Below are 54,201 nucleotides of genomic sequence, written 5' to 3'. Positions count from 1 at the left end.
CGTTCTACCAGAATCGGCACGACGACGCCGAAGGCTATTTCAGCCAGGCCATCGAGAAGTTCCGCGGCTGCGGTGACCTCGCGGGCACGGCGGCCGCCCTGTGCAACCTGTCGCGTCTGCATCTGGCGACGGACCGCGCCGACACCGCGGTCGTCCTCGCCCGCCAGGGCACGGACATCTACCAGGAACTCGGCCACACCCTGCGGGGAGCGAACGGACGCTACGCGTTCGGCATGGCCCTCGCCAAGACCGGCCAGCACGCGAGCGCGGCCGAGCAGTTGGAAGAAGCCCTGCGCGTCTTCCGCGACAGCCGCCAGCGGCTGTGGGAGGGCATGACGCTCTTCCGGCTCGCGGATGTCGACCTGGACGCCCGCAGGCCGGCCCAGGCCGCGAGCAACGCCGAGATGGCACTCACCGTCCTACGGGGCATCGGAGGCGAATGGCGCCGGGGCCATGTCCTGACCGTGCTGGGCAAAGCCCTGAACGGCATCGGTCAGTCGGGGCGAGCGCAGGTCTGCTGGCGAGAAGCCCTCGACATCTACGAGAACCTCGACTCTCCCGAGGCTGCCGAGGTCCGCAAGCTCCTGGCTCCGATGGCGGCCGCCTGACGTTCCGCGGGGACGTTCATCGTTCGTTTATCGCGGCTCGACAGTCTCTTGCTTGTCGATCCGTCGCGTCGGGGGGCGGACGGACCGCGGTGAGGGCCGCCGTACCGGGGGATTAGGGTTGGGCGGCTCGAGTGACCCGCCCGGCCACTCTCGGGGGAGTGACCGGGCGGGCCTCACGTTCCACACGAACCACCCAGGGGAGGCACCATGGGCAACACCGAGAACGACACGATCGTCCAGCCGGACAACACGCACGTCACCGACGCTCCGGCGGGCGCGAAGGTCAAGCCGCTCAACACGCATGTCACCGACGCTCCGGCGGACGACACCGTCAAGCCGCTCAACACGCACGTCACGGACGCCCCGGCGGCGGCCGCCGCCGAGGCCAAGGTGATCACGCCGGACAACACCCACGTCACGTCCGAGCCCGCCTGATCCACAGACCGACGGGGGAACCGGCCGCGACGGCACCGAGGGGGAGCCGTCGCGGCCGACGTGTGTCCGGGGACGCTCAGTGCGCCTCCGCCAGCTCGCACCACACCGTCTTGCCCTCCACCCCCTGCTCCACGCTCCAGCGCAGCGCCACCGCGTCCAGCAGGGCGAGACCGCGCCCGTCCTCGTCGTCGAGGGTGCTGGGCACGGATGCGGGCACGGGGAGAGCCTGCCGGGCCGGGTCCGTGACCTCGACGCGGATACGGTCACCGTCCGTCCGAGCCACCCGTACACGGACCGGGGTTCCTTCCCCCACGTGCCGGATCACGTTGGTGACGAGTTCGGTGACGCAGAGCTGGACGTCGGGACAGGGCGCGTCCAGATACCAGCGGACGGTCCGGCGCAAGCCCTGAAGTGCCCCGGGTAGGGCGGGGAGTTCGACGTCCAGCGGCGGTCGGCTGATCGCCTTCCCGTCACTCCTCAGTACGGCTACCAGCTTGCGCGCCGTAACGGCATTGCAGTTGCCGAGCGCGACCAGGCCGGCCGGGGGCCGGTACTTCCCGGCGAAGCTCGGCAGATCGACTCGCAGGGACGGCAGGGTGACACCGTGCGCGGAAAGGGCAGCACGCAGGTCATCCACGCAGAGGGTGATGTCGTAGGCGGAGTTGTCAGGGTCGGTGGGGGCGGGTGACTACACGGTTGGGTACGCCTTCCTGTGCGTTCTGTGATGAACGCGAAGCGTTCTCCAGATCGTTCCGGAAACGACGCCCTGGCACCCCCTCGCTCACGGGATGGCCAAGATCATGACCTTTGCCGATGCCCCGCCGCTGGTGTGGTCGGACACCAACTACGACGGGCGGATCACCGACTTTCCGGCCCTCGTGAAGCAGTATCAGCGGGACTACGATCGGCTCAGGGCCGTCGCACTTCCACCTGACGCGTCCCTTGCCCTGATCGAAGAAGCAGCGAGGATCAGCAGACATGAAGCGCAGCAAGGGAATTGACCTCAGCCTCGTCACCTGGCGCAAGAGCAGCTACAGCGATGGACAGGGCGCCGACTGCGTGGAGGTAGCCGACGCCTTCCCGGGCGTCATCCCCGTCCGCGACTCGAAGCGGCCCGACGTCGGCCCCGTACTCCTCTTCCAGTCCCTCTCCTGGAGCGCCTTCGTAGGCTCTCTGAAGGGCTGACGCTCGGCTCTACCGGTTATCCACAGGGCAAGCGGCCGGGCGCGGTTTCTGCGATCTTGCCTGGGTGGAGCGAAGGGACCTGAGGGACCTGGCGGAGCGGGGCGTCCTCCTCACCTCACGTGCCGTGGCGGCCGGCTGGCCCCGGCGTAGTCTCACGCGTGCGCTGCGGGCAGAGGGCTGGACGCAGCTGCGGCAGGGCGCCTGGGCGGAGCCGGGGCGGGAGCCCGACCTGCTCACCCGGCTCCGGGCCGTGCTGTTCCGCGAGCCTCGGCTGATCGTGAGCCATGGTTCAGCAGCTGCGCTCTGGCGCATCGAGCTGCTCGGCGGCAACCGTAGGGTGCCGTTGGAGTTCATCGACCCGCGGCGCACCCTCCGCCGCACGAACACCGGCGTACGCGTACACCGGCTGCCGCTCGGCACCGGCGACGTGGTGGAACGCCAGGGGCTTCGGCTCACCGGCCCCACGCGCACGCTCACCGATCTGCTCCGGCGCGGCCCGAGGGACGAGGCGGTCGTCGCGGTGGACTCGGCGCTGACCTACCGCCGAGTCGGGCACGTCCGCCGGGCACCGCTCGCCCGGCTGGACGAGATCGCCGCCGCGCTGCGGTCGACGGCACAGGCTCAGGGAACGGTCCGGGCCCGGAACTGGTTCCGGCTGTGCGACCCGCTCGCCGGTTCCCCCGCGGAGACGGTTGCCCGACTCCGCATGTACGACGCCGGTCTCCACCCCGAGAGCCAGGCCGAGCTGCGCACCCCGGACGGCAGGCGCCGCATCGTCGACTTCCTCTTCAGGGCGGCCGGGCTGGGCGTGGAGATCGAAGGGTACGCCTACCACGGCACCCGTGAAGCCCACCGAAGGGACGTCGCCCGCTTCAACCAACTCCTGAGGTGTCCCGAGATCCGCAGCCTCCTCCGCTTCAGCGCCGAGGACGTCTTCCACCGCCCGGATTACGTGGTCGAGGAGATCAGGGCCACCCTCGCCGACCTGGCCGCCGATTCCCAGTGACCGTGGGGCCGCCCGCTTCTCGGCGATTGTCGTGCGGAAGAAGCGAGCGAACGGCCCGAAAAGGCGGGCTCCCGACCGGCGTTGCCCCTACCGCCACCTGCATCGCGGACCAGCACGAAGGGGCGCGCCAGCTGGGCGGCGGCACGCCGGGGCGGCTCGGCGGCTGACGGAGGGAGGAGGGGGAGTTGAGGGAATCGGCAGACTTGGGCCAGCTGCATGTTCAATGCCCTGCCATCCGCCCATTCCAAGTGCGCCCATTCCTTCCAATCACCAGTGGTTGCGTGGCTGGTGGGGGCGGTGGGACTGCTGGGACTTGGTCTTGGGGCCGACGGGGCCCGCGAGGGCGGCGAGGGCGGCGGGGCCGGCGAGACCGATGAAGGCACCCTCAGCCCTGCCCCGGTGCGCCCGCCCTCCCCCCCACCCAGCCGCAAGCCGCCGACCCCACCCGGCGTGCAGGCGAGGCGCGACCGCGCCCCTCCGTCGACGTCGCGTCCGCGGCCGACCCGAGGGGCCGGTACCGGTGAGGCGGCCACTTTCCCCGGGCTGCCCGCTCGCTTCTTCCGCGTGCTGGAGTGAGGTGTGTCAAGGGTCGGCCGGAGGCCGATCGCCGAAGGCGACGCGGGAGTGGAGCGCAGCGGAACGGGAGCGCCCTTGACGCAGCTCACGGAAGCACGACAATCGCCGAGAAGCGGGCGGCCCCACGGCAACCAACCAGCCAACGGGACCCGAGCCGACGTGACCCCAGCCAACGGAACCCCGGCAAAGGCTGCTCCTCCTCACTCCCTCCCCCTCAAAACCCCCTTCACCACCTTCCCGCTCGCGTTGCGCGGGAGGCCCGACACGAACTCCACCGTCCTCGGCACCTTGTAGTTGGCCATCTCACGTCGCGCCCAGGCGATCAGGTCGTCCGATGTCAGGGGTGAGCCCGGTCTGCGCACCACGAACGCCTTGGCGACCTCCCCCAGCCGTGGGTCGGGGACGCCGATCACGGCCACCTCCCGGACGTCCGGGTGGACGCCCAGGAGCTGCTCTATCTCCGCCGGGTAGGCGTTGAAGCCGCCGACGATGAACATGTCCTTGATGCGGTCCGTGATGCGCAGGTTGCCCGACGGGTCCAGGACGCCCACGTCGCCCGTTCGCAGCCAGCCGTCGCAGGAGATCACCTCAGCCGTGGCCGCCGGGTCGTCGTAGTAGCCCCGCATGACGTTGAAGCCGCGGACCAGGACCTCGCCCGCCTCACCTGGCCGTACCGGCTCACCGGTCGGGTCGGCCACCCGGATCTCCGTATCCGGGATCGCCCGGCCCGACGTCGACGCGATCACCGCCGGATCGTCGCCGCGCCGGCACATCGTGACGATGCCGCTCGCCTCCGAGAGGCCGTAGGCCGTGAGGACCGTCTGCACGCCCAGTTCGCCGCGCAGGCGTTCCACCAGCCGCAACGGCACGACCGCCGCCCCCGTCACCACCAGCCGCAGCGCCGAGAGGTCGTGGGTGTCCCGGGCGGGGTGGTCCAGCAGCGACTGGTGGAGGGTCGGCGGGCCGGGCAGGACCGACACCCGTTCCGCCGCGATGTTCGCCAGTGCCGTGTCCACGTTGAACACCGGCTGCGGGATCATCGTCGCGCCCCGCATCACAGAGGCGATCACCCCGGCCTTGTAGCCGAAGGTGTGGAAGAAGGGGTTGATGATCAAGTAGCGGTCGCCGACCCGCAGTCCCGCCAGGTCCGACCAGATCGCGTACGCCCGCAGGGTCTGCTCGTGCGTGATCGCCGCGCCCTTCGGGCGGCCCGTCGTACCCGAGGTGTAGATGATGTCCGACAGTGAGTCGCCCGCCAACTCGGCGGCTCGCGACTCCGCTTCCGCTGCGCTCACCGCTTCCCCCGCCGTCAGGAACTCCTTCCACGTGCGGAAGTCCGGTGGCGCGTCCTCCGACAGGACCACCACCTGCCGAAGGGCCGGGAGGCCGGGGAGCGGGCCCGGTCCGTCCGGCACCCCCGCCCCGGCCGCCCTGCGCAGGGAGGCCACGTACGAGGTGCCGAGGAAGGTGCCGGTGACGAAGAGCAGGCGGGCTCCGCTGCGGCGCAGCACATCCGCCGCCTCCGTGCCCTTGAAGCGGGTGTTGAGCGGGACGAGGACGGCGCCCGCCGTCACCGCGCCCAGCGAGGCGACGATCCAGTCCAGGGAGTTGGGAGCCCAGACCGCGACCCGGTCGCCCGTCTCCACGCCGCTCGCGAGGCAGGCCGCCGCCGCGCGCTCCACCCGCTCGCCCAGTTCGGCGTACGTGATCCTCGTACGGCCCTCGACCACGGCCTCGGTGTCCGCGTACCGCGCGGCCGACCACCGCACCAGCTCCGGGACGGTGTTCCACTCCTCCACGACAGCCCCTCCCCGAACGGCACCGGCAGCCGGAGCAGTTCCCTCGGATCCGCATAGCTGACTGACCGTCAGATTAGCTGTAATCTGACGCACTGTCAGGACGCTAGGAGGGGGACGCCATGGCAGGTATCGGGCTGAAGGACGCCACCGCCGTCGTCGGGATCGGGCAGACCACGTTCGCCAAGCGGCTGGCCGAGGACGAGAAGACGCTCGCCTGCCGGGCCGTGCTCGCGGCGCTGGACGACGCGGGGATCGCGCCCGGCGAGGTCGACGGCCTCGCCTCCTACACCATGGAGGAGACCGACGAGGTCGAGCTGGCCAAGGCCGTGGGGTTCGGGGATCTCACCTTCTTCAGCAAGGTGGGGTACGGAGGGGGCGGCTCCTGCGCCACCGTCGCGCATCTGGCCGCCGCCATCGCCTCCGGGCAGGCCTCGGTCGGCGTCGCCTGGCGGTCGCGGAAACGCGGCAGCGGGCCCCGGCCGTGGACCAACACCACCGTCCAGCTGCCCACCCCCGCCCAGTGGACCCGGCCCTTCGGGCTGCTGCGGCCCGCCGACGAGATCGCCATGCTGACGCGGCGGTACATGCACGAGTACGGAGCCACTCGCGATCACCTCTTCAACGTCGCCCTCGCCTGCCGGAACCGGGCCAACCAGAATCCGGCCGCCGTGATGTACGAACGGCCGCTGACCCGCGAGATGTACATGACCGCGCGATGGATCAGCGAACCGCTGTGCCTCTTCGACAACTGCCTGGAGACGGACGGCGCCCTGGCCTGCGTGATCGTCGGGAAGGAGCGGGCGCGGGACTGCCGCCGCACACCCGTCTACGTCCACTCCGCCGCCCAGGGGCTGCCCGCCCAGCACCACGGCATGGTCAACTACTGGAACGACGACCCCCTCACCGGCCCCGCCTGGACCGCGGCCCGGCACCTGTGGAAGCACGCCGACTTCACCCCGGACGACGTGGACGTGGCGCAGATCTACGACGCGTTCACCGCGCTCGTCCCGCTCTCGCTGGAGGGGTACGGCTTCTGCGGGCGCGGGGAAGGGGGTGCCTTCACCGAGGGCGGGGCGCTGGAGATCGGGGGGCGGCTGCCCGTCAACACCGGTGGCGGTGGGCTCAGCGAGGCCTATGTGCACGGTTTCAACCTCATCAACGAGGGCGTGAAGCAGCTGCGCGGGACCAGTACCGCCCAGGTGCCCGGCGCCGCCACCTGCCTGGTCACGGCCGGCGAGGGCGTGCCCACCTCCGCCCTTCTGCTGCGGACCTGAGGAGCTGATCATGCTGACTCCCGTCACCGACACCGACGGCGCCCCGTTCTGGGAGTACGCCGCCCGGGGCGAAATGCGCGTCCAGGCCTGCGGCGACTGCGGCGAGCCGCGGTTCCCGCCCCGGCCCTGCTGCCCGCACTGCCAGTCCTTCGCCGTCGAGTGGCGGCCGGTGTCGGGGCGCGGGCGGGTGTGGTCCTACGTCGTGCCGCATCCACCGCTGCTGCCCGAGTACGCCGAGCAGGCGCCGTACAACGTGGTCGTGGTGGAGCTGGAGGACGCCCCGCGGATCCGGCTGGTCGGGAATCTGGTCACGGGGCCGGGGGCCGCACTCGGCTCCCTCGATCCGGAGCGCATACGCATCGGCGCGCGCGTGCAGGTCGTCTTCGCCGACGGGCTGCCCCAGTGGGTGCTCGCGTGAGCACCGTACGGGTGGAGGCCGACAAGGACAGCGGGGTCGCCGTCGTCACGCTGGAGCGGCCCGAGCGGCTCAACGCCATCGATCTGCAGATGGTGCGCGAACTGACCGGCGTGTGGCGGGCGTTGCGGTTCGACGACTGTGTGCGGGCCGTCGTGCTCACCGGGAGCGGGGAGCGGGCGTTCTGCACCGGGATCGACCGGGACGTCGTCGTGCCGCAGCCCTCCTCGCCGTACATGCTGGACGATCCGCTGCTGGCCGTCGGGCCGAAGGCGAACGACCTGTGGAAGCCCGTCGTGGCCGCCGTGCGCGGGATGGCCTGCGGCGGCGCCTTCTATCTGCTGGGCGAGAGCGAGTTCGTCGTTGCCGATCCGACGGCCGTCTTCTTCGATCCGCACACCACGTACGGCATGGTCAGCGCCTACGAGTCCATGCTGATGGCCGCACGGATGCCGTACGGGGAGGTGGCCCGGATGACGCTCATGGGAACCGCCGAGCGGCTGTCGGCCCGGCGGGCGCATGAGATCGGGCTGGTCAGCGAAGTCACCGAGGAGGGCGGGGCGTTGGCCGCCGCCGTGCGCTGCGCCGCCGTCATCGCCGACTGCCCGCCGGACGGCGTGCAGGGGACCGTGCGGGCGCTGTGGGCGGCGAAGGAGGCGGCGCGGGCGCAGGCGTTCGCGCAGGCGCCGCACCTCATCGCCCTCGGCAGTCTGCCGGCCGCACGGCAGGCGGAGCTGTTCAGGGGCAGGGGCCGCACCGAGCCGCGGATACGGTGAGTGACCGCGTGGCGGGGAAAGCGCACCGGGGGTAGCGTCAGCCCTGGGACGGCCGCCGTCTGGAGCCCTTCCGTGACACACCGGTACGACGGCCGTCACGCATCCCCGTCCCGCCCGAACCCCGCGGACCGCACCCGCGCCGGACGCGCCTACACCGTGCGGGCCGTGCCCGTCCCCTTCTCCGCGTCCAGCGCGTACACGCACCGGTCCTTGCTGCACGCGTACACCACACCGTCCTTGACCACCGGGGAGCCGGTGATCTCGCCGCCGGTCGCCAGCTTCCAGCGCAACCGGCCGTCGTCGGCCTTCAGGGTGTACAGCAGGTGGTCGGTGGAGCCGAAGTGGATGCGGCCCTCGGCCACGGACGGGGCGCCCACGACGTCGCCGCCCGCCTGGAAGCGCCACTTGGGGGTGCCGGTGACCGCGTCCAGGGTGTACAGGCCCTTGCCGCTGCCGACGTGCACGTGTCCGCCCACCACCAGCACCGGATCGATGGAGGAGCGGGCCTCCGTCGCGATGCGCCAGCGGTCGCGGCCGTCGGTGGCGTCCAGGGCGTAGACGGTGCCCAGATAGTCCGCGAGGTAGACACCGCCACCCGTCACCGCCGGGCCCGGGGCGAAGGTCGGCGGGCAGAGGAAGACCGCCGGTGCCTCGAAGTGCCAGCGGACCATGCCGCTCGCCGCCTCGACGGCGAGGACGCGGGTGCCGGCACAGATGTAGACGTAACCGTCGGGGGCCGGGGTGAGCCGGACGGGCACACCCCCGCAGGAGGCCGCGTCGCCGATCGGGTACGACCAGCGCTCCTCGCCGGTGCGGGCCTCCAGGGCGCGCAGCCGGGCGTCCTGCCAGACGTAGACCGTGCCGTCGTGGACGAGGGGGCCGGACTCGGGGGACTCGAAGTCGGTCTGACAGCCGGCGATCTCCCACAGCTTCTGCCCGTTCGCGGCCTCCCAGGCCTGGACGCCGCCGCCCCGGGTGCCGGTGACGACCGTGCCGTGGTCGGCCTTCAGGGAGTACACCCAGGCGTCGGTGGACAGCCGCCACAGGTCGGCGCCCTCGCGGGCGTCCAGGGCGAACAGGGTCGGCCCGTCGGAGGCGTGGATGCGGCCGTCGGACACGGCCATCGACCAGGCGACGTCCCTGGTCTTGAAGCGGCGGCGGCCGGTGGCCACGTCCAGGGCGTGCACCTCGAAGGAGGTGACGTAGACCAGGTCGCCGTCGACGGCCGGGGTGCCCCAGACCTCGTTGGACATACGGAACCGCCAGGGCCGCCAGCCGCTCGCCGTCTCCGGCGGCTGGGGCGGGGCGGCCGGTACGGCGGTGTCGGCGCCGGCGACGCCGGGGCGCGGTCGGGACCAGTTGGCGACCAGGCCGGCCTCGGGCGGGGGCGCCTTGACGGCGGCGGCGCGGGCGTCGGCGACGCGCGGGCCGGGGCCGATGGGCACCTGGGCGCCGGCCAGCCGGACCGGGCCGATGTCGGGGGCGCCCACGGGGACGGGCGGGGGCGGCGGGGGGACGGCGGCGCGGCCGCCGCTGCGCGGGCCGCCGGCGGGGGCCGGGGCGGGCTTGGCGGCGGGGCGGCCGCCGCGGCGGGTCTCGATCAGGGCGACGGCCTTCTCGGGCAGCCAGGCGGAGGCGGTGCCGCTGTCGTCGGAGCCGGAGCCGAAGAGGTGGGGGGCGAGCTGGGACTGGAGGTCGGCCGGGGTGGGTCGGCCGGACGCCTCCATCTGCATGCAGACCTCGATGAGCGGGCGCAGCTCGTCGGGCAGGCCCGTGAGGTCGGGGCCCTCGCGCAGCAGCATGAAGACGGTCTCGACCGGGTTGGCGCCGTGGAAGGGCGGGTGGCCGGTGGCGGCGAAGACCAGCATGGAGCCGAGCGAGAAGACATCGCTGGCGCCGGTGACGCTGCGGGAGTCCTTGGCCTGCTCGGGGGACATGTAGGCGGGGGTGCCGACGGCGACGTTCGTCATGGTCAGGCGGGTGTTCGAGACGCCGGAGGCGATACCGAAGTCGATCACCCGGGGGCCGTCCTCGACCACGAGCACATTGGACGGCTTCAGGTCGCGGTGGACCAGGCCCGCACCGTGGATGGACTGCAGGGCTTCGGCCACTCCGGCCGCGAGCCAGCGCACGGCCTGGGCCGGGAGCGGCCCGCAGTCGTTCACTATCTCTTCGAGGGAGGGCGCGGGGACGTACGCGGTCGCGAGCCACGGCACGGCGGCGCGCGGGTCGGCGTCGACCACGGCGGCCGTGTAGAAGCCGGAGACCGCGCGGGCCGCCTCCACCTCGCGGGTGAAGCGGACCCGGAAGAGCTGGTCCTCGGCCAGTTCGGTGCGCACCGTCTTGATCGCCACGCGCCGGCCGGACGCGGAGCGCGCCAGATAGACCAGCCCCATGCCGCCGGCGCCCAGCCGGCCCAGCACCTCGAACGGCCCGATCCGCCGCGGATCGTGCTGTGTCAGCTGATCCACCACTTGCCTGCCACCTCCCCGTACGAGCCGCGCCACCCACATATGTACGCGGCCGAAGTGCAGCGTCTCACCACCGCACCGCCGCGGCGGCACGCACCCTGATTCTTCCTGGCCGGGCGCCCGGTTGCGAACCAGGTGACGATCGGGGTGTCTCACCCCTAATCCACCCAAAGGGGACAGATCAGCGCTGCAGCAGTGCGAACGACGCCCCCTGATTGTCGGTGACGACGGCCACGCGCCCGTACGACGGCTCGAAGGGTGGCGCCTGCACCCGTCCGCCGAGCCGCTGGACGGCCCCCAGGGCGTCGTCGAGGTCGGCGACCCGGAAGTGGGCGAGGACGTGCGGGGGCATCTCGGCCGGGAAGACCTCGGTGACCTCGGACCGGCCGAAGTCGGGCCGGGCGCCCTCGCCGAACAGGGCGTCGTGGAAGAGACCGCCGTAGAAGACGTTGGCGCCCGCCGTGTCCCGGGTGTAGAGCTGGGCCCAGACGAAGCTGCCGGGCCGATGCCGCCGGCCGAAGCCGTGGTGGCCGCCCGCCTGCCACAGCCCGAACACCGCGCCCTCGGGGTCGGCGGCGAGGGCGGCCACCCCGAGGTCGCCCACCGGGAACGGGGCCATGACCAGCTGCCCGCCGGCCGCGACGATCCGCCGGCCGAGGCCCTGGGCGTCCGGGGTGGCGAAGGACACCGTCCAGACGGTGGGCATACGGCCGTCCAGCTTGGGGGCGAGCGAGGCGACCGGCTCGCCCGCCAGCCGGGCCCACACCGAGGAGCCGTACGCCCCCTCGAAGGTCCACCCGAAAAGCTCACCGTAGAACCGCTTGCCCGCCTCCACGTCGGCGAGCTGGGCGTCCACCCAGCACGGCACACCCTCCCCGTACACCTCGTGCGCCTCCTGCGCGTCTTCCGTCTCTACCACTTCCCCCTCCACCACCTCTTCTGCCTCTTCCACCTCTTCGTTCGCGGATGCCCTGTTTTCGGCCATGCCGCCAAAGTAACCGGGACGCGCGCACCGCGCAGACCAGGCACACCACCCTCAGAGCACCCGTGCACCCCATTTGCAGTCGGCCGAATCGCGCTCCGATCACCCCTCGGTAAGCTGACGGCATGACAGGACAAGTGCGTACCGTCGACGGCCGCGTGGCCGGCCGGCGTGGGCAGGCGACCCGGCAGAAGCTGCTCGACTGCCTCAGCGAGATGCTCAGCTCCTCCCCGTACCGGGACGTCAAGGTCATCGATGTCGCCCGGAAGGCGGGCACTTCGCCCGCGACCTTCTATCAGTACTTCCCGGATGTCGAAGGCGCCGTCCTGGAGATCGCCGAGCAAATGGCGACCGAGGGCGCCGGATTGACCGCGCTGCTCGAAGGGCGGTCCTGGGCCGGGAAGTCCGGATGGCAGACCGCACAGGAACTCGTGGACGGGTTCCTGGAGTTCTGGCGCAAGAACGACGCGATCCTGCGGGTCGTGGACCTCGGCGCGGCCGAAGGGGACAAACGGTTCTACAAGCTCCGTATGAAGATCCTCAACTCGGTGAACAACTCCCTCGCGGACTCCATCGCCGAATTGCAGTCCAAGGGCAGGGTCGACAAGGACGTGAACCCGGCGGCGGTGGCCGGCTCGCTGGTCGCGATGCTCGCGGCGGTGGCGGCACACCAGAAGGGTTTCTCGTCCTGGGGTGTGAAACAGGCCGAACTGAAGCCGAACCTGGCGCTGTTGGTGCACCTGGGCGTGACCGGGAAGAAGCCGAGCAAGTAGCTCGCACCTCTCTCTTTTCCGGTGTTCCAGACCCCAAGTCCTGTCTTGCAGGCGGTGGTTCGTCCGCGCTGAGCGGTTGAACCACCGCCTGCGCCGCTATGCGGGCAGCGGGCGGTCCCGTACGACGTGCTTCATCACCAGCGTCGAGGTCAGCCGCTGCACCCCGGGCAGGGTCGCGAGCCGCTCGTCGTACAGCCGCTGGAAGGCCGCGAGGTCGGCCGTGGCGATCCGCAGGAGATAGTCGGGCTCGCCGAACAGCCGCTGGGCGTCGAGGACGTGCTCCAGCTCGCCGACCGCCCGCTCGAACTCGGCGACCGTGTCCCGGTCCTCCTGCCGCATGGACACGAAGACCAGCGCCTCGAAGGTCAGCCCGAGGGCGGCCGCGTCCACCACGGCCCGGTACCCCTGGATGGCCCCGGAGCGCTCCAGCTCGCGCAACCGCCGGTGGCAGGGCGAGACGCTCAGGCGCACCCGCGCGGCCAGCTCGGTCACGGTCAGCCGCCCATCCTGCTGCAACTCAGCAAGGATTTTCCGATCAACGTCGTCCATGAAGCAGATTCTTGCTCACAACTGCGGATCATGGGCAAAATTCGGGAACACTTTCGGGCCATTCACGCCTAATGTCCCCAGCATGGACTCGGGACTGCTCTTCTCCTTCCTCGCCGTGGACCTGCTGCTGGTGTGCGTACCGGGCGCCGACTGGGCGTACGTCATCACGAGCGCGCTGCGCGGCCGCTCGGTGCCGCGCGCGGTGGCCGGCCTGGTCTCCGGCTACGCCCTGCACACGGCCCTGGCGACGGCAGGACTCGCGGTCCTGGTGGCGGGCTCGCCGCGGCTGCTGACGGCACTGACGGTGGCGGGCGCCGGGTATCTGCTCTGGCTCGGCTGGAGCGTGCTGCGCCGCCCGGGCATCCCCGGCGCGGCGGACGAGGAGGCCCCCGACGACCGGCGGCTGTTCCTGCGCGGCGCGACGATCAGCGGCCTGAACCCCAAGGGCCTGCTGCTCTACCTCTCCGTCCTCCCCCAGTTCCTCACCCTGCGCGGCACCCACCTCCCGGTCCCCGCCCAGACGGCCGCCCTCGGCCTGCTCCACATGGCCTGCTGCGCCGCCGTCTACCTCACCGTCGGCACCCTCGCCCGCGCCCTCCTCGCCGCACGCCCGGCGGCGGCTCGGGCGGTGACGCGCACGTCCGGGGCGGCGATGCTGGGGATCGGGGCGTTCTTGCTGGTGGAGCGGTTGGCGACGCTGTAGCCCCACCGAGGCCCGCGGCCCCGCCCAGGGCTACCGGCAGGTGAGCCGGAACAGGCGGATCTCCCTCGCCACCCGCGCCTGGTACGTGGCGTACGGCGGCCAGAAGGCCACCAGTGCCGTCCAGGCCCGCGCCCGCTCCTCCCCCGTGAGCAGCCGGGCGGTGACCGGGAGGTCCCGTCCCCGCCAGCTGATCGAGACGTCCGGGCGGGCGAGGAGGTTGTGGGTCCAGGCGGGGTGCCCGGTCCGTCCGAAGTTGGAGCCGACGAGCAGCCAGCTCCTGCCGTCCTCCTGCGGCATGCAGGCCAGCGGGGTCGTGCGGGGCAGACCGCTGCGGGCGCCGGTGGAGGTGAGGATCACGCCGGGCAGCATCTGGGCGCTGAGCAGGAACCGGCCGCCGGTGAGGCGGTGCACGGTCCGGTCGAGCGCGGGGACCACATGCGGGGCGATCTTCGCGAAGGCGCGGGTGGACGACACCCGCTGCACGACACGGACACCGAGGCCGGCCATCACAGGGCCGCCTCGCCGCCCGCGAAGAGGCCGGCGGCCTCGGCGGCCCGGTCCCGCAGCCGGTGCGCCGGTCCGAACAGCAGCTCGTCACCGGCCGCCCGCTTGAAGTACAGCTGCGCGTCGTGCTCCCAGGTGAACCCGATCCCGCCGTGCAGCTGGATCCCCTCGGCGGCGGCACACCGCAAGGCCTCCAGGGCCTGCGCGAGGGCCGGCCCGCCGGACGCCCGCTCCGCGGCGAAGGCGTGGGCCACCGCCCACGCGGCGTGGTACGCCGCCGACCGCGCCGCCTGCACCGCCACATAGACGTCGGCCAGCCGGTGCTTGACCGCCTGGAAGGAGCCGATCGGCCGCCCGAACTGCTCGCGCTGTCCGACGTACTCCACGGTCCGCTCCAGCACCCGGTCGGCCGCCCCGACCGCCTCGCAGGCGAGCACCGCGGCGGCCCCGTCCCCGAGGGCGGCGAGGGCCGGCAGTACCGCCGCGTCCCCGGCGTCCTCCTCGCCGAGCAACTCGGCCCGGACGTCGCGGAGTTGGACGCAGGCCTGCGGCCGGGTGGCGTCGAGTGCGGTCCGCCGGGTCCGTACGGCACCGGGCGCGTCCCCCGCCACCAGGAACAGCCGGGTCCGGGACCGGGCGAAGCCGCCGGTGTGCGCGGCGACGAGCAGCAGCCCGGCGCTGTGCCCGTCCAGCACCTGGTCGACCTGCCCGTACAGCTGCCAGTCGCCGTCGACGCGCCGGGCCTGGACACCCCCGGCCCGGCCGCCACCGGCGGAGAACGTGGAGTTGTCGCAGGTCAGACCGAGGACGGCGGTGAGTTCGGGGCCGGGGACGGCGAGGGCGGCGGTGAGGCTGCCGGCCGCCAGCCGGGGCAGCAGCCCGGCCCGCTGGGCCTCGGTCCCCAGGGCGAGGATCAGCGGGGCGGTGAGGACGCAGGTGGCGAGCAGCGGGGAGGGGGCGAGGACCCGGCCGGTCTCCTCGCAGGCGAGGGCCAGTTCGGTGACCGAGCAGCCGACACCGCCGTACCGCTCGGGCAGGGCGAGCCCCGCCAGACCGAGCCGGTCGGCGAGGGCGGACCACAGGAGGGGGTCGTGTCCGGCCGGGCTGTCGACGGCGGTCCGCAGCTCCGGCGGGCCGCACCGCTTGTGCAGCAGCTCGCGCAGGGTGCGGCGGATCTCGTCCTGCTCGGCGGTCAGGCGCGTGTCCATGGCGGGTCCCTCATCCCTCACGAACCGAAGCTGATCTGACGGTCCGTCATATTAGGCCGCGGGCGCGGGGATGCACAGCATCCCGACACCTGCCGCTGCCGCCCGTATCTGATGTACCGTCAGATTCATGAAGTCCGGGAGCAGGAAGGTCGCCGTGGTCGGTGTGGCCCTCTCCGACTGCGGACGCGTCGACGACGCCACCGCGTACACCCTGCACGCACAGGCGGCCCGCCGCGCCCTCGCGGACGCCGGCCTGGACCGCGCCGTGGTCGACGGCTTCGCCTCGGCGGGCCTCGGCACGCTGGCCCCGGTGGAGGTGGCCGAGTATCTGGGCCTGCGCCCCACCTGGGTGGACTCCACCTCGGTCGGCGGCTCGACCTGGGAGGTCATGGCGGCGCACGCGGCGGACGCGATCGCGGCGGGCCACGCGAACGCCGTTCTCCTCGTCTACGGCTCGACGGCACGGGCCGACATCAAGGCGGGCCGCCGGACGGGAGACCTCTCCTTCGGCGCGCGCGGCCCCCTGCAGTTCGAGGTCCCCTACGGCCACACCCTGATCGCCAAGTACGCGATGGCCGCCCGCCGTCACATGATCGAACACGGTACGACCATCGAGCAGCTGGCCCAGGTGGCGGTCCAGGCCAGGGCGAACGCGGCACTGAACCCGGAGGCGATGTTCGGCGACCCGGTCAGCGTCGACGACGTCCTCGCCGGCCCGATGATCGCCGACCCCTTCACCAAGCTGCACTGCTGTCTGCGCTCGGACGGCGGCGCGGCCGTCCTGCTGGCCGCCGAGGAGTACGTACGGGACATCCGTCCGGCCCCCGTCTGGATCCTCGGCACCGGCGAGCACGTCTCGCACACCGCGATGTCCGAGTGGCGGGACTTCACGGTGTCCCCGGCGGCGGTGAGCGGGCGGCTGGCGTTCGAGCGGGCGGGGGTCGGACCGGGCGAGATGGACTTTGCCGAGATCTACGACGCCTTCACCTACATGACCCTGGTGACCCTGGAGGACCTGGGCTTCTGCGCGAAGGGCGAGGGCGGGGCGTTCGTGGACAAGGGCCGGCTGCTGGTGCGGGGCGGGGACCTGCCGGTGAACACCGACGGCGGTGGACTGTCGGCCCAACACCCCGGAATGCGCGGGCTGTTCCTGCTGGTCGAGGCGGTACGGCAACTGCGCGGGGAGGCCGGGGAGCGGCAGGTGCGGGCGCGGGACGGACAGCTGCCGAGGCTCGGGGTGGCCTCCGGGACGGGCGGATGGTTCTGCTCCTCCGCGACCGTGGTCCTGGCCCGCTGACCCTAGGGCCTGTCGTCGTCGAGCAGCCGGCGCCAGATCCGGGTGCGGTGCAGCACGTAGAGGGAGCCGACCAGGACGACCGCCTGCAGCCCCACGGCGAGCAGCCAGAATTCGTCCCTGGTCTCCAGCTTGTCGGTCAGGAACGTGAAGTTCATGCCGAAGAACCCGGTCAGGAAGGACAGCGGCAGGAAGATCACGGACACGATGGCGAGCCGGTTGATCACACCGTTCTGCTCGCCCGCGACGAGCGAGGAGTAGCTGGCGAAGGCCCGGCGGGTGGCGTCCTGGAGGGACTCGGTGTCGGCGAGCACCATTCTCGCGGCCGTCTGGAATCCCTGTGCGCCCGCTCGGCGCTGCTCGGGGAAGGCGGGGCTCATCATCCGGCGGGTGAGGATCTCGTCGGTCACCTGGAGGTAGGGCCGCAGCGCGTGGTGCAGGAGGGCGGAGCGCCGGCGCAACTGGGCCAGACGGTAGACCTGCTCGGGGCGCCGGTCCTCGAACATGTCGTCCTCGAGTTCCTCGATCTGCAGCAGGGCCTGCACGGCGGCCCGGCGGAAGGTGGCCAGGGCCTCCTGGAGCACGAGGAAGAGCACGGCCACGGTGTCGTCGGGCCGCTCGTGCCGCAACGCCGTGACGATGTCCCCCGCCAGCCCGGCCTGGCCCCGGTGCACGGTGACCAGGAACCGATCGGTCACGACCACATGGATGTGGGCGATCGCGTCCCCGTGGACGACCGGCACGACGAAACCGGCCCGGTCCCCCAGGAACTGCGCCCGCGCGGGCTCGCCCCGCCTGCCGAACCAGCCCAGGTCCTCGACGTCGAGGCCCAGCTGCTCGGCGACCGGCGGCTCCGGCTCCGGCGCCTGCGCGGGCAGCTCGACGTCGACGAGCACAAAGCGCTCCGCGGCCAGCCGCTCACCCGCCTGCGAGAGGTCCGTGCGGGTGATCGCCACCTCCGGCATCGACACCACCGTTACGATCATCGCCCCTCACCGTCGTTCCCGAAGCCCGTGGCTCCGAGCGTCCCCGCGCTCCGGCGTCCCCGCACCCGGAGGCACTCGTGTGCGCCGCGGGAGGGCCGCCGAACGGACGACGGGGGCGGTGGTGTCCGGCCGGAACCGATCGGTCAGGGGGGCCCGCGGGAAGACGGCTCGTACCGGCCGTTGTTGGCGCCGGTCACGGACGAGCCGCAGAAGGAGACCGACATGGCGTTGACCCACGCAGAGCGAGAGGCGTTCCTGGCCGAGCCGCACGTTGCCGCGCTGGCGGTGGACGCGGGCCCGGGGCGGGCGCCGCTCGCCGTGCCGATCTGGTACGGGTACGAGCCCGGCGGAAACCTGTGGATCATGACGGAGCGGGAGTCCCGCAAGTACGCCCTGATCAGCGAGGCGGGCCGGTTCACGCTGATGATCGACCGGCTGGAGCCGACGATCAGGTACGTGTCGGTGGAGGGACCGGTGGTGCGGACGGATCCGGCGACGATCGAGGGGCTGCGGGAGATGTCGGCGCGCTATCTGCCGGCCGAGAAGGTGGACGGCTATGTCGACTTCGCCTGGAAGAACCACGGAGAGCAGGTGGTCGTCCACATGCGCCCCGAGCGGTGGGTGTCGTCGGATCTCGGCCAGGTGTGAGCACGCGGGGCCGGATGTGACCATGGGGGCATGGGAACTGATCTCCCGGCGCTGCTGAGGTCGCTTCGGGTGTGGGACGCGGGGACGACGACGCTGCCCGCCTTCGACCCGGACACCGCCCCGCCGACCCCGCTGGCACTGTTCACGGACTGGCTCGCGCAGGCGGCGGCGGCCGGGCAGCCGGAGCCGCACACGATGTCGCTGGCCACGGTGGACGAGGCCGGGGAGCCGGACGTACGGATCGTGATGCTGCACGGCGCCGACGCGGGCGGCTGGTCCTTCGCCACGCACGCCACGAGCCGCAAGGGCCGGGCCCTCGCCGCCCACCCGTACGCGGCCCTTGCCTTCTACTGGCCGGTGCTGGGCCGGCAGGTGCGGGTGCGCGGGCCGGTGACGGCGGCCCCGGCCGAGGAGAGCCGGGCGGATCTGCACGCCCGCTCCACGGGCGCGCTGGCCGCCGCGCTCACCGGTCGGCAGAGCGAGGAACTGCCGTCGCTGGACGACCTGCGCCAGGCGTCGCAGGACGCCTGGCGGCGGGCCCGCCACAACCCGGCGGAGCCGTCCCCGACCTGGACCCTGTACCGGCTGAGCCCCCGGACGGTGGAGTTCTTCCAGGGCGACCCGGACCGCCGGCACGTACGCCTGGAATACCGCAGCACGGAGTTCGGCTGGAGCCGGGGGCTGCTGTGGCCGTGAGCCGACACGTACGGCGGACGGCGCCCGCTCACGCGAAGACGTGGCGGTTGCGGCGTACGAAGTCGGCGAAGCCCGAAGGCGCCCGGCCGGTGAGGTCGGCGACGGTCGGCGTGACGGTCTCGGCGCCGCCGTCGCGGTAGGCGCGGGCGACCTCGATCAGGGCGTCGACCTGGAACCGCGGCATCCCCCGGCCGAGCATCACGGCGCGCGCCCGGTCGTCGGGCATCCCCACGTGGCGCACCGGCCGGCCGAGCACGGCGGAGAACTCCTGCGCGGCTTGGTCGTAGGTCAGAGCCTGCGGCCCGGTGAGGTCGTAGACGCGGCCGTCGTGGCCGTCCGTGGTGAGCACATGGGCTGCGACACGGGCGATGTCGCCGGCGTCGACGAAGCTGATGGGCGCGTTGATCAGGGGCAGGGCGAACTCCCCGGCCTCGCGGACGGAGGACTGGCGCAGGAAGTTCTGCAGATAGAAGTTGGGCCGCAGGACGGTCCAGGGCAGCCCGGACTCGATCAGTGCCTGTTCGACGGGCCGATGCAGCCGGGCGATCGGTGTGAGCCCCTCGTCGGCCCGCCAGACCGACAGTTTCACGACCCGGGCGCCGACCACGCGGGCGGCCTCGACCAGGTTGAGTTCCTGGGTCGTCTGGGCGGGGCCGGTCGCGCCGAGCAGGAACACGGTCTCGACGCCGTCGAGCGCGGGGCCGAGCGTGTCCGGCACGGCCAGATCGAGCGTGACCGCCTGCCCGCCCGCCCCGCGCACCTGGTCCGTCCGGCGCGGATCGCGGTATGCCGCCGTCGTGGCCGCCCCGGCGGCCCGCAGACACTGGAGGAGGGCGCCGCCGACGTTCCCGCTCGCGCCTGTCACCAGAATCATCGTCGTCACCTCTTCCCTTCGGAACGGTTCGAGCGGTCGGTCCCGAACCGCCACACCGCGAAGTCCGCCACCGGACGGTAGCCGATCCGCCGGTACAGGCCGTTGCTCGTCGGATTGGCGAGGTCGGTGAAGAGGAGGACCTCCGAGGCGCCCTTCTCGCGGACGGCCCGGCTCGCCTGCGCCGTGGCCGCGCCCGCGTATCCGCGGCCGCGCAGTGCGGCCGGGGTGTAGACCGGAGCGATGCGGACCTGGCCGGCGATCTCCGGGGTGGCCGCGACCATGGCGACGGGCGTGCCGTCGGCCTCCTCCCAGAGGGTCGCGCCGTCGTGGGCGAGGCGGCTGTCGGCCCACTCGGCCGGGTCGACGCCGATGTCGAGCCCGACGGCCTCGTGGAACTCTCGGTACCAGCGCTGAAGCAGCTCACGGTCCGCGGCGCCCGCGATGCGCGCCCGCCCCCGAGGTGCGGGCTCGGGGACCGTCAACTCACCGAGCCGGTAAAGCCGTTGCCGCTGGTGGATCGCGCCCGCCGTGCCGGTGAGCCGCTGCCAGACCGCCGCGAAGACCTCCGCCGTGTCCTGCCGGGCGGAGATCCCGGACACCGGGCGGCCCAGCTCCGCGAGCCGGACGGCCAGGGCTTCGGCCTCCTGCGGGGCGAGCGGGCTGACATGGGCCGGGAAGGGCGGCGTGTGGAGCAGGGCCGCGCGGACGCCGTCGTCGTCCAGGACGCCGAACAGCGGTGCCTTCGCGCCGTAGAGCCGCAGCCCACGGCGGCGCAGCGCGTCCGTCACGGTCAGCGTGACCGTGTTCAGGGCCGGCCGGGAGCGCAGGAAGTCGCCGGCGCGGGAGAGGAAGTCGTCGAGATCTTCGGTGAGATGCCAGTTCTCCGGGCGCATGCGCCCATGGTCGGGCTCAACCGCCGGGCTCGAACACCGGTTTTCCGTCCCGGAACGTCACCCTCAGGGCCATCCCGGCCGCCAGGCTCCCCTCCGCGCAGTTCACGACCTCCGTCATCATCCGCGGCCCCTCCGCCAGATCGACCACCGCGGCGGTATAGGGCGTGCGGTCGCCGAAGGGCGGTAGGTCGTTGCGGTGGACCGTGGACCAGGTGTACAGCGCGGCCCGGCCGCTCGCCTCCTCCCAGGCCACCTCCTCGCTCCAGCAGTGCGGGCAGAACTCGCGGGGGTAGTGGTGGGCCCGGCCGCAGGCCCCGCAGCGGCGGATCAGCAGCAGGCCCTGTGCGGCCGCCTCCCAGTAGGGGCGCGTGAAGGCGTCGGGCTCGGGGACGTCGTAGCGCACCGCGCCCATCAGAACCACCCCAGCCAGGCGTCCAGCGACCAGCTCTGCCAGGACATGCCGAAGAAGCCGACGAGCGAGATCAGCGCCATCATCGAGTTCTGGCCCTGCTCCGCCCAGTCGTGGATCATGAGGACGAAGTAGATCGCGTTCAGCAGCAGGCCGCCGATCAGTGCCGCCGGGGTCAGGAAGCCGAGGATCAGGCCGAGGCCGAGGGAGAGTTCGGCGTAGGCGACGACGTACGCCATCAGCTTCGGATGCGGCTTCACCATCGTCTCGAAGCCGGTCCGCACCGGCGCCCAGCGGTGCTTCTCCGCGACCCCCGCCGCCCAGGCGATCCCGCTGCCGCGCTCGAACCAGGCCTTCTTGTCCTTGTGCCGCCAGCTCTCCAGCCACCACAGGCCGAGACCGATCCGCAGCACCGCCAGCCACTCCGCGCCGTCGAGCCATATCGAATCCATGGATCTGACGGTACGTCAGATAGCGGCCGAAGCCCATCCGCTGGGCCGCCCTTCCGCCCTTCCGGCGATTTCGCCGGCGACGAAGACCCCGGGCGCACCCGAGTCCGGCAGCGCGCAATTTCCTCATCATCCGCGTGGGCTACGTCACTTGTAGCGTGCACTTCTCCACACACGTGATCAATCCGCAACCAATTCCGGTCTTGACCGAGACCCATCAACCGGGTGTGTGATTACGCTCCGGAGCATGGCCGTCTCCCGTTCCGCTTCCGTGCATTTCTCCGCCACCCCCGCCGACCGCCCGGTCTACGTCATCGGCGCCGGTCCGGGCGGTCTGGCCGCCGCGCACGCGCTGCGGGCACGGGGCATACGGGCCGTGGTGCTGGAGAAGGCCGACCGCGTCGGCGCCTCCTGGCGCGGCCACTACGACCGCCTGCGACTGCACACCACCCGGCGCCTGTCCGCCCTGCCGGGCCTGAAGATCCCCCGGAAGTTCGGGCGCTGGGTCGCCCGGGACGACGTGGTGCGGTATCTGGAGAAGTACGCCGACCACCACGAGCTGGAGATCGTCACCGGCGTGGAGGTCTTCCGCGTCGAGCGCGCCGGGGACGGCGCCGGCTGGCTGCTGCACGCCTCCGGCGGGCGCGAGCTGACCGGCAGCGCGGTGGTCGTCGCCACCGGCTACAACCACACCCCGCGCCTGCCCGACTGGCCGGGCCGCAAGGAGTACACCGGGGAGCTGCTGCACGCCGGCGCCTACCGCGACGCCGCGCCGTACGCCGGCCGGGACGTCCTGGTCGTCGGCGTCGGCAACACCGGCGCCGAGATCGCCGTGGACCTGGTGGGGGGCGGTGCCGCACGGGTGCGGCTGGCCGTGCGCACCGTCCCGCACCTGGTGCGCCGCTCGACGCTCGGCTGGCCCGCGCAGTACTCGGGCGTGCTGGTACGGCGGCTGCCGGTGCGGCTCGTGGACCGGCTGTGCCGGATCCAGGCGAAGGCCGCCGTGCCCGACCTGTCCGCCCAGGGGCTGCCCCGCCCGGACACCGGCCTGTACAGCAGGGTCCTGGAGGGCGCCGTACCGGTCCAGGACGTCGGCCTGATCGACGCCGTGCGCAAGGGGAAGGTGGAGATCGTGGCCGCCGTCGAGTCCTTCGAGGACGGGAAGGTGGCCCTGGCCGACGGCAGCCGGATTGAGCCGGACGCCGTGATCGCGGCCACGGGGTACGCGCGGGCCCTGGAGGGGCTGGTCGGGCATCTCGGGGTGCTGGACGGCCGAGGCGGCCCGGTGGCGCACGGCGGCCGTACGCCCGTCGAGGCGCCCGGCCTGTACTTCACCGGATTCACCAACCCGATCAGCGGAATGTTCCGCGAGATGGCGCTCGACGCCGCCAAGATCGCGAAGGCGCTGGCCAGGCACCTGCGCACCCGTCGGTAACTTTGCGGCTCCTACCCGTTCCTGACACTGCGTCAGTTCAGTAATCTGACAGAGCGTCAGTTTACTTGTGTCGTCTCACAGGAGCGGGCGGACCGATGCTTGGATCAACCCACGGCACCCTCACCACCGACTCCCGCCGGGCCCGCGTCATCGCCTGCGGCGAGCAGCGGCCCGGCCCCGTCGTCCACGACCGGGTCGACGACATGGATGTCAGCGGGCGGCCGCTGTACGCGGACGTCCCCGACCTGACCCGCTTCTTCCGGCCCGAATCGGTCGCCGTGATCGGTGCCTCGGACGCGGAGGGGCGGCCGAACACCGGGATCACCCGGCAACTGCTGGAATGGGCGCGGCGGGTGGGCGCGCGGGTGCACCCGGTGCATCCGACCCGCCCGTCCGTCTTCGGCATCCCCTGTGTCGCCTCCGTCGCCGGCCTGCCCGAACAGGTCGACCTGGCCGTGCTGCTGGTGGCCGACCCGCTGCCGGTGGTCGAGGAACTCGCCGAGACCAAGGCGAGGTTCGCGGTCGCCTTCGCCTCCGGCTTCGCCGAGACGGGCGAGGCGGGAGCCGAGGCGCAGGAGCGGCTGGCGCAGGCCGTACGGCGCTCGGGGATGCGGCTGCTCGGCCCGAACACCAACCTCAACGCCTTCGAGCGGTTCCGGGAGGATCTGGACGGGCCCGCGATCGCGCTCATCACCCAGTCCGGGCACCAGGGGCGGCCCGTCTTCGCCCTCCAGGAGCTGGGCATCCGCCTCTCCCACTGGGCGCCCACCGGCAACGAGGCCGATCTGGAGACCGCCGACTTCCTCTCCTGGTTCGCCGAGCAGCCCGAGGTCGGCGCCATCGCCTGTTACGTGGAGGGCCTGAAGGACGGCCGCGCCTTCCTGCTGGCCGCCGACCGCGCCGCCCGCCGGGGGGTGCCGGTGGTCGCGGTGAAGGTGGGCCGCACCGAGGCCGGCGCCCGTACGGCCGCCTCGCACACCGGCAAGCTCACGGGCGCCGACGACGTGGTGGACGCGGCGATGCGCCAGTTCGGGGTCGTACGCGTCGACGGTCTCGACGAACTCCAGGACACCGCGACCCTGCTGGCGCGGGCACGGGCCCCGCTGGCGGACGGGGTCGTGGTGTACTCCATCTCCGGCGGCACCGGCGCCCACGCGGCCGACCTCGCCACGGCGGCCGGACTGCGGCTCCCCCGGCTGTCGAAGGGCAAGCAGGCGGAGCTGCACCAGTGGATACCGGAGTATCTGAGCGTGGCCAACCCGGTGGACAACGGCGGGCATCCGGTGGGCGACTGGCGCGGCCGAAAGATCATCGACGCGATCCTCGCCGACCCTTCGGTCGGGGTGCTGATCTGCCCCGTCACCGGGCCCTTCCCGCCGCTCAGCGACCGGCTCGTGGCCGACCTGGTCGCGGCCGCCGAGGAGACGGACAAGCTGGTGTGCGTGGTGTGGGGGTCGCCGGTCGGCACCGAGCCGGCGTACCGCGAGGCGCTGCTCGGATCCTCCCGTGTCGCCACCTTCCGCACGGTCGGCAACTGCCTGACCGCCGTGCGCGCCTGGCTCGGCCACCACCGCTTCGTCGGCGACTACCACTCCCCCTTCGACGAGGCCCCGCGCACCCCGTCGCCCTCCTTCCGCAAGGCCGAGGCCCTGATGCGCCCCGGCCAGCAGCTCAGCGAGCACGCGGCGAAGCAGCTGCTGCGCGCCTACGGCATCCGGGTGCCGCGCGAGCAGCTGGTGACCAGCGCGGCGGCGGCGGTTCGGGCGGCGGCGCAGGTCGGCTATCCGGTGGTCATGAAGGCCTCCGGCGCGCAGATCGCCCACAAGACCGAACTGGGCCTGGTGAAGATCGGGCTGACCTCGGCCAGCCAGGTGCGCGACGCCTACCGCGAGCTGACGGACATCGCCCGCTACGAGGGGGTCTCGCTGGACGGGATCCTGGTGTGCCAGATGGTCGAGCAGGGCGTGGAGATGGTCGTCGGCATGACCCACGACGACCTGTTCGGCCCGACCGTGACGGTCGGCCTCGGCGGAGTGCTGGTGGAGGTCCTGCGGGACGCGGCCGTCCGCGTCCCGCCGTTCGGTGAGGACCAGGCCCGCGCGATGCTCACCGAACTGCGCGGCCGTGCCCTGCTGGACGGTGTCCGCGGTCGCCCGCCGGCCGACCGGGAGGCGCTCGTGGAGGTCGTCCTGCGGGTCCAGCGCATGGCCCTCGAACTCGGCGACCACATCGCGGAGCTGGACATCAACCCCCTGATGGTGCTGGACCGGGGACAGGGCGCGGTCGCGCTGGACGCGCTGGTGGTGTGCCGATGACGGCCGGCATCGCCCACGAGGTGCGCGGACAGGTCGTGCACCTCACGCTCGACCGTCCTGAGGCCCTCAACGCGCTGACCCCGGACATGCGGGACGCCCTGGTCGCCCGCCTGGACGAGGCGTCGGCGGACCCGCAGGTGCGGGCGGTGGTGCTGACCGGCACCGGACGCGGCTTCTGCGCGGGCGCGGACCTGCGGGGCGGGGCCGGCTCCGGCGACCGGATCCCCGGCGACGTGGCCCGCACCATCCGCCTCGGTGCCCAGCGCCTGATCGCGGCCGTCCTGGACTGCGAGAAGCCGGTGCTCGCCGCGGTGAACGGCACGGCGGCGGGCCTCGGCGCGCATCTGGCGTTCGCCTGCGATCTGATCCTGGCCGCCGAGTCGGCCCGTTTCATCGAGGTGTTCGTGCGGCGCGGGCTGGTGCCGGACGCCGGGGGCGCCTATCTGCTCCCCCGCCTGCTGGGCCCGCACCGGGCGAAGGAGCTGATGTTCTTCGGGGACGCCCTCCCGGCGCCGGACGCGGAGCGCCTGGGCCTGGTCAACAGGGTGGTGCCCGACGCCGAGCTGGAGAAGACGGCCCATGAGTGGGCGACCCGCCTGGCCGCCGCCCCGACCCGCGCCCTGGCCCTGACCAAGCAGCTCGTGCACACCTGCATGGAGTCCGACCGCGCGAGCGCCTTCGCGGCGGAGGCGTGGGCCCAGGAGATCAACATGACGACCGAGGACGCCCGGGAGGGACTGCGGGCGTTCGTGGAGCGGCGCGGGCCCGAGTTCCGGGGGCGGTGAGGCTCAGTCCCCGGCGCGGTCCAGGATCCGCAGCGTGCCGTCGTCCGGGTCGCCGAGGAGGGCGAACAGCCGGGGCGCGGACTCGGTGCCGCTGACGGACCAGTGGGTGTCGAGGCCGCAGTCCCGGTCGAAGTGCAGGAGGATGCCGACGCGGTCGGTGCCGTACGGGTCGTCGTCGGGCTTCCAGGTGCCGGTGCCCGCGCAGATCACGTAGTCCTTGGAGTCCGGGGCCGTGGAGTCGTTGTCCGTGGGTTCGGCGGGGAGTCCGCGGGCCTCGGCCCGGCCGCCGGGTGCCAGGCGCAGCTCGGCGCCGCGCTCGCCGTGCCAGACTCCGGCCAGCCGGGCGGGGGCCAGTCTCGGCGGTTCGTACTGGGGGATCAGGCCGGTCGCGGAGGCCGCGATCCCGCCGCCGAGGGCCAGGGCGAACAGGCCGGCGCAGGCGAGTGCCGAGCGCCACCACAGGCCCCACCGCGACCAGGAGCGTGTGCGGACGTAGGCGATGCCGAGGGCGGGCAGCAGGCCCAGGGCGGTGAGGACCGCCGCCGCCGTGGCGAACGGCGTGCGCAGGAGCAGCGCCGCCGCGGCGCCCCAGCCGATGGCCGCGGCCGCTGCCGCGACCGTGCGGCAGGCCCACTCCGGGCCGCCGAACCACCGGAGCAGCGGCCGGGCCAGCAGGATCGCGGGCAGGGTCAGCACGGCGGAGAGAACCAGGCCCAGCAGCGGCAGCAGCAGCGGTGCGAAGATCAGCAGGCAGAAGATCCCCAAGGCGCCGTCGTAGCCCGTGTCGTACTGGTCCTGGCTCGCGCTCCAGATCCACCACAGCAGCCCGGCCGCCGGAAGCTGCGCCGCGTTCACCGGGATCGCCGCGGCGATGTCGTCCCGCAGGAACCCGGCCGCCCGGCCCCGCTCACGCATGTTCTCCCACCCCATGGCCGCAGCCTACGAAGTGCCTGGACAGGGCCCGTCGCCGGACTTCCCATCTGACTGACCGTCAGCTTCAATGGAAGACGTGATGGGACACGCAGGGGCGGCGGCCGCCGCCGTCCGGTATCTGAGGCCGAGGGCCGTGGAGCCGCTGCCGCGGCCGGAGTTGCGGTGCGTACGGCAGGACGAGCGGGCCCCGGTGGATCCGGGGGAGTTCCGCCGGGTGCTGGGAAGCTTCGCCAGCGGTGTGACCGTGATCACGGCACCCGCGGCCGACGGGGAGCCGGGCCCCGCCGGTTTCGCCTGCCAGTCCTTCGCCTCCCTCTCCCTCGAACCGCCGCTGGTCTGCTTCATGGTGGGCCGCACCTCGACCACGTGGCCCCGCATCGCCCGCGCGGGCGTCTTCTGCGTCAACGTCCTCGCCGCCGACCAGGGCGAACTGTGCCGGGCGTTCGCGGTGAGCGGCGCGGACAAGTTCGCGGGGGTGCCGCACGACGCCTCCCCCGTCTCCGGCTCCCCACGCCTGACGGGCGCCACGGCCTGGATCGACTGCACGATCCACGCCGTGCACACCGGCGGCGACCACCTCATCGTCGTGGGCCGGGTGACCGCCCTCTGCACGGAGGAGGACACCGAACCACTGCTCTTCCACCGGGGTCGGTTCGCCCGGCTCGGCTCCCCTTAGTGCCGCTGCCCCCTGGAGGGTGCGCGAGCCTGCCATGCGGTCGAGGTCACCTCGACCGCACGCGCCCCGGTCGGCCACAGGCCGGTGATCACCTCACGAAGACTCCCCGGACGGCGACTGCCTGTGGCACGAACAGCGGCAGCGCGGGACGAGGAGCACGCCCGTGGTGTGCGGCAGCGGTACGTCCCTCGACTGGCGACACCGGGCGTGTACGTCCTCGTAACCGGGCTCGCTCGCCAGCGTGCATTCGGTGGACAGAGCAAGCGCATCGGCCGCCGTCACGGGCAATCACCCCCCTGGGGCAATCGAGCGCCCCTGCTGTCGGCGATGCGCAGCACGTCGCCGAGCACCTGCGTGGTCGCCCGCAGCGCACGGCGTAACGCATACTCGCCGGCCTTGCGATCACCCAGGACGGCCTTCGCACCCGCCAGAACGTCGGCTCCGTCCTGGAGTTGACTCACCTCGATGTCGTCCGCGAGCCGCGACAGTGGGCCGCCGGTATCGTCCGTGGACAGGAAGCACGGCTTGCCGGTGTCGGTCTCCCCGGGCAGCAGCCGCAGACCCGACAAAGGCGCCGGGGCGGCGCTTCGGTCGTAGCTCACGCGCCCACCCCTCCCACAGCCGTTGATGTCACGGGCACCATGAAGTCTCCCTTCCCAGGGGACCGGGGCGGCGTGTCTGCTTGGCGGTAGGGCGCCGCCCCGGAACGGTCCGGCCGACTAGGGCCGTTACTGGCTCAAGCCAGTCTGATCACTGACGGTCACCCGCGTCAAGCAACTGGCTTGAGCCACTTGGTATGCTGGAGACATGAAGACGCCCGGACCCTCCTCGACCCAGCCGCCGAGCAGGCGCATTGCGGAGGAGTTGCGAGCCGCCATCGAGGCCGGGCACCTCGCACCCGGTGACAGGCTGCCCTCCGAACGCGCCCTCGCCCATCAGTACGAAACCGCACGCAACACGGCCCGTGAGGCGATCCGGCTCCTCGCGGAGGAAGGCCTGGTCACGGCTCGCCACGGAAGCGGCGTCTTCGTACGGGAACCGCAGCGACTGTTCCGATTCGGCAGCGACCGCTACTCGCGCAGCAACCGCGAGACCGGCCTGACCCCTTTCCGGCTCGAAGCCAGACGCCAGGGCAAGGAAGCCCGCATCGACGTCGTGGGCATCACCCGGGAGCGCCCGCCCCAGGACATCGCCGAGCGGCTCGCCGTTCCGGCCGACGAAGAGAGTGTCCTGCACCGGGAGAACCACTACTTCGCCGACGACGAACCGGTGCAGATCGTGTCGACCTACCTCCGGTGGGAAGAGGCCGAGGGCACACCGCTGACCCAGCCCAGGACCGGCAAGGACGGCATCTACGGCCGGCTCGAAGAACTCGGCCACGTGATGACCCGCGTACGGGACGAGATCACCGCCCGCATGCCGACACGGGCCGAAGCCACCGTTCTCGGCCTGCCCTCCGGAGTCCCCGTCCTCGAAGTCCTCCACACCAGCCTGGACCAGGAGGACGAACCCTTCGAGGTGTCCCGGTACGTGCACCGCGCCGACCGGACCGGCCTGTTCTACGAACTCCCCGTCGAGTGAGCCACCGACCCCACAAGGAGACCGGCATGGACAGCACCGTCATTCGCCCCTTCGAGGAAACGGACCTCATCGGCGCGACCGCCGCACTGACCGACGTGCACGCCACCGACGGATACCCGGTGGAGGGCGTGGCCCGTCCCCAGGCATGGCTCCGGTCGGACGACATGCTGGCCTCTTGGGTCGCGGAGGCAGGACGGAGGATCGTCGGCCACGTGGCGGTGATGCGGCCGTGCGGCGAGGGCGCGGTGTCCCTGTGGACCGAACAGAGCGGGGACGACGAGCAATGCGTCGGCGTACTGGCCCGCCTCTTCGTGATCAAGGAAGCGCGCGGGCGCACCCTGGGTGAGCGGCTCGTCCGGACCGCCATGGACTACGGACTGAGCCACAACCGCCGTCTGGTCCTGGACGTCATGGTCAAGGACGCCGCCGCCATACGTCTTTACGAACGCCTCGGCTGGCTCAGGACCGGCCGCACCGCACACCACTACGGCGACGGGCACTACGCCGACGCCCTCTGCTACGTGACTCCCCGCACCTGACCGAGCCCGGCCGCCCCACCCACACCGGCGTCTCAGGCCACCGCCGGCAGGGAAGCCGGAGGCCGGCGCCTGATCACCAGCGACATCAGAGCCGCCGCCGCGCACAGCGTGCCGGAGGCGTACCAGACGAGGTCGTAGGAGCCGAAGACGTCGCGGGCGAGGCCGCCGAGGTAGGCGACGAGGGCGGCGCCGATCTGGTGGGAGGCGAGCACCCAGCCGAAGACGATGGCGCTGTCCTCGCCGAACTGCTCACGGCACAGGGCCAGCGTCGGCGGCACGGTGGCCACCCAGTCGAGGCCGTAGAAGACGATGAAGAACAGCATCGGGGGGTGGACGGCGGGGCCGAGCAGCATCGGGAGGAAGAGCAGGGAGAGGCCGCGCAGGGCGTAGTAGACGGCGAGCAGGCGGCGCGGTTCGAAGCGGTCGGTGAACCAGCCGGAGGCGATCGTGCCGACGACGTCGAACACGCCGACGACCGCGAGCAGCGAGGCCGCCGTCGTGACGGGCATGCCGTGGTCGTGCTCGGCGGGCACGAAGTGGGTCTGGATCAGCCCGTTGGTGGAGGCGCCGCAGATCGCGAAGGTACCGGCGAGCAGCCAGAAGGTGCCGGTGCGCACGGAGGTGGAGAGCACCTTCAGCGTGCGGCGGGCGGCGCCGGTCACCGGCGGCGGCTTGGGTGTGAACTCCCGTGCGCCGTAGGGCTTCTGGCCGACGTCGGCCGGGTGGTCGCGCAGCAGGATCCAGACGAAGGGGACGACGGCGAGGGCGGCCAGGGACACCGTCACGGCGGCCGGGCGCCAGCCGTGGTGTTCGGTCAGCCAGGACAGCACCGGCAGGAAGATCAGCTGGCCGGAGGCGGACGCGGCGGTCAGGATGCCGCTGACGAGGCCGCGCCGCTCGGTGAACCAGCGGTTGGTGACCGTCGCCGCGAAGGCCAGCGCCATCGAGCCGGAGCCGAGTCCGACCAGCAGGCCCCAGCACAGCCACAGCTGCCAGGCCGCCGTCATCCACACGGTCAGACCGGAGCCGAGCGCGATCACGGACAGCGCGACCGCGACCACCCGGCGGATGCCGAAGCGGTCCATCAGCGCGGCGGCGAAGGGGGCGGTGAGGCCGTAGAGCGCGAGGTTGAGCGAGACGGCCGCGCCGATCGTGCCGCGCGACCAGCCGAACTTGTGGTAAATCTTTGGGGCATGTGAGTCCGCGTGCATGAACAAGGGGGGCAGGACAGATGGACGTCACCATCTACGTACGACTCAGCCTCGATCAGCATGGCGACGAGTTGGGCGTTCAGCGCCAGGAGGACGAGTGCCGGGCGTTCGCCGCAGCCCGTGGCTGGGCCGTACGAGAGGTGATCGCGGACAACGACGTCAGCGCCACCTCGGGCAGGGTGCGCCCGGGGTTCGAGCGGCTGTTGGCGTCCAAGCCGGACGCGATTCTCTGTTGGCACACTGACCGGCTCGTGCGCAGGACGGAAGACCTGCTGCGAGTGATCGCACTCGGGGTCAACGTCCACGCCATCCACGCCGGACATCTTGATCTGTCGACTCCGGCCGGTCGGGCCACGGCCAAGACGGTCACGGCTTGGGCGGAGTACGAGGGTGAGCAGAAGGCGCTACGGCAGAAGGCGTCGAACCTCCAGGCGGCGAAGAACGGCAAGCCACACAAGGCGGGCTTGCGAACGTTCGGATACGAAGACGACTACGTGACCGTGGTCGATGCCGAGGCGGAGGCGATCCGCAAGGGTGCCGAGATGGTTCTCCAAGGCGAGACCCTGGCGGCTGTCGCTCGCTTCTGGACCGGCCTCGGTCTGCTCGCTCCCCGCTCGTCGTCCGGCAAGGCGAAGGGTGAGGCAGATGGCGAGGCGAAGGGGTGGGGCGTGGGCGGCGTGAAGAAGGTGCTCATCTCCCCTCGGTACATCGCTCAGGTCACCTACCGGGGCGAGGTGATGGGCGCGGGCAAGTGGCCCGCGATTCTTGATGATGCGACGCACTACGCCCTCGTGTCGGCACTGACGAACCCCAAGCGCTTCACGGGCGGTGCGCGTACCGGCTCGGCCCCTCAGACCCTGCTTGCCGGACTGGCCACGTGTGAGCGTTGCGGGGATACCGTGCGAGGCGGCATGTACCAAGGGACCCCGGTCTACCGCTGCGGACAGAAGCACGTACGCGTGCCCCGGGAACTGGCCGACAAGCGAGCCGGTAACGCCGTCCTGGCGCGGATCGTCTTCCCCGACTTCCTTCCCTGGGTCCTCGCTTCTCGGCAGGAGCAGGGAGACGACTCAGCCCACCTTCATCAGGAAGCGCAGACCCTGCGGGAACGGCTCGACGGGTTGGCTGTGTCCTACGCCTCCGGGTCCATCACCCTGTCCCAGATGACGGCCGGTACCGAGGCGATCCGGTCCAGGCTCGACGAGATCGACGAGAGGCTGTCCGGTATCACTGGCCTGCCCCCGATCGACCCCGTGTCGGGCATCGCTGGCCTGATTCAGGACTGGCCGAACACCCCACTCCCCGTTCGTCGAGCGTGGGTCAAATTCGTCACCACGATCACGATGCACCCGAACGGCTTCAAGAAGGCGGCGAAGATGACCGTGGACGACTACATGACCGTGGAGTGGAACCACACCGCCGACGACGAACAAGACGCGTAGCCTGCCTCGCTCGACTGGCCCCGCTCTCACCAGAGGGCGGGGCTTCGTCATGCCTGATCAGAAAGGGGGCGGCTCTTGCCCCGCTTCTTGGAGCCGGTCGGTCAAGCCGTCGTAGTCGAAGCCCATCGGCAAGGGAGCCGCGTACGCGTCGCCGAACCAGCGTCGCCGCTGTTCCTCTTGCTTGACCTTGCCAAGGTCTACCAAGGACAAGGTGGGGGCCGAAGGCCCCCCAAGAGAGCCAGCCCCTTCGTCTTCCTGCTGAGGGCCGCTCACGCGGCCCACCTTCGCCGGCTGCTTACGCTCTTCGTCTTCGCCCTGTCGGCCCCGTACGGGGGGCCGCTCTTCGCCTTCCGGCTTGCTCTTCGCCGCTGGCGCCTCACTCTTACCGCCGTCGCTCTTGAAGGTATGTAGGTTGTATGGCTTCTCAGCCATACCCCCCTGCTTCGGCAAAGTGAGTCGGTAGATCACTGGACCATCCGGCACCTTGCCGGTCTTCGTGAGCCAGCCAGCCTTACGGAGCCTGCCTACGATCTTGTTGACCGTCTGCTCCGGAGCTTTCCCGCCGTAGCCGAGTTCCCTGGCGATCGTCCCGTTCGACGGGCACACGTTCCCGCCCGTCTCGTAGTCCGCGTACAACGCCATGGCGACGCCGACCAACTTCTCTGCGTGCTTCATGTTCGAGCGCACCAGCGCACGACGCCATACGTGTTCCTGTATCTCGGGTTTCCCTTCTCCGACGACAACAGCGGCCCCGTCACCTTCGCGCGGGGGAACCCGAAATGTACAGCGCGTGGAGAGGGAAGGCGCAGGTCACCGCATGTGAGGCGCCTCTCAAAATGAGGCCGCGTACGGGTCCGCCCCCGCTACGCTGGCGCGATGAGCCATCCAGACAACGCGCCTGACTACGACCTTGCGTTCGCCCTCCAGGTCACCGGCGCTGAGCTGGCCGAGGAGCACATCGAGCTGGCCAAGCAGGGCCGACTGTAACGCGACTACCTCGCTGTGGCGCGAGGAGATCCAGGGCAACTCCCTTCTCGAATCCCTCTTCTTGGAACGGGAGTTGACACAGGGAACATGTTGCTCAGCTTGTTGAGCGAGCCATACTGTGGCCAGGTGGCGACCTTCAACCAGCACAACCAGACAGTCGGCGTTCAGCACAACGCCGAGAACATGATCGTCGGAACGCCGATCTCGATGGCCGATCTTGCTGCTGGGCTGAACGACATCCTGGGGCAAGTGCAACAGATGGAGCCACCCCTGCCCCCCGAGGTGCGGGCGGAGCTGGAAGCTGCACGCGACGCCGCAGCGTCTGGCGACACCTCAGATGCGCAAGGGAGAATGCAGCGACTTCTGGAGATGGGTGGGCTGGCCACGGGTATTGGTAGCCAGATCGCCACCATGCTTGGGGCGCTGCTTGGTGGGTGAAAGCAGATTCGACCAGCAGAGTCAGTCTGTAGGTCAGCAGTTCAATGCTGACCGCCAGGAGTTCGCGGGGAAGTGGGTCAGCAACCAGTACATCGCTGACGGCGGTCAAGTGACCGTGAACTACCAGACCGATTACGTTGACTCTGCACGGCAACGCACCGCCGTCGACTTGTACGTGACGCTGGGGCAAGTTGTCGATCTCTCTCTCAGGTTTCGGGGATCCGCAGAGGCCGGCAACGGTGGGAAGACTGAGGTCGGCGAACTCCAGCAGATGGTCCACGAGGCGAGCACGCTCACCGGCGAGCTCCGGGCAGAGATGCGCAGGTTTCGCGCCGTATCGACGTCAGACGTATCAGTAGATCTAGCCGAGAAGATCGCCCTCTTGCTTCTTACGTCCTGTGCGAGCGAGGCGAACGCCGCAGGTACACGGGTCACCGGCAAGGCCATGGCGCCGCACGCGGTCCGCCACCTGAAAGAGCGGCCCACTCCCGAGGCGCTGAGCTCTCACTTGCGCCGCCTGCACCGCGAGTTCTTGCAGCAGGTCGTGAGGTCTTGAATGGCCCCGAAACCGTGGCGCGATCTCGGCCGGTAAGACTCGGCGGTCGAGCAAGGTCCTTCAGAGGGTCATACCCCACCCCTTCCGCCGTAGACCTGCACGCGCGGCCGTGCGAGCCGTCACCCACCATGGGCATGCGATCAACGTTGCAGCACCCCGACCTGCGGTGTAAGTTTTTACACGGAAAGACTTACGTGCTCATGGAAGGGGAGCCATGAAGCTCGTTGCCTACATCCGCGTATCCGGAGCCGGACAGGTCTCAGACGGCTTCGGCCTGGACGTACAGGAGAAGGCCGTCAAAGCGTGGGCCAAGACCAACGGGCATCGCATCGTTCACGTGTCGCGCGATGAGGGCGTGTCCGGCGCAACCGAAGCGCTCGACCGTCAGGGTCTGTCGGAAGCCCTGCTGCTCATCAGAGAGAGCGAAGCGGAGGGGTTGCTGATACCTCGGCTCGACCGGTTGGCCCGTGCGCTCACGGTGCAGGAAGCCACGCTTGCCGTGGTCTGGCGTGACGGGGGGAAGGTCTTCACCGCCGATGGTGGGGAGGTCCACCAGGACGACCCTGACGACCCGATGCGCACGGCCATGCGACAGGTCATCGGCGTGTTCGCCGAACTCGATCGGCGCATGGTGGTCAAGCGTCTCCGGGACGGGCGTGCGGCCAAGGCAGCATCCGGACGGAAGGCTGTCGGTGCGTACGCCTACGGCTTCCACGGGGACGGAGAGGGGCGAGAGCGCGACGCTGCACCCAACCCCACGGAGCAGGCGGCACAGGCCCGCATACTCGAACTGAGGGCGGAGGGGATGAGCTACCGGGCCATCGGCACGCAGCTCGACACTGAGGGCCTGCCCCCGCGTAGAGCCGCGAAGTGGAGCGCCATGACGGTTCGCTCCGTCTGCCAGAAGGCCGGGGTGTCCTGAGACCGGCGCACAGCCGCGCGGTCAGGTCGCCAGGGCACGGACAAGCATCGTGCCCACAGCCTTGCCCTCTGGCGGGTCGATCAGAGACACGCGCACGTCAGAGAAGCCGTGCCCCGTCAGGATGCGCCCCCACTCATCCGGGGTGCGATCGTGCCGCAGTCCGGCTTTGCCAGGCTTCGGCCCCTGGCTGCCCGGAGGCAAATGCGAGAAGGCCAGGATGCCGCCCGGCGCCATGCGCGAGCGGATCAGCGGGAGCAGGGTGTCCGGATCGACGAACCACACGGCACCGAAGATCGAGAGCACGACATCGAACGTCTCGTCTGTCTCGCTCAGGAATGTCGTCGCCTCCGCCGTCCGGAACTCAAGGCCCGGCAAGTGGCCCCAGCACTCCCGCGCGACCGTCTCGCGGGCGGGGGCGATGTCCACACCTCGACCCGTCGCGCCAAGCGTCACGAGATGCGCGAGGTTGCTACCGCTCCCCGACCCGAGTTCCAGCACCCGGCGTCCGGCCACGGGGCCCAGAACGCTCTCGTTCGGCCCGTGATCGGCGTACTGAGTCCAGTTCAGCCAGGTCGTATCACCCTTGGCGTTCACGGTCCTGCGTGGCTTGCTCCCGACCGCGTACCTGTCCCAGGACTCAGCCAATGACATGCAGTGATCCTTTCCAGCATGAGGGGCCCACCCCCAACGTACGGGGACAGGCCCCAACTCACATGCTGCTCACTACTACTTGGGCGAGTCGTGGCACCCTGCATGGCACTGGTTGCAGTCGGCCGCGTCCTCCATGCCCCACAGGTCGGAGTCGATCTCGAACCCGGCCGCCTTGATGGCCTTGATCGTCTGCTCCAGGACGAGCGGGCCGCCGGTCTTGAGGTCGTGGCCGTCCAGCGTCGCCTTGTCGTCGCTGACGCACTGGACACCGGCCGCCCCCGGAAGCTCCGGTACGTGGTGGATGTACCGGCCGAAGTGCCGGCTGGTGAAGTGGTGGTACGGGATCGAGTCGAGCATGAACGAGTGCCATGCCTCGTCCACCTGCTTGGACGGTCCCATGAGAAGGTCCGGGTTCTCGCCGCACGTGACCAGGTAGGCGATGGCCTGTCCGAACTTGGCATCGGCCAGTTCGCGCGTGTTTTCCGGGTTGCGGAGCAGGAGGGCCACCTCCCGCTCCCACACCTCCGGGGTGACGTACGCCTTCGGGTCGCGGGTCACTACTGCCATGCTCATGCTGGCTTGCCTCCACGCAATTGGGGGTCCGTGGTGCTCCGGTCATGTCGCCCACCCCCGCACTTGGGGCACAGGCACGGCGGCATCAGGCCAGTAGCGAGGGGTTCCCCGCCCTCACCCTCGTACAGGGTTCGTGGCTTGGTCTGGGTGCCGTCGGCTCTCACCGTGTAAGCGCTGATGCGGATGGACATGACGACCATGTTCCGGATCGATCATGACCATTGCGGCGACGTTCAAGGCGCCCCTCGGGCGTCATGTCGGTGTCACCCCGAGGGCGTCAAACCGGTGTCATTGGAGGCGTGACGTGGCTACCCTCGGATCATGACGACTCCGGCCGAGCGGGAGCGAATCCCCAACGACGTGCTGACTTCTGTGCGCAAGTCGATGAACCTCAGCCAAGACGAGTTCGCCCGGGGCTTACGCGGCGCAGGCGAGGAGCTGGGGGAGCCGAACGACGCCTCCAAGCGACTCGTGCAACGCTGGGAGTCCGGGGAGACCAGGACATGCCGCCCGCTGTATGCGCGGGCACTGAAGCGGTTCACCGGCCGTTCCCCTGAGTCGCTGGGGTTCGCGATCCCGATGGCACGCGTCCACTCAGACGGGGCAGGAGGCCACGACATGGAGGCTGAGGAAATCGGTACGGCCGACGCTGTCACAAGCCCGGAGGCGGAGCCGCAGAGCGAGTACGCGGGCATCTGGCTGTCCCGGTACGAGTTCTACTCGTCCAGCCGCGACGAGACGTTCGACTGCAAGCATCACGTCGTGATCGTCCAGCACGGCAACCGGCTGACAGCTCAGAGCCTGCCCGGAGCATCGACCAACCCGGACAGCCCATTGTCTCTGGATCTCACAGCTGAACGGAACGTCGTCACCGGTACGTGGACCGAGCAGACGGCGGCTGACGGCTACTACCAGGGCGCCCGGTACCACGGTGCGATTCAGCTGTTGATCGAGCCGACGGGCCGACGTATGGCGGGCAAATGGGTCGGGTTCGGCAAGGACTTCGACGTGAACACGGGCCCGTGGGAGCTGCGCCTACTCGACCGATCGACAGGCCGTGCGAGCATCGAGCGGTACTCGACCACACCGGAGTGATGGATCGGGGCGCCCCGCCTGTGGGGCCGCCCCGTACGGGCGCCTTGCCGCCGAATGCCCCCCGACCGGTTGGAAACTGGCAGAGAGCGCAAGACCCGCCTTCAGGTTCCCCAAAGCATCACCACGCGAACTCCCGGTGCAGCGGGTCGATGAGCAGGCCGGGCAGGGAACGGAAGGCGGCCGCGCCGATGATCGTGACGAAGGTGACGGCGGCGACGAACCAGGCGCGGTGCACGCGCCGGCGCCGGGCGGGCGGGGCGGCCTGGACGGGGGCTGCGGCTGGGCTTGTCTGAGTCACGTCATAGAGCGTCCGGCACCCCGCTCCCCCGTTCGAGTGGCCCGAAGGCCAGCATTCGCTAGGATCGGGCCATGAGTGTCGACCGCGCCATGGCCGCTCCCCCCGAGGACTTCCGTCCGCACCGGGTCGTCGTCCTCGCCCTCGACGGCCTGCTCCCCTTCGAGCTGGGCATCCCGCACCGCATCTTCGGCCGCCCCAGGGACGAGCGGGGACGCCGGCTGTACGAGGTCGTGACCTGCTCGGTACGGCCGCCCGGCCCGGTCGAGACGGACGCCGACTTCGCCGTGCACATCGCGCACGGCCCACAGGCGCTGGCCGAGGCCGACACGGTGATCGTCCCGGCGTCGTACGAGCTGGGCCCGGTCTACGAGGAGGGCCGGCTCACCGACGAACTGGCCGCCGCCCTCGCCCGGATCCGCCCCGGCACCCGGCTCGCCTCCATCTGCACCGGGGTCTACGTCCTCGCCGCCGCCGGCCGTCTCGACGGCCGCCCGGCGACCACGCACTGGGCCGAAGCCGACCGCCTCCAGCGGCTGTTCCCGCGGATCAAGGTCGACGCGGACGTGCTCTACGTCGACGACGGCGACGTGCTGACCTCGGCCGGTGTGGCCGCCGGGATCGATCTGTGCCTGCACATGGTGCGCCGCGACTTCGGTACGGCGGTCGCCAACGACGTCGCCCGGCACACGGTCGTCCCGCCGCACCGCGAGGGCGGCCAGGCCCAGTACATCCACCGCCCGGTCCCCGACCCGCAGCTGGCCACGACGACCGCGGCCCGCAGCTGGGCGCTGGGCCGGCTGCACGAGCCGATCCAGCTGCGGGACATGGCCGACCAGGAGGCCATGTCGGTACGCACCTTCACCCGGCGCTTCCGCGAGGAGGTCGGGATCAGTCCCGGCCAGTGGCTCACCCAGCAGCGTGTCGAGCGGGCCCGCCAGCTGCTGGAGACCTCGGACCTCTCCATCGACCAGGTGGCCCGCGAGGCGGGCTTCGGCACGGCCCAGTCGATGCGCCAGCATCTGCAGCAGGCGCTCGGGGTGACCCCGAGCGCCTATCGGCGGACGTTCCGCACCGGTGTGAAGGCGTAGGCGGGTCCCGGGCCGCGCTCAGAACGTGAGCACGGCCCGCGCCACCCGCCCGGCCTCCGCGTCCGCGCGCGCCTTGTCGAAGTCCTCGACCGGGTAGGCCGCCGTCACCAACTCGTCGAGCAGCAGCCGCCCTTGCCGGTACAGCTCGGCGTACAGGGCGATGTCCCGCTGGGGGCGCGAGGAGCCGTAGCGGCAGCCCAGGATCGACTTGTCCAGGTAGAGGGAGGAGACCAGGAAGGACGCCTCGGCCGCGGCCGGCGGGACACCGAGCAGGATCGCCTGGCCGTGCCGGTCGAGCAGGTCGATCGCCTGCCGGATCAGCTCCACCCGGCCGACGCACTCGAAGGCGTGGTCGGCGCCCGCGGGCAGCAGGTCCCTGACGCCCTCGGCCGAGGTCAGGAAGTCGGTGGCGCCGAACTGCCGGGCCGTCTCCTCCTTGGCCGGATTGGCGTCCACGGCGACGATCCTGAGCGCCCCCGCGAGCCGCGCGCCCTGCAGCACGTTCAGCCCGATGCCGCCGGTCCCGATGACGACGACGCTGTCCCCGCGGTCCACCCGCGCCCGGTTCAGCACCGCGCCCACCCCGGTGAGCACCCCGCAGCCGATCAGCGCGGCGGACTCAAGCGGGATGTCCTTCGGGATCGGCACCGCCTGCACGGCCTTCACGACCGTGCGTTCCGCGAACGCCGAGTTGGAGGCGAACTGGTGGACCGGCCCCGCCCCCCGCGTGAACGGCTTTCCCGGGCGCCCGATCGCCTGCCGGCACATCGTCGGCCGGCCCCGGTCGCACTCCGGGCACGTGCCGCAGTTGGCGAGCGTGGAGAGCGCGACATGGTCGCCGGGCACGACATGGCCGACGCCCGCGCCGACCGATTCCACGACCCCCGCGCCCTCGTGCCCGAGCACCACCGGCACCGGGAACGGAATGGTGCCGTCCACCACGGACAGGTCGCTGTGGCACAGCCCGGCCGCCTTGACGGCCACCAGCACCTCGCCCGGCCCCGGTTCCCGCACCGCCAGGTCCTCGACCACCTGCACCTGCTTGCCGTCGAACACCACACCACGCATCACACGGCCCCCTTGGGCTCTCTGGGCAGACCGAGCACACGCTCGGCGATGATCGTGCGCTGGACCTGGTCCGAGCCGCCGTAGATGGTGTCGGCCCGGGAGAAGAGGAACAGGTGCTGTCCGGCGTCGAGTTCGTACGAGGCCGAGGGCGACCAGTCCACCGGTCCGACGCCCGCCGCCGCGCCCCGGACCTGCACCGCCAGCTCGCCCAGCCGCTGGTGCCAGCCGGCCCAGAGCAGCTTGGCCACGCTGGGCGCGCCCGGGTCCGCCGAGCCGCCGAGGGTGCGCAGGGCGTGCTCGCGCATGGTCCGCAGCTCGGCCCACTGCCGTACGAGCCGCGAGCGTACGACGGGATCGCGCACCGCGCCCGTCCGCACCGCGAGCCGCACCACACCCGCCAACTCCTCGGCGAATCCGATCTGCTGGGCCAGGGTGGACACCCCGCGCTCGAACCCGAGCAGGCTCATGGCCACCCGCCAGCCCTGCCCCTGCCCCCCGACGACATGCTCCTCTCGCGCGTACGCCCCGTCGAAGAAGACCTCGTTGAAGTCGCTGGTGCCGGTCATCTGCCGGATGGGGCGGACCTCGATACGGCCGGGCTGGTCCATCGGCACCAGCAGGAAGCTGAGCCCGTGATGGCGGCGCGAGTCCGGGTCCGTGCGGGCCAGCACGAAGCACCAGTCGGCCTCGCGGGCGAGCGAGGTCCAGATCTTCTGGCCGCTGATCCGATAGCCCTCGCCCTCCCGCACCGCCGCGGTCCGCACCCCGGCCAGGTCCGACCCGGCACCGGGCTCGCTGTAGCCCTGGCACCACAGCTCCTCACCGGCCGCGACCGGGGGCAGGAAACGGGACTTCTGCTCCTCGCTGCCGTGGGCGATCAGGGTGGGGGCGAGCAGGTTCTCACCGATGTGCCCGGAGCGCGGGGGCGCGGCCGAACGGGCGTACTCCTCGGCCCAGACGACCTGCTGGGTGAGGGTGGCCGTACGGTTGCCGTGTCCCGCCTCCGGCCAGCCGAGCCCGATCCAGCCGGCGCCGCCGAGGGCGCGTTCCCACGTGCGTCTGTCCGTCGCGGGGTCCGCGTGTGCGCTCAGCCAGCCACGAGCCTCCGCCCGAAAGTCCTCGTCCTCTTCGCTGAACCCGAAATCCATGGTTGGACCGCCTTTGGGTTGGGTGCGCCGAAAGCGCCGGCACTGGGGCCTGTCCGGCGGATCTCGCCGGAGACGCGGGGCTTGGCACGCCCCACTCACGTGCGCCGACCAGGCATCGCTGCTTTCCTCCGGCCTGATCCGCCGGACAGGCACTAGGCGTTGGGCCGAGATCCCGCCCGCGCGGCGGATTCCATCGCCACGAGCTGGGACAGCATCGGCATCGGATCCACCCCCACCGCCCCGGGCAGGAACTGCGCGATCGTCTCCGGGGTCCAGCCGCCGGGGGCGTAGGCCGCGCGGAGTTCCCTCGGCTGCGCCCACACCGCGATCTTCGGCCCCGCGACGGTGTAGACCTGACCGGTGATCCCCTGCTCCTGCGCCCCGTCCGACAGCAGGTACACCACCAGCGCCGCCACGTCCTCCGGCTCGCCGATCTCCGCCAGTTCCATGGGAACGTTCGCCGACATCCGCGTACGCGCCACCGGTGCCACCGCGTTCGCGGTGACCCCGTACTTGTGCAGGCCCAGCGCGGCGCTGCGCACGAGCGAGATGATCCCGCCCTTCGCCGCGCTGTAGTTGGCCTGGGACACCGACCCCTGGTGGTTGCCGCTGGTGAATCCGATCAGGGTGCCGGACCGCTGCCCCCGCATCACCGCGGACGCCGCCCGGAAGACGGTGAACGTGCCCTTGAGGTGGGTGGCGATCACCGGATCCCACTCCTCCTCGGTCATGTTGAACAGCATCCGCTCGCGCAGGATCCCGGCCACGCAGACGACCCCGTCGAGCCGGCCGTACGCCGACAGGGCCGCCTCCACGACCCGTTGCCCGCCCGCCATCGTGGAGATGTCGTCGGCCACCGCGACGGCCTCGCCGCCCGCCGCCTCGATCTCCTTGACGACGGCCTCGGCGACCTCGCTGGTGGGCGAGGCGCCGTCCATGGCGACGCCGTAGTCGTTGACGACGACCTTCGCCCCCTCGGCGGCGGCCGCCAGGGCGACCGCCCGGCCGATGCCGCGTCCGGCGCCCGTCACGGCGACGACCTTTCCTGCCAAGAAGTTCCCCACGCCCGGCCCCTTCCCGCGGTTTCTGACGGTCCGTTAGATTCTATGGCGCGTCGGATGCGCGGACACAAGCCCCGGGGAGGCACCGGATGGCATTGCCCAAGGAGTTCCACGAGATCGCGAAGCGGGTGAACAACTGGGGCCGCTGGGGGGCGGACGACGAGATCGGCACCCTGAACCTGATCACCGACGAGGTCGTGCGCGAGGCCGCCGCCGAGGTCCGCACCGGCCGCCGGGTCCCGCTCGCCCTCCCCCTCCGGCAGGACGGGGTGCAGAGCGGGATGATCCCCGGGCGGGTCAATCCGCTGCACGCGATGGTGCAGATCAACCAGGAGCTGTTCGGGCCGGGCACGGTGGCGTGCAGCGACGACGTGGTGACCATGGGCCTGCAGGCGGGCACGCACTGGGACGCGCTCGCCCATGCCTCGCACTCGGGGAAGCTCTACAACGGCCGCCCCGCGCACACGGTGACCGCGCACGACGGCGCGGAGTTCGACGGGATCGACAAGGCGCGGCACATCGTCTCGCGCGGGGTGCTGCTGGACGTGGCACGCGCGCGGGGTGTCGACCGGCTGGCGGGGGGCCACGCGGTCACACCGGAGGATCTGGAGCGGGCCGAGGAGTTCGGCGGTGTCCGGGTCCGGGCGGGCGACGTCGTGCTGGTGCGCACCGGGCAGGTGCAGGTGTATCTGGCCGGGGACAAGCACGGGTACGGCTATCCGTCGCCGGGGCTGTCCGTCCGTACGCCGGAGTGGTTCCACGCGCGCGATGTCGCGGCGGTCGCGAACGACACGCTCACTTTTGAGATATTTCCGCCCGAGACGGAGAATCTCTGGCTGCCCGTGCACGCCCTGGACCTGGTGGAGATGGGGATGCTCCAGGGCCAGAACTGGAATCTCGAAGAGTTGTCCACAGCCTGTGGAGAAGAAGGGCGGTACGCGTTCCTGCTGTCGGCGATGCCCGAGCCGTTCGTCGGCGCGACGGGCACCCCGGTGGCCCCCGTGGCCGTTCTCTGAAGCGCCCTCGCGCGGGGCGTCGGCCGGCCGGCGGCGCGCCTCCCCCTGCGGCCTCGCGCACGCGCCGCCCACCGGGTGCGACCCACACTCGGCGAGGACCGCACCCGCTCCCGGCCCTCGCCGTCCCCTCGCGGCGAATCGTCGCCCACAAGCGTGTTCAGGTGGTCATGGGTCGTCAACGCCGGTACGGGGGTTTGTTACATACGCCCTGTTCGGGGCACCCGCGCACGGATGCACCCCCGGCGCACCACCGCGCCGGGTGCTACACCGCCTCGAAGGCGAGACCCTCGTACGCGGACAGTCCGCTCCCGTACGCCATCGCCGCGCCCTCCCTGGGCTGCGAACAGCGGTCCAGTTCGCACCAGATGCTCTTGCCGGCGCCTTCCGGGTTCCAGCCCCAGCGATCGGCCAGGCAGTCCACGAGAGCCAGGCCGCGGCCTCCGGTGGCGTCACCGCCGGCGCAGCGCGGCACGGGGGCGCGGGAGCTGCAGTCGGCCACCTCGACGCGCACGGTGGCCACCGCGAGCGCGTCGGCCCGCTCGGTCCAGTCCGCTTCCCCGGACCCCTCGGCTTCCCGGGGCTCCTCGGACTCCTGCGACGCCACGGCCTTCTCTGCCTTCTCGCGCCGCTGGTCCCGTTCGCGCCGCTCGGCCCGCTCGGCCACCGAGCGTCGCGCCACCGCCTCGGCCTGCTCGACCGCCGCGGCCCTGCCGGCCGCCTCGGCCTGCGCGCCCGGCAGGGAGAGCCGCAGCACGGCCGCGCGGCCGGTGTGCACCACCGCGTTGGTCACCAGCTCGGAGACGAGCAGGATCAGGTTCTCGGCCAGCGGTTCGTCGGCCGCTATCCCGAGCCCGGCGAGCCGGGAGCGGGCCCATCTCCTCGCCCTCCCCACCTCCGTGGGGTCGGGCCGGATCTCCAGCTGCACTTGAAGCACCTGCACCGCTCACACCATCCGAACCGGCGGACACAAGACCCCACGCCACTCGGTCGCCACGGCGCAGGCCGCGGCGACGATCGCGAGGGCCACGATCGTAGCCATTTTCTGCATGGCCAGAACAACGGCCAGAGCAAGGGTCACGGAACGTGATTCCCTTTGGAGCCAGCATGGTTGACGTACAGTCACCCCAACAAGCGCTTCGGGCATATTCCAGCGCGAAGGAGTACGCGTGAGGCATACTGTGCGACGCTCTTGCCGGGGTGTCGAACAGGCAACGGCTGTGGCCGTCACCGCATCTGGAGCAGCGACGCGCACCCTGCGACCCGGCACTGCCCCAGGGGCACCGCCGGCCCGGCCCGCGCTCGCAGCCACTCGCATCCCACACAAGGTACCGGAGGGGACCCCCGACTCCGGGTCGTGACGAGTCACGCGAAGGACACAACCGGGTATCGACGCTCAGTGATATCGGCATGCCACGATCCGCGACATCGTGGGCCATGACTTTCCCACCGCCGCAGCCCAGGGCGGCGTCGGGGTCTCAGGCCACCAGACGCGCGGCGAGCAGTTCCTCACTCTCCGTGTTCCCGCCGCCACGCCGGGCCCGCGTCCAGGCCCGTTTCAGGTGCAGGTGCACGTCTGCCTCCCAGGTGAACCCCATGCCGCCGTGCACCTGGAGGCAGTCGCGGGCGCCGCGCACGGCGGCCTCGTCGGCGAGCAGCCGGGCGGCCGCGATGTCGGCCGGGTCGGCGGTGACGGCGGCCGCGTAGACGGCGACACGCGCGGTCTCGGTCCGGGCCAGCAGGTCCGCGCACAGATGCTTGACGGCCTGGAAGGCGCCGATCGGCTGCCCGAACTGCTCTCGTGTCCGGGCGTGTTGCACGGCCAGCTCGCCCACGCGTACGGCCGTACCGAGCTGCTCGGCGGCGGTGAGCAGGGTGGCGACGGGGTCCACGGCAGCGCGGCCGGCCGGTGCGCGGATGGCTCGCCGGCGCCCGCCGGGTGCCGCCGCCGCGGTCCGGTGCAGCGGCGTCAGGGGGTCCAGCGAGCGCAGCGGAACAGCGCCCGACACGTCCCCGAGCACGACGTCCGCCGCCTGAAGCCACTCCACCAGTTCCCCGTCGACCGCCGTCACGACCGTCTCCCCGGTGGCCGCGCCCGGCACGGCGCCGGCGGCGAGATGGGTGGACACGAGGGGGCCGGGCAGCAGGGCTCGCCCCGCCTCCTCGAACACCAGGACCGCTTCCGGGAGTCCCAGCGCGACCCCGCCGTCCGGCTCGGGCAGACGCAGGGCGAAGAACCCGGCGTCCCCGAGCGCCCGCCACAGCTCCCGGTCGAGCCGCCCGGGCGTGTCGACGGCCGCCCGCAAGGCCTCCCGCCCGAACCGCCGCTCCAGCAGCTCCCGTACGCCTGCCTTCAACGCACTCTGGTCTTCGGTGAGTTGGAATCGCACGTCGATCTCTCCTTCGTGAGCCCCGGAGCCCGTCCGGTTCATCTCCCCTTCGGCAGGCCCAGGATCCGTTCGGCCACGATGTTGCGCTGGATCTGGGAGGTGCCGGCGGCGATCGTGTACGACAGGGAGGACAGCCGGTCGAGGACCCACGGCCGGTCCAGGTCGAGGGCGTCCGGGCCGAGGACGTCGGCCGCGGCGTCGTACAGCTCCTGGCGGGCGTGCGAGTAGCGGAGCTTGAAGACCGAGGCGCCGACCCCCGGCACCCCGCCGCTCGCCTCCGCCTCGCTGACGTTCCACTGGGTCAGCCGCCACAGGGCCCGGAACTCCGCCTCCAGCCGCCCGAGCCTGCGCCGCAGCACGGGATCGTCCCAGCGGCCGTTCTCGTGTGCGGTGCGGGCGAGTTCGCCCAGCACCCGGCGGCAGGCGACGACCTCGCCGACGAAGGCCGTGCCGCGTTCGAAGGACAGCGTCACCATGGTCACGCGCCAGCCGTCGTTCTCCGCGCCCACCCGATGGGCCACCGGCACCCGGACCTCGTCCAGGAACACCTCGGCGAACTCCGCCGACCCGGCGAGCGTGCGCAGCGGCCGTACGGTGATGCCGTCGGCGTCCATGGGCATGGCCAGCCAGGTGATGCCCCGGTGCTTGGGGGCCTGCGGGTCGGTGCGGACCAGCAGTTCGCACCAGTCGGCGACCTCGGCGTGGGAGGTCCAGATCTTGGATCCGCTGACCACGTAGTCGTCGCCGTCGCGCCACGCGCGCGTGCGCAGCGCGGCGAGGTCGGAGCCGGCGCCGGGCTCGCTGAACCCCTGGCACCACACCTCCTCGCCGCGCAGGATCGGCGGCAGCCAGCGCGCCCGCTGCCCGTCGGTGCCCTCGGCGGCGATGGTCGGACCGGCGTGCAGCAGGCCGACGAAGTTCGCCCCCACGTAGGGCGCCCCCGCCTTCTCCGTCTCCTCAAGGAAGATCAGGCGCGTGGTCGGCGAGGAGTCCCAGTGGACGTCGGCGTACCCGGCGTCGTACAGCATCCGCTGCCAGCCGAGGTCGTGGGCGCGGCGGCCCGGCCAGTCGTCCGGGGACGGCTTCGCTGGAAGGGTGGGCAGCACCTTGGTGAGCCACTCCCGCAGCCGGGCCCGGAACTCCTCCTCCTCGGGCGTGCACGAGAGGTCCATCACTTGTCGAAGTCCAGGTCCAGCATGCGGATGGCGTTGCCCCGCATCAGCTTGTACACGGTCTCGTCGTCCAGGCCCTTCACATGGTCGAGGGCGACTTCCTTGGTGTGCGGAAAGGTCGAGTCGACGTGCGGGTAGTCGGTCTCGAAGGTGGCGTTGTCACGGCCGACGACGTCGATCGAGGCGACCCCGTGCTTGTCGCGGAAGAAGCAGCAGAAGATCTGCCGGTAGTAGTACGTCGAGGGCGGTTCCGGGATCAGGTCCCTGACCCCGCCCCAGGCCCGGTGCTCCTCCCACACGTCGTCCGCGCGCTCCAGGGCGTACGGCACCCAGCCCATCTGCCCTTCGGAGTAGGCGAGTTTGAGCCGGGGGAACTTCACCAGGACCCCGCTGAAGAGGTAGTCCATCATCGAGGCCATCGCGTTGTTGAAGCTCAGCGAGGCCTGGACGGCCGGCGGCGCGTCGGGGGAGGCGGCCGGCATCTGCGAGCTGGACCCGATGTGCATGTTGACGACCGTGCCGGTCTCCTGGCACACCGCGAAGAACGGGTCCCAGTAGCCGGAGTGGATGGACGGCAGCCCGAGGTGCGTGGGGATCTCGGAGAAGGTCACGGCCCGCACTCCGCGCCCGGCGTTGCGCCGGATCTCGGCGACGGCCAGCTCCACGTCCCACAGCGGGATCAGGCACAGCGGGACGAGGCGTCCGCCGCTGTCCCCGCACCACTCCTGCACCATCCAGTCGTTGTAGGCGCGCACGCAGGCGAGGGCGACCTCCTTGTCGTGCGCCTCGGCGAAGGTCTGCCCGCAAAAGCGCGGGAAGGTCGGGAAGCAGAGGCTGGCCTCGACGTGATTGAGATCCATGTCGGCGAGGCGCGCCTTCGGGTCCCAGCAGCCGCGCCGCATCTGCTCCCGGGTGATCCCCTCCAGCGTCATCTCGTCCCGGTCGAAGCCGACGGCGGCGATGTTGCGCTTGTACGGGAACTTCAGGTCCTCGTAGATCCACCAGTCCGTCGGCTGGCCCGCCGGGTCCATGGTGATCTGGTACTTGCCGCCGACGTAGGCCAGTTCCCCGATGCCGGCGGTCAGCGGTTTGGGCCCACGGTCCCGGTACCTGGCCGGCAGCCAGGTCTCGAAGAGGTGGGCGGGCTCGATCACATGGTCGTCGACGCTGATGATGCGGGGCAGTTCGGTCATGGTTCCCCTCCGCGTTCCCCTCCACCGGACAGTACTTATCTGATGACCCGTCAGATAGCATGGCACCTGACGGGTCGTCAGCCAAGTCGGCAGGGGGCACACGTGAACGAGACCCCGCACTCACTGAGTTCCGCCCGCACACTGTGGGACCTGGTCGTCCGCCGCGCCGAGCACACCCCCGGCCGTCCGGTGCTGCTGCAGGAGCGGCGCACGCTGACCTTCGGCGAACTGCGCGCGCGTGCCGAGCGGGTGGCCGCCGGCCTGTACGGCATGGGCGTGCGCCCCGGCACGGTGGTCGCCTGGCAGCTGCCCACGCGCATCGAGACGGCCCTGCTGTCCTTCGCGCTGGCCCGCCTGGGCGCCGTGCAGTCCCCGGTGATCCCCTTCTACCGGGACCGGGAGGTCGGCTTCGCGCTCAGGGAGTCGAAGGCGGAGTTCTTCGCGGTCCCGGGCGTGTGGCGGGGCCACGACCACACGGAGATGGCCCGCCGCCTGGGCGCGAAGGGCGTCTTCGAGGCGTACGACACCTTGCCGGACGGCGACCCGTCGACGCTCCCCGCGCCGCCCGCCGAGGGCACCTCGGTCCGCTGGATCTACTGGACCTCGGGCACCACCTCCGACCCCAAGGGCGTACTGCACACCGACCGCTCCCTGATCGCGGGCGGCTCCTGCCTGGCGCACGCGCTGCGGCTGTCGCCCGACGACGTCGGCTCGATCGCCTTCCCCTACGCCCACATAGGCGGCCCCGACTACATGGTGATGCTCCTGCTGTACGGCTTCCCGGCGGTGATGTTCGAGCACTTCGCACTGCCGGACGCGCTGGCGGAGTACCGGCGGCACGAGGTGACGGTGGCCGGCGGCTCCACGGCCTTCTACTCCCTCTTCCTGGCCGAGCAGCGCAAGCGGCCGGGCGAGAAGCCGGTCCCGTCCCTGCGCCTGCTCGCCGGCGGCGGCGCGCCCAAGCCGCCGGAGGTCTACCACTCGGTGGTCGGCGAGATGGACGTCCAGCTCACCCACGGCTACGGCATGACCGAGGTCCCGATGATCACCATGGGCGATCCACGGGACACCCCGCAGAACCTGGCGACGACCGAGGGCCGCCCCCCGGCCGGCATGGAGATCCGGATCGTGGACGGCGAGATACGCCTGCGCGGCGAGGCCGTCTGCCAGGGCTATCTGGACCCCGCGCAGACGGCCGCCGCCTTCGACGCCGACGGCTTCCTGCGCACCGGCGACCTGGGCCGGCTCACGGAGTCCGGCCACCTGGTCCTCACCGGCCGGCTGAAGGACGTGATCATCCGCAAGGGCGAGAACATCTCGGCCAAGGAGATCGAGGACCTGCTCGCCGCCCATCCCGCGATCGCGGACGCGGCGGTCATCGGCCTGCCGGACGCCGAACGGGGCGAACTGGTCTGCGCGGTGGTGGAACAGCCGCCCGGATCCACCGAGTTGACCCTGCCTGAACTCGTCTCGCACCTGCGCTCGGCGGGCCTGTCCGTCCACAAGCTGCCGGAGCGGCTGGAGGTGCTGGAGGCCCTCCCCCGCAACGACACCCTGCGCAAGGTACTGAAGTACAAACTGCGCGAGCGCTTCTCACGACCGGCCCCTTAGGCCACTCGCCCCGACCGGCCGGCCTCCGGCGCGGCGCCCGGGACGTCGTACGAGAAGTCGTACGAGACGAAGTACGCGACCGGGACATACCCGATGCGCCGGTAGAGGGCGTTGCTGGTGGGGTTGGCCGGATCCGTGAACAGGACGACCTCTCGCGCGCCCGCGGCCAGCGCGGCCCGGCTCACCTCGACCGTCACGGCACCCGCGTAGCCGCGCCCCCGCAGGTGCGCCGGGGTGTAGACGGGGTCGATCCGGACCATGCCGCCGATCAGCGAAGTCGAGCCCGCCATGGACACCGGGGTGCCGTCCGGGGTCTCCCAGAACGTGAAGTGCTTGTCCGCGAAGCGCGAATCGGCCCAGGAGTCGGCGGGGGCCTCTCCGACGGCCGCGACGAACTCCCCGCACCAGCGCATCCAGTCCTCGCGGTCCTCCTCGCCCAGCAGCCGCCCCCGGCCCTGCGGGCGCGGCCGGGGCGGGACCGGCGCGCCGAGCCGGTGGAGGCGCCCCCACCAGCTGAGCACCGGCGCCGCGCCCGTGCGTCGCTGCCATGCCCTGGCGAAGGCGACGGCGCTGTCGTTGTCCCCGTGCACACCCGAGAGGGGGAGGCCGAGCCCGGTCAGGCGGGCCGCGAGGGTGTCGGCCTGCTCCGGGGACAGGGCGGTGACGGTCAGGCGGCGGGTCGGAAGGCGGTAGAAGAGGGCGCTGACCTCGCCCCCCGGCTCAAGCCGGCCGAACACGGTCTCCCCGGCACCGTCCACCCCGCGCGTGCGCAGCCTCTCGAACGCCGTCAGCGGCGTGGTGTGCAGGGCGGGCCGCGAGCGCAGAAAGTCTCCGGTCCGGGCGAGGAAGTCGTCGAGGTCTTCGGTGATGTGCCAGTCGTCGGGGCGCATGCCGCATGCCTTCCCAGCCGTTGCGGTGTTACCTGCCGGGCGGACCGCGCCTTCGTGCGGGGCCGGCCCCGCACGCGGGCGTGGTGAACGGTGGGCGAACGGACCTTCACCGGACCCGACCCCCACCTTCGCCGTCCGCGCGGATCCGGGCGGAACCGAACGTCTGCAGAAACGATCTTTGTGTGCACGTCCGGGCGCAGACGGGAAGACCCGCCCTCCGCCCGCTCGAAGGGCACCACCGACCAACCCGACTGAGACCGTGGCGCCCCTACCGAGTCATCGAGACTCCGCTTCGCCGACGGGGAAGGAACCCGAACCCATGCGCGCCCGTATCGCCACCACCGCCGCCGTCTTCGCTCTGTCGGCCCTGGCCTTGACCGGCTGCGGCAGCAGCGGCAACGACAGCAAGCCCGCCACCGACCAGACGTCCGCGAGCGCCTCCGGGGCGGCGGACTCCGCCTCGGGCACGCCGGCGTCGAAGGAGTCCGGCTCGGGCGGATCCGCCGCTGGCGGCACGGCCGCCGCGACGACGGGCGGCAGCGCGGGCGGCAGCGGCTCGGGCGGCGGCGCCACCTCCGCGTGCACGACGAAGAACACCCGGCTCCGCTTCCTCCAGGCCGCCCAGCACGCCACCCCGCAGAAGCCGGCCCAGGGTGCCATCGAGGTCACCAACACCTCTAAGAGCATCTGCACGATCGTCGGCGCCGTCACCCTGACGGCCAAGGACGACCAGGGCAAGGCCGACCCCGTCGAGACGGACAACTCACAGGGCGGCACGGACGCCGTCGACGTCGGGCCCGGCGCCACCGCCCAGGCCTGGGTGACCTACACCGACCTCAACTTCGAGGGCAGCGCATCGGCCCGGGAGACCTGCCCGGTCCAGGCGTCCAAGGTCGAGATCGCCCTGCCCAAGGACGTGGGGCGCACGGTGGACGTGGTCAAGGACGGCGGGGCGGCGGGCATCTTCAACGTGTGCGGCAAGGACGTACGGGTCTCCGCCTTCAAGGCTTCCTGAGCGACGCCCGGCACGCACCCGGGCGGAGACCGGATCCGCCGGCCGCCCGCTACTCCACGACCGTGAAGTAGCGGGCGAACGCCGGGATGACGTCCTGCTCGGTGACGCTGCCGTCGGTGTCGGCGTCGAGGGCCTTCGCGGTCGCCTCGGCGACGGCCTCCGGTACGTGCAGGGCCCGCAGCACGCGGGCGGCGTCGGCCACCGCGACGCGGCCGTCGGCGTCCGTGTCCGCCACCGCCAGGGCCGCGTGCAGGAAGGGGCGGGCGATCTCCGCGAAGCGCTCGGGGTTGTCGCGCAGGCGCTTGACCGCTCCGGAGACGAACTCCTCGCGGGTGATGCGCTGGTCGCCGTCCCGGTCCGCGATCCCGGCCATGCCCTGCCAGAACGCCTCCGCGCCGATGTACAGCGCCTGCCCCTTGTCGGAGCGGGCGGTCACGGAGAACTCGGCCAGGACCGCCTTGGCCGCCGCGCTGAAGTCCTCGCGGTCGATCCGGCCGTTGCCGTCCTGGTCGAGGGTGGCGAACCGGGCCGCGATCCTGCGCTCGTACTCGGTGCTGACCATGTCTGTTCGGACCGCCTTAGGTGTGCGTCGTACAGGTGCGTCGGTCGGTGCGTCGTACAAGTGCGTCGTACAGATGACGTCGGTACGGGTGCGTCGGTACGGGTGCGTGACCGGCCTGGCAGGGAGCGTATGACGCGGATGGTCGCGGGATGGCGTAAATCCGGCGACTGTGCCAAGACCGGGGGAATTCTGCGACAACAGTGTGGCCTTGTCGCGAAGACCCGGGCGCGGCCGGGCGGCCCGGCCGGCCGCTCCGGTCAGGCGGAGAGCGGGCCCGCGTCGTCGGCCGTGGCGGCCTCCAGGTCGGGGCGCACGTCGAAGAGCCGGCGTACGCCGAGCGCGCCGAGGACCCGGTTGACGTGCGAGCCGTCTTCGGCACCCCGGTCGGGCAGGATGAGCCGGAGCCGGCCCTGACAGGAGCGGATGAGCCGGCGGGCGGCGATGAGGACGCCGACCCCGCTGGAGTCGCAGAAGAACACGTCCGAGAGATCCACCACGAGAGAGTGATGCCCCTCGGCGACGGCGTCGTGCACGCGTTGCCGCAAGAGCGGCGAGGTCATCAGGTCAAGCTCTCCGGCCACTCGGAGCACGGCCCACTCGCCCTGTTCGCCACCGGTCACGCTGAATGCCACGGCCCCTGCCCCTCCGCTCGCCGGAACTCCCGGAACCGCCCGGAAACGGAAGCAGTTCCTACGCTTGCTTCCGCGCGGCTGCCCAGCGGCGTTTCCCTGAAACGTCGGGCAGCAAACTAGACGTGATCGACAACAGGCTTATTTCGGTCACTAGCGATCCCCTTCGATCAGAGATGCACAGCCCTTGCGTGAAGGTTATGTGAAGAGGGCACTATCACCTGCGGCGCTTACGGGGGCGCACATTGACACAAAGGGGCGTGCACTGTCGGACGTGCCGACTACATTCGGGAACACGGTACGGACACGCTGGACGGGCCGGACACGGGTGAGGGGAGGGGACCGCATGGCGAAGAAGGACGTACCGCCCCGCTGGGACCGCAAGATGCAGCAGCGGCTCGCCCGCGGAGAGGCGGCCGCCCTGGGCGAGCTGTACGACCGGTTCGCCTCGCTCGTGCACGGCCTCGCCCACCGCGTCCTCGGCGACGAGAAGGCCGCCGACACCCTCACCCGCGAGGTCTTCGCCCACCTGTGGGAACACCCCGAGACCTACGACCCGAAGAGGGGCCCGCTGCGCACCTGGGTGGCCGGGGTCACCCACCGGCTCGCCGTGCAGCGGCTGCGCGACAGCGAGACCGCCGCGCTCCCGCGGGGCGGCGGCTCGCTGGCGGAACTGGAGCGCAAGGTGCGCCACGCCTCGGTCGCCGCCCGCGCCGACTACATCGTCCACTCCATGCCGGCCCCGCTGCGCGCCGCCCTCGACCTCGCCTACTTCCAGCGCCGCGACTACCGCCAGACCGCCGCCGACCTCGGCGTCACCGAGGACGAGGCCCGCCGCCGGCTCCGCCTGGGCCTGCAACTGCTCTCCACCGCCCACGACGCGGGAGCGCCGCCGGAACACGGGGGTGCGGTGTGAGCGGAGCGGGACGGTTCGAAGCCCACGACGAGCACGAGGGACCGGACGAAGGACGGGGAGACGGGCAGGGAGAGGGACAGGGAGAAGGACGGTGCTCGGGGCGTACACCGGCCGGGAACGGCGCGCCCGAGCCGGACCGGCCCACGCGCATACCGACGCCCCGCGCCTCCGTCGAGGACACCGGGCTTCCGCTGCCCGACCTCGCCGACCTCGCGCCCGTGCCGCTCGACCTGCCGCACGACGTCCTGAAGTCGCTCCTCGGCGCCTGGGCGCTGGCCGCCTGCTCGGCGGCCGAGACGGCGGCCGTCGAGGAGCACCTCGGCTCCTGCGGAAGCTGCGCCGACGAGGCCCGCCGACTGCGCGAGGCGGTCGGCCTGCTGCACCAGCCGGAGAGCCTCGACCTGGACCCTGGGCTGCGCACCCGCGTCCTGGAGAGCTGCCTGGAGCGCCGACCGCCGCGCATCCCGGTCCCGCAGTGGGCGGCGGCGTACGACG

57 protein-coding genes and 3 pseudogenes (1 of these 60 cut by a window edge) are annotated in these 54,201 nt (G+C 71.6%); 30 read left to right on the top strand and 30 right to left on the bottom strand.

The features are described 5' to 3' along the window. On the top strand, positions 1 to 608 hold the 3' portion of the coding sequence (afsR, locus tag AQI95_RS11315; protein ID WP_067121000.1) for an SARP-family global regulator AfsR. The gene continues 2,359 nt to the left of window position 1, outside the view; only the last 608 of its 2,967 coding nucleotides appear in the window; the start codon falls outside the window, past its left edge; the stop codon is at positions 606 to 608. Between the two features lie 207 nt (positions 609 to 815). Beyond that, the gene (locus AQI95_RS11310; RefSeq protein ID WP_067120997.1) at positions 816 to 1,043 is read left to right on the top strand and encodes a hypothetical protein; all 228 of its coding nucleotides are present in this window, start codon (positions 816 to 818) and stop codon (positions 1,041 to 1,043) included. Between the two features lie 76 nt (positions 1,044 to 1,119). Here AQI95_RS11310 and AQI95_RS11305 read toward each other — a convergent pair whose 3' ends face one another. After that, positions 1,120 to 1,680 (bottom strand): ATP-binding protein, encoded by a 561-nt coding sequence (locus AQI95_RS11305; protein WP_244188703.1) that lies wholly within the window; start codon positions 1,678 to 1,680, stop codon positions 1,120 to 1,122. A 109-nt stretch (positions 1,681 to 1,789) separates the two neighbouring features. On the opposite strand from AQI95_RS11305, the gene AQI95_RS47290 reads away from it, so the two are divergent. The 3 genes from AQI95_RS47290 (at position 1,790) to AQI95_RS48925 (ending at position 3,234) form a co-directional block, all read left to right on the top strand. After that, a complete protein-coding gene (locus tag AQI95_RS47290; RefSeq protein WP_279617003.1) occupies positions 1,790 to 2,044 on the top strand; it encodes a Scr1 family TA system antitoxin-like transcriptional regulator in 255 nt (84 codons plus the stop codon). After that, complete coding sequence (locus tag AQI95_RS11300; protein WP_067120993.1) at positions 2,022 to 2,228, top strand: DUF397 domain-containing protein; 207 nt, start codon at positions 2,022 to 2,024, stop codon at positions 2,226 to 2,228. Before AQI95_RS47290 ends, AQI95_RS11300 begins: the two co-directional genes overlap by 23 nt. 64 nt (positions 2,229 to 2,292) lie before the next feature. Next, positions 2,293 to 3,234 carry a hypothetical protein gene (locus tag AQI95_RS48925; protein ID WP_067120990.1) on the top strand — a complete coding sequence of 314 codons (942 nt, stop codon included), beginning with the start codon at positions 2,293 to 2,295 and terminating at the stop codon, positions 3,232 to 3,234. 776 nt (positions 3,235 to 4,010) lie between these two features. Here AQI95_RS48925 and AQI95_RS11290 read toward each other — a convergent pair. Continuing rightward, entirely contained in the window at positions 4,011 to 5,609 is a 1,599-nt protein-coding gene (locus AQI95_RS11290) for a FadD3 family acyl-CoA ligase (RefSeq protein ID WP_067120988.1), read from the bottom strand. 119 nt (positions 5,610 to 5,728) lie between these two features. Here AQI95_RS11290 and AQI95_RS11285 point away from each other — a divergent pair, with 119 nt between their 5' ends. The 3 genes from AQI95_RS11285 to AQI95_RS11275 are packed head-to-tail and all read left to right on the top strand — an operon-like array spanning position 5,729 to position 8,074. After that, positions 5,729 to 6,883, top strand: coding sequence for a lipid-transfer protein (locus tag AQI95_RS11285; protein WP_208614140.1), 1,155 nt, complete (start codon positions 5,729 to 5,731; stop codon positions 6,881 to 6,883). Positions 6,884 to 6,893: 10 nt separating this feature from the next. Continuing rightward, positions 6,894 to 7,301 carry a Zn-ribbon domain-containing OB-fold protein gene (locus tag AQI95_RS11280; RefSeq protein ID WP_067120986.1) on the top strand — a complete coding sequence of 136 codons (408 nt, stop codon included), beginning with the start codon at positions 6,894 to 6,896 and terminating at the stop codon, positions 7,299 to 7,301. Further along, the gene (locus tag AQI95_RS11275) at positions 7,298 to 8,074 is read left to right on the top strand and encodes an enoyl-CoA hydratase/isomerase family protein (protein WP_067120984.1); all 777 of its coding nucleotides are present in this window, start codon (positions 7,298 to 7,300) and stop codon (positions 8,072 to 8,074) included. Before AQI95_RS11280 ends, AQI95_RS11275 begins: the two co-directional genes overlap by 4 nt. A 149-nt stretch (positions 8,075 to 8,223) precedes the next feature. Here AQI95_RS11275 and AQI95_RS11270 read toward each other — a convergent pair whose 3' ends face one another. Together AQI95_RS11270 and kbpA are read right to left on the bottom strand one after the other, a co-directional pair. Beyond that, entirely contained in the window at positions 8,224 to 10,548 is a 2,325-nt protein-coding gene (locus AQI95_RS11270) for an outer membrane protein assembly factor BamB family protein (RefSeq protein WP_067120982.1), read from the bottom strand. Positions 10,549 to 10,726: 178 nt separating this feature from the next. Then, positions 10,727 to 11,401, bottom strand: a complete 675-nt coding sequence (gene kbpA, locus AQI95_RS11265; RefSeq protein ID WP_067121549.1) for an AfsK-binding protein KbpA — start codon at positions 11,399 to 11,401, stop codon at positions 10,727 to 10,729. 251 nt (positions 11,402 to 11,652) lie between these two features. Between kbpA and AQI95_RS11260 the strand changes: the two genes are divergently transcribed. Continuing rightward, positions 11,653 to 12,300 carry a TetR family transcriptional regulator gene (locus AQI95_RS11260; protein WP_244188702.1) on the top strand — a complete coding sequence of 216 codons (648 nt, stop codon included), beginning with the start codon at positions 11,653 to 11,655 and terminating at the stop codon, positions 12,298 to 12,300. A gap of 96 nt (positions 12,301 to 12,396) precedes the next feature. Here AQI95_RS11260 and AQI95_RS11255 read toward each other — a convergent pair whose 3' ends face one another. Beyond that, complete coding sequence (locus AQI95_RS11255; protein WP_067120979.1) at positions 12,397 to 12,849, bottom strand: Lrp/AsnC family transcriptional regulator; 453 nt, start codon at positions 12,847 to 12,849, stop codon at positions 12,397 to 12,399. A gap of 82 nt (positions 12,850 to 12,931) precedes the next feature. Between AQI95_RS11255 and AQI95_RS11250 the strand changes: the two genes are divergently transcribed. After that, on the top strand, positions 12,932 to 13,552 hold the full coding sequence (locus tag AQI95_RS11250) for a LysE family translocator (protein WP_067120977.1): 621 nt from the start codon (positions 12,932 to 12,934) through the stop codon (positions 13,550 to 13,552). Positions 13,553 to 13,582: 30 nt separating this feature from the next. Here the strand turns inward: AQI95_RS11250 and AQI95_RS11245 are convergent, their stop codons facing one another. Beyond that, the gene (locus tag AQI95_RS11245; protein WP_067120975.1) at positions 13,583 to 14,059 is read right to left on the bottom strand and encodes a nitroreductase family deazaflavin-dependent oxidoreductase; all 477 of its coding nucleotides are present in this window, start codon (positions 14,057 to 14,059) and stop codon (positions 13,583 to 13,585) included. Further along, positions 14,059 to 15,264 carry an acyl-CoA dehydrogenase family protein gene (locus AQI95_RS11240; RefSeq protein WP_067120974.1) on the bottom strand — a complete coding sequence of 402 codons (1,206 nt, stop codon included), beginning with the start codon at positions 15,262 to 15,264 and terminating at the stop codon, positions 14,059 to 14,061. The genes AQI95_RS11245 and AQI95_RS11240 overlap by 1 nt, the downstream gene beginning before the upstream one ends. 127 nt (positions 15,265 to 15,391) lie before the next feature. Here AQI95_RS11240 and AQI95_RS11235 point away from each other — a divergent pair, with 127 nt between their 5' ends. Further along, a complete protein-coding gene (locus tag AQI95_RS11235) occupies positions 15,392 to 16,561 on the top strand; it encodes a thiolase C-terminal domain-containing protein (protein ID WP_067120972.1) in 1,170 nt (389 codons plus the stop codon). A 2-nt stretch (positions 16,562 to 16,563) separates the two neighbouring features. Here the strand turns inward: AQI95_RS11235 and AQI95_RS11230 are convergent, their stop codons facing one another. Next, positions 16,564 to 17,544: a magnesium transporter CorA family protein gene (locus AQI95_RS11230; RefSeq protein WP_244188701.1), complete on the bottom strand. Its 981-nt coding sequence runs from the start codon at positions 17,542 to 17,544 to the stop codon at positions 16,564 to 16,566. A gap of 222 nt (positions 17,545 to 17,766) precedes the next feature. Between AQI95_RS11230 and AQI95_RS11225 the strand changes: the two genes are divergently transcribed. Then, positions 17,767 to 18,192: a pyridoxamine 5'-phosphate oxidase family protein gene (locus tag AQI95_RS11225; protein ID WP_067121546.1), complete on the top strand. Its 426-nt coding sequence runs from the start codon at positions 17,767 to 17,769 to the stop codon at positions 18,190 to 18,192. Positions 18,193 to 18,222: 30 nt separating this feature from the next. After that, positions 18,223 to 18,888: a pyridoxine/pyridoxamine 5'-phosphate oxidase gene (locus AQI95_RS11220; protein ID WP_067120970.1), complete on the top strand. Its 666-nt coding sequence runs from the start codon at positions 18,223 to 18,225 to the stop codon at positions 18,886 to 18,888. A gap of 28 nt (positions 18,889 to 18,916) precedes the next feature. Here the strand turns inward: AQI95_RS11220 and AQI95_RS11215 are convergent, their stop codons facing one another. The 4 genes from AQI95_RS11215 to AQI95_RS11200 are packed head-to-tail and all read right to left on the bottom strand — an operon-like array spanning position 18,917 to position 21,516. Further along, complete coding sequence (locus AQI95_RS11215; RefSeq protein WP_067121545.1) at positions 18,917 to 19,762, bottom strand: SDR family oxidoreductase; 846 nt, start codon at positions 19,760 to 19,762, stop codon at positions 18,917 to 18,919. A 5-nt stretch (positions 19,763 to 19,767) separates the two neighbouring features. Further along, on the bottom strand, positions 19,768 to 20,655 hold the full coding sequence (locus AQI95_RS11210) for a GNAT family N-acetyltransferase (RefSeq protein ID WP_067120968.1): 888 nt from the start codon (positions 20,653 to 20,655) through the stop codon (positions 19,768 to 19,770). A 16-nt stretch (positions 20,656 to 20,671) separates the two neighbouring features. After that, positions 20,672 to 21,067: a Zn-ribbon domain-containing OB-fold protein gene (locus tag AQI95_RS11205; protein WP_067120966.1), complete on the bottom strand. Its 396-nt coding sequence runs from the start codon at positions 21,065 to 21,067 to the stop codon at positions 20,672 to 20,674. Beyond that, positions 21,067 to 21,516 carry a DoxX family membrane protein gene (locus tag AQI95_RS11200; RefSeq protein ID WP_067120964.1) on the bottom strand — a complete coding sequence of 150 codons (450 nt, stop codon included), beginning with the start codon at positions 21,514 to 21,516 and terminating at the stop codon, positions 21,067 to 21,069. The genes AQI95_RS11205 and AQI95_RS11200 overlap by 1 nt, the downstream gene beginning before the upstream one ends. Positions 21,517 to 21,760: 244 nt before the next feature. Here AQI95_RS11200 and AQI95_RS11195 point away from each other — a divergent pair, with 244 nt between their 5' ends. The 3 genes from AQI95_RS11195 to AQI95_RS11185 all read left to right on the top strand — a co-directional run bounded on the left by AQI95_RS11195 (position 21,761) and on the right by AQI95_RS11185 (position 26,048). Then, positions 21,761 to 22,948, top strand: coding sequence for a flavin-containing monooxygenase (locus AQI95_RS11195; protein ID WP_067120962.1), 1,188 nt, complete (start codon positions 21,761 to 21,763; stop codon positions 22,946 to 22,948). Between the two features lie 95 nt (positions 22,949 to 23,043). After that, complete coding sequence (locus AQI95_RS11190) at positions 23,044 to 25,263, top strand: acetate--CoA ligase family protein (protein ID WP_067120960.1); 2,220 nt, start codon at positions 23,044 to 23,046, stop codon at positions 25,261 to 25,263. Beyond that, a complete protein-coding gene (locus tag AQI95_RS11185; RefSeq protein ID WP_208614137.1) occupies positions 25,260 to 26,048 on the top strand; it encodes an enoyl-CoA hydratase/isomerase family protein in 789 nt (262 codons plus the stop codon). The genes AQI95_RS11190 and AQI95_RS11185 overlap by 4 nt, the downstream gene beginning before the upstream one ends. A 3-nt stretch (positions 26,049 to 26,051) precedes the next feature. Here AQI95_RS11185 and AQI95_RS11180 read toward each other — a convergent pair whose 3' ends face one another. Further along, positions 26,052 to 26,978, bottom strand: a complete 927-nt coding sequence (locus tag AQI95_RS11180) for a hypothetical protein (protein WP_159056501.1) — start codon at positions 26,976 to 26,978, stop codon at positions 26,052 to 26,054. An 82-nt stretch (positions 26,979 to 27,060) separates the two neighbouring features. Between AQI95_RS11180 and AQI95_RS11175 the strand changes: the two genes are divergently transcribed. Next, positions 27,061 to 27,657 carry a flavin reductase family protein gene (locus AQI95_RS11175; RefSeq protein ID WP_067120957.1) on the top strand — a complete coding sequence of 199 codons (597 nt, stop codon included), beginning with the start codon at positions 27,061 to 27,063 and terminating at the stop codon, positions 27,655 to 27,657. Between the two features lie 278 nt (positions 27,658 to 27,935). Here the strand turns inward: AQI95_RS11175 and AQI95_RS11170 are convergent, their stop codons facing one another. After that, the gene (locus tag AQI95_RS11170) at positions 27,936 to 28,259 is read right to left on the bottom strand and encodes a hypothetical protein (RefSeq protein WP_067120955.1); all 324 of its coding nucleotides are present in this window, start codon (positions 28,257 to 28,259) and stop codon (positions 27,936 to 27,938) included. Between the two features lie 205 nt (positions 28,260 to 28,464). Here AQI95_RS11170 and AQI95_RS11165 point away from each other — a divergent pair, with 205 nt between their 5' ends. Beyond that, positions 28,465 to 29,238, top strand: coding sequence for a GntR family transcriptional regulator (locus AQI95_RS11165; protein ID WP_067120953.1), 774 nt, complete (start codon positions 28,465 to 28,467; stop codon positions 29,236 to 29,238). A gap of 26 nt (positions 29,239 to 29,264) precedes the next feature. Continuing rightward, a complete protein-coding gene (locus AQI95_RS11160; protein ID WP_067120951.1) occupies positions 29,265 to 29,777 on the top strand; it encodes a GNAT family N-acetyltransferase in 513 nt (170 codons plus the stop codon). Between the two features lie 32 nt (positions 29,778 to 29,809). Here AQI95_RS11160 and AQI95_RS11155 read toward each other — a convergent pair whose 3' ends face one another. Next, entirely contained in the window at positions 29,810 to 30,988 is a 1,179-nt protein-coding gene (locus tag AQI95_RS11155) for an MFS transporter (protein ID WP_079071231.1), read from the bottom strand. Between the two features lie 20 nt (positions 30,989 to 31,008). Between AQI95_RS11155 and AQI95_RS11150 the strand changes: the two genes are divergently transcribed. Then, complete coding sequence (locus AQI95_RS11150) at positions 31,009 to 32,430, top strand: recombinase family protein (RefSeq protein WP_067120947.1); 1,422 nt, start codon at positions 31,009 to 31,011, stop codon at positions 32,428 to 32,430. 57 nt (positions 32,431 to 32,487) lie between these two features. Here the strand turns inward: AQI95_RS11150 and AQI95_RS11145 are convergent, their stop codons facing one another. Beyond that, positions 32,488 to 33,105: a helix-turn-helix domain-containing protein gene (locus tag AQI95_RS11145; RefSeq protein ID WP_067120945.1), complete on the bottom strand. Its 618-nt coding sequence runs from the start codon at positions 33,103 to 33,105 to the stop codon at positions 32,488 to 32,490. Between the two features lie 438 nt (positions 33,106 to 33,543). On the opposite strand from AQI95_RS11145, the gene AQI95_RS11140 reads away from it, so the two are divergent. The 3 genes from AQI95_RS11140 to AQI95_RS11130 all read left to right on the top strand — a co-directional run bounded on the left by AQI95_RS11140 (position 33,544) and on the right by AQI95_RS11130 (position 35,333). Further along, positions 33,544 to 33,855, top strand: a complete 312-nt coding sequence (locus AQI95_RS11140) for a hypothetical protein (RefSeq protein ID WP_159056500.1) — start codon at positions 33,544 to 33,546, stop codon at positions 33,853 to 33,855. Next, the gene (locus AQI95_RS11135) at positions 33,848 to 34,411 is read left to right on the top strand and encodes a hypothetical protein (RefSeq protein WP_067120941.1); all 564 of its coding nucleotides are present in this window, start codon (positions 33,848 to 33,850) and stop codon (positions 34,409 to 34,411) included. Before AQI95_RS11140 ends, AQI95_RS11135 begins: the two co-directional genes overlap by 8 nt. Before the next feature lie 214 nt (positions 34,412 to 34,625). After that, positions 34,626 to 35,333 (top strand): recombinase family protein, encoded by a 708-nt coding sequence (locus AQI95_RS11130; RefSeq protein ID WP_067120939.1) that lies wholly within the window; start codon positions 34,626 to 34,628, stop codon positions 35,331 to 35,333. A gap of 21 nt (positions 35,334 to 35,354) precedes the next feature. On the opposite strand, the gene AQI95_RS11125 is transcribed toward AQI95_RS11130, so the two are convergent. Next, positions 35,355 to 35,984: a class I SAM-dependent methyltransferase gene (locus AQI95_RS11125; RefSeq protein WP_067120937.1), complete on the bottom strand. Its 630-nt coding sequence runs from the start codon at positions 35,982 to 35,984 to the stop codon at positions 35,355 to 35,357. 75 nt (positions 35,985 to 36,059) lie between these two features. Beyond that, positions 36,060 to 36,557 carry a glycine-rich domain-containing protein gene (locus AQI95_RS11120; RefSeq protein WP_244188700.1) on the bottom strand — a complete coding sequence of 166 codons (498 nt, stop codon included), beginning with the start codon at positions 36,555 to 36,557 and terminating at the stop codon, positions 36,060 to 36,062. Between the two features lie 321 nt (positions 36,558 to 36,878). Between AQI95_RS11120 and AQI95_RS11115 the strand changes: the two genes are divergently transcribed. After that, a complete protein-coding gene (locus AQI95_RS11115) occupies positions 36,879 to 37,652 on the top strand; it encodes a helix-turn-helix domain-containing protein (RefSeq protein ID WP_067120933.1) in 774 nt (257 codons plus the stop codon). Positions 37,653 to 37,773: 121 nt separating this feature from the next. Here the strand turns inward: AQI95_RS11115 and AQI95_RS44710 are convergent. Next, a pseudogene (locus tag AQI95_RS44710) lies at positions 37,774 to 37,950 on the bottom strand (MFS transporter); the annotation flags it as partial. A gap of 71 nt (positions 37,951 to 38,021) precedes the next feature. Here AQI95_RS44710 and AQI95_RS11110 point away from each other — a divergent pair. Next, positions 38,022 to 39,038, top strand: coding sequence for a GlxA family transcriptional regulator (locus AQI95_RS11110; protein ID WP_244188699.1), 1,017 nt, complete (start codon positions 38,022 to 38,024; stop codon positions 39,036 to 39,038). A gap of 18 nt (positions 39,039 to 39,056) precedes the next feature. Here the strand turns inward: AQI95_RS11110 and AQI95_RS11105 are convergent, their stop codons facing one another. The 3 genes from AQI95_RS11105 to AQI95_RS11095 form a co-directional block, all read right to left on the bottom strand. Then, a complete protein-coding gene (locus AQI95_RS11105) occupies positions 39,057 to 40,106 on the bottom strand; it encodes a Zn-dependent alcohol dehydrogenase (protein ID WP_067120931.1) in 1,050 nt (349 codons plus the stop codon). Further along, positions 40,106 to 41,254 carry an acyl-CoA dehydrogenase family protein gene (locus tag AQI95_RS11100; protein WP_067120930.1) on the bottom strand — a complete coding sequence of 383 codons (1,149 nt, stop codon included), beginning with the start codon at positions 41,252 to 41,254 and terminating at the stop codon, positions 40,106 to 40,108. Before AQI95_RS11100 ends, AQI95_RS11105 begins: the two co-directional genes overlap by 1 nt. A gap of 152 nt (positions 41,255 to 41,406) precedes the next feature. Further along, positions 41,407 to 42,318, bottom strand: a complete 912-nt coding sequence (locus AQI95_RS11095) for an SDR family NAD(P)-dependent oxidoreductase (RefSeq protein WP_067120927.1) — start codon at positions 42,316 to 42,318, stop codon at positions 41,407 to 41,409. Positions 42,319 to 42,404: 86 nt separating this feature from the next. Here AQI95_RS11095 and AQI95_RS11090 point away from each other — a divergent pair, with 86 nt between their 5' ends. After that, a complete protein-coding gene (locus tag AQI95_RS11090; RefSeq protein ID WP_067120925.1) occupies positions 42,405 to 43,331 on the top strand; it encodes a cyclase family protein in 927 nt (308 codons plus the stop codon). Positions 43,332 to 43,593: 262 nt separating this feature from the next. Here the strand turns inward: AQI95_RS11090 and AQI95_RS48920 are convergent. From AQI95_RS48920 to AQI95_RS11070, 5 genes and pseudogenes are all read right to left on the bottom strand, one after another. After that, a pseudogene (locus tag AQI95_RS48920) lies at positions 43,594 to 43,848 on the bottom strand (ATP-binding protein); the annotation flags it as partial. Positions 43,849 to 44,048: 200 nt separating this feature from the next. After that, positions 44,049 to 44,256 (bottom strand): annotated as a pseudogene (locus AQI95_RS48915) (ATP-binding protein); the annotation flags it as partial. A gap of 550 nt (positions 44,257 to 44,806) precedes the next feature. Further along, complete coding sequence (locus tag AQI95_RS11080) at positions 44,807 to 45,718, bottom strand: acyl-CoA dehydrogenase family protein (RefSeq protein ID WP_067120920.1); 912 nt, start codon at positions 45,716 to 45,718, stop codon at positions 44,807 to 44,809. A gap of 38 nt (positions 45,719 to 45,756) precedes the next feature. After that, complete coding sequence (locus AQI95_RS11075; protein ID WP_067120918.1) at positions 45,757 to 46,890, bottom strand: acyl-CoA dehydrogenase; 1,134 nt, start codon at positions 46,888 to 46,890, stop codon at positions 45,757 to 45,759. Next, positions 46,890 to 48,083 carry an amidohydrolase family protein gene (locus AQI95_RS11070; protein WP_067120916.1) on the bottom strand — a complete coding sequence of 398 codons (1,194 nt, stop codon included), beginning with the start codon at positions 48,081 to 48,083 and terminating at the stop codon, positions 46,890 to 46,892. The genes AQI95_RS11075 and AQI95_RS11070 overlap by 1 nt, the downstream gene beginning before the upstream one ends. 102 nt (positions 48,084 to 48,185) lie before the next feature. Between AQI95_RS11070 and AQI95_RS11065 the strand changes: the two genes are divergently transcribed. Beyond that, a complete protein-coding gene (locus AQI95_RS11065) occupies positions 48,186 to 49,694 on the top strand; it encodes a class I adenylate-forming enzyme family protein (RefSeq protein ID WP_067120913.1) in 1,509 nt (502 codons plus the stop codon). Here AQI95_RS11065 and AQI95_RS11060 read toward each other — a convergent pair. Continuing rightward, entirely contained in the window at positions 49,691 to 50,584 is an 894-nt protein-coding gene (locus tag AQI95_RS11060) for a GNAT family N-acetyltransferase (RefSeq protein WP_067120912.1), read from the bottom strand. The two genes, AQI95_RS11065 and AQI95_RS11060, sit on opposite strands and share 4 nt — an antisense overlap. 319 nt (positions 50,585 to 50,903) lie before the next feature. Between AQI95_RS11060 and AQI95_RS11055 the strand changes: the two genes are divergently transcribed. Further along, complete coding sequence (locus AQI95_RS11055; protein WP_067120910.1) at positions 50,904 to 51,599, top strand: DUF4232 domain-containing protein; 696 nt, start codon at positions 50,904 to 50,906, stop codon at positions 51,597 to 51,599. 49 nt (positions 51,600 to 51,648) lie between these two features. Here AQI95_RS11055 and AQI95_RS11050 read toward each other — a convergent pair whose 3' ends face one another. Together AQI95_RS11050 and AQI95_RS11045 are read right to left on the bottom strand one after the other, a co-directional pair. Then, positions 51,649 to 52,161, bottom strand: a complete 513-nt coding sequence (locus AQI95_RS11050; protein WP_067120908.1) for an EF-hand domain-containing protein — start codon at positions 52,159 to 52,161, stop codon at positions 51,649 to 51,651. 257 nt (positions 52,162 to 52,418) lie between these two features. Continuing rightward, the gene (locus AQI95_RS11045) at positions 52,419 to 52,793 is read right to left on the bottom strand and encodes an STAS domain-containing protein (RefSeq protein ID WP_067120906.1); all 375 of its coding nucleotides are present in this window, start codon (positions 52,791 to 52,793) and stop codon (positions 52,419 to 52,421) included. A gap of 343 nt (positions 52,794 to 53,136) precedes the next feature. Between AQI95_RS11045 and AQI95_RS11040 the strand changes: the two genes are divergently transcribed. Together AQI95_RS11040 and AQI95_RS11035 are read left to right on the top strand one after the other, a co-directional pair. Next, a complete protein-coding gene (locus AQI95_RS11040; protein ID WP_067120904.1) occupies positions 53,137 to 53,706 on the top strand; it encodes a sigma-70 family RNA polymerase sigma factor in 570 nt (189 codons plus the stop codon). After that, a partial coding sequence (locus tag AQI95_RS11035) for a zf-HC2 domain-containing protein (RefSeq protein WP_208614136.1) occupies positions 53,703 to 54,201 on the top strand: 499 nt, incomplete at its 3' end. The genes AQI95_RS11040 and AQI95_RS11035, both read left to right, overlap by 4 nt.

This window comes from Streptomyces yokosukanensis (genome assembly GCF_001514035.1).
In the GTDB taxonomy this organism is placed as follows: domain Bacteria; phylum Actinomycetota; class Actinomycetes; order Streptomycetales; family Streptomycetaceae; genus Streptomyces; species Streptomyces yokosukanensis.
Note: the sequence above shows the minus strand (reverse complement) of the source record. Positions and strands in the feature narration are given on the sequence as shown.

Bases quoted from the DNA above. Each gene is read 5' to 3' on its own strand.
- AQI95_RS11155 (WP_079071231.1), bottom strand. From the start codon at position 30,988: ATGCACGCGGACTCACATGCCCCAAAGATTTACCACAAGTTCGGCTGG.
- AQI95_RS11245 (WP_067120975.1), bottom strand. From the start codon at position 14,059: ATGGCCGGCCTCGGTGTCCGTGTCGTGCAGCGGGTGTCGTCCACCCGC.
- AQI95_RS11110 (WP_244188699.1), top strand. From the start codon at position 38,022: ATGAGTGTCGACCGCGCCATGGCCGCTCCCCCCGAGGACTTCCGTCCG.
- AQI95_RS11215 (WP_067121545.1), bottom strand. From the start codon at position 19,762: ATGATTCTGGTGACAGGCGCGAGCGGGAACGTCGGCGGCGCCCTCCTC.
- AQI95_RS11225 (WP_067121546.1), top strand. From the start codon at position 17,767: ATGGCGTTGACCCACGCAGAGCGAGAGGCGTTCCTGGCCGAGCCGCAC.
- AQI95_RS11260 (WP_244188702.1), top strand. From the start codon at position 11,653: ATGACAGGACAAGTGCGTACCGTCGACGGCCGCGTGGCCGGCCGGCGT.
- AQI95_RS11120 (WP_244188700.1), bottom strand. From the start codon at position 36,557: ATGAGCATGGCAGTAGTGACCCGCGACCCGAAGGCGTACGTCACCCCG.
- AQI95_RS11200 (WP_067120964.1), bottom strand. From the start codon at position 21,516: ATGGATTCGATATGGCTCGACGGCGCGGAGTGGCTGGCGGTGCTGCGG.
- AQI95_RS11075 (WP_067120918.1), bottom strand. From the start codon at position 46,890: ATGGACCTCTCGTGCACGCCCGAGGAGGAGGAGTTCCGGGCCCGGCTG.
- AQI95_RS11240 (WP_067120974.1), bottom strand. From the start codon at position 15,264: ATGGACACGCGCCTGACCGCCGAGCAGGACGAGATCCGCCGCACCCTG.
- AQI95_RS11255 (WP_067120979.1), bottom strand. From the start codon at position 12,849: ATGGACGACGTTGATCGGAAAATCCTTGCTGAGTTGCAGCAGGATGGG.
- AQI95_RS11145 (WP_067120945.1), bottom strand. From the start codon at position 33,105: ATGAAGCACGCAGAGAAGTTGGTCGGCGTCGCCATGGCGTTGTACGCG.
- AQI95_RS11205 (WP_067120966.1), bottom strand. From the start codon at position 21,067: ATGGGCGCGGTGCGCTACGACGTCCCCGAGCCCGACGCCTTCACGCGC.
- AQI95_RS11280 (WP_067120986.1), top strand. From the start codon at position 6,894: ATGCTGACTCCCGTCACCGACACCGACGGCGCCCCGTTCTGGGAGTAC.
- AQI95_RS11310 (WP_067120997.1), top strand. From the start codon at position 816: ATGGGCAACACCGAGAACGACACGATCGTCCAGCCGGACAACACGCAC.
- AQI95_RS11060 (WP_067120912.1), bottom strand. From the start codon at position 50,584: ATGCGCCCCGACGACTGGCACATCACCGAAGACCTCGACGACTTCCTC.
- AQI95_RS11115 (WP_067120933.1), top strand. From the start codon at position 36,879: ATGACGACTCCGGCCGAGCGGGAGCGAATCCCCAACGACGTGCTGACT.
- AQI95_RS11195 (WP_067120962.1), top strand. From the start codon at position 21,761: ATGGCCGTCTCCCGTTCCGCTTCCGTGCATTTCTCCGCCACCCCCGCC.
- AQI95_RS11250 (WP_067120977.1), top strand. From the start codon at position 12,932: ATGGACTCGGGACTGCTCTTCTCCTTCCTCGCCGTGGACCTGCTGCTG.
- AQI95_RS11070 (WP_067120916.1), bottom strand. From the start codon at position 48,083: ATGACCGAACTGCCCCGCATCATCAGCGTCGACGACCATGTGATCGAG.
- AQI95_RS11105 (WP_067120931.1), bottom strand. From the start codon at position 40,106: ATGCGTGGTGTGGTGTTCGACGGCAAGCAGGTGCAGGTGGTCGAGGAC.
- AQI95_RS11165 (WP_067120953.1), top strand. From the start codon at position 28,465: ATGAAGACGCCCGGACCCTCCTCGACCCAGCCGCCGAGCAGGCGCATT.
- AQI95_RS11125 (WP_067120937.1), bottom strand. From the start codon at position 35,984: ATGTCATTGGCTGAGTCCTGGGACAGGTACGCGGTCGGGAGCAAGCCA.
- AQI95_RS11185 (WP_208614137.1), top strand. From the start codon at position 25,260: ATGACGGCCGGCATCGCCCACGAGGTGCGCGGACAGGTCGTGCACCTC.
- AQI95_RS11235 (WP_067120972.1), top strand. From the start codon at position 15,392: ATGAAGTCCGGGAGCAGGAAGGTCGCCGTGGTCGGTGTGGCCCTCTCC.
- AQI95_RS11090 (WP_067120925.1), top strand. From the start codon at position 42,405: ATGGCATTGCCCAAGGAGTTCCACGAGATCGCGAAGCGGGTGAACAAC.
- AQI95_RS11040 (WP_067120904.1), top strand. From the start codon at position 53,137: ATGGCGAAGAAGGACGTACCGCCCCGCTGGGACCGCAAGATGCAGCAG.
- AQI95_RS11220 (WP_067120970.1), top strand. From the start codon at position 18,223: ATGGGAACTGATCTCCCGGCGCTGCTGAGGTCGCTTCGGGTGTGGGAC.
- AQI95_RS11210 (WP_067120968.1), bottom strand. From the start codon at position 20,655: ATGCGCCCGGAGAACTGGCATCTCACCGAAGATCTCGACGACTTCCTC.
- AQI95_RS11160 (WP_067120951.1), top strand. From the start codon at position 29,265: ATGGACAGCACCGTCATTCGCCCCTTCGAGGAAACGGACCTCATCGGC.
- AQI95_RS11050 (WP_067120908.1), bottom strand. From the start codon at position 52,161: ATGGTCAGCACCGAGTACGAGCGCAGGATCGCGGCCCGGTTCGCCACC.
- AQI95_RS11300 (WP_067120993.1), top strand. From the start codon at position 2,022: ATGAAGCGCAGCAAGGGAATTGACCTCAGCCTCGTCACCTGGCGCAAG.
- AQI95_RS11100 (WP_067120930.1), bottom strand. From the start codon at position 41,254: ATGGATTTCGGGTTCAGCGAAGAGGACGAGGACTTTCGGGCGGAGGCT.
- AQI95_RS11190 (WP_067120960.1), top strand. From the start codon at position 23,044: ATGCTTGGATCAACCCACGGCACCCTCACCACCGACTCCCGCCGGGCC.
- AQI95_RS11230 (WP_244188701.1), bottom strand. From the start codon at position 17,544: ATGATCGTAACGGTGGTGTCGATGCCGGAGGTGGCGATCACCCGCACG.
- AQI95_RS11175 (WP_067120957.1), top strand. From the start codon at position 27,061: ATGGGACACGCAGGGGCGGCGGCCGCCGCCGTCCGGTATCTGAGGCCG.
- AQI95_RS11150 (WP_067120947.1), top strand. From the start codon at position 31,009: ATGGACGTCACCATCTACGTACGACTCAGCCTCGATCAGCATGGCGAC.
- AQI95_RS11285 (WP_208614140.1), top strand. From the start codon at position 5,729: ATGGCAGGTATCGGGCTGAAGGACGCCACCGCCGTCGTCGGGATCGGG.
- AQI95_RS11055 (WP_067120910.1), top strand. From the start codon at position 50,904: ATGCGCGCCCGTATCGCCACCACCGCCGCCGTCTTCGCTCTGTCGGCC.
- AQI95_RS11180 (WP_159056501.1), bottom strand. From the start codon at position 26,978: ATGGGGTGGGAGAACATGCGTGAGCGGGGCCGGGCGGCCGGGTTCCTG.
- AQI95_RS11130 (WP_067120939.1), top strand. From the start codon at position 34,626: ATGAAGCTCGTTGCCTACATCCGCGTATCCGGAGCCGGACAGGTCTCA.